Origin of the sequence: Rhodococcus sp. ARC_M6, from assembly GCF_022810305.1 — a bacterium.
Lineage (GTDB): Bacteria > Actinomycetota > Actinomycetes > Mycobacteriales > Mycobacteriaceae > Rhodococcus_F.
Genome location: NZ_JALGQH010000011.1, coordinates 1 through 57,671, shown reverse-complemented (window position 1 = coordinate 57,671; position 57,671 = coordinate 1). Strand labels below are relative to the sequence as shown.

The 57,671-nt window shown below is 61.3% G+C and carries 48 protein-coding genes, 1 pseudogene and 1 riboswitch (1 of these 50 running past the window's edge); of the genes and pseudogenes, 20 read left to right on the top strand and 29 right to left on the bottom strand.

Going from position 1 to position 57,671, the window contains the following annotated elements:
* Together MTX36_RS13980 and MTX36_RS13975 are read left to right on the top strand one after the other, a co-directional pair.
* Positions 1 to 1,682, top strand: a pseudogene (locus tag MTX36_RS13980) (amino acid permease) (it extends 291 nt beyond the left edge of the window).
* A gap of 118 nt (positions 1,683 to 1,800) precedes the next feature.
* The gene (locus MTX36_RS13975; protein WP_243620358.1) at positions 1,801 to 2,322 is read left to right on the top strand and encodes a 2-oxo-4-hydroxy-4-carboxy-5-ureidoimidazoline decarboxylase; all 522 of its coding nucleotides are present in this window, start codon (positions 1,801 to 1,803) and stop codon (positions 2,320 to 2,322) included.
* Positions 2,323 to 2,387: 65 nt separating this feature from the next.
* Here MTX36_RS13975 and MTX36_RS13970 read toward each other — a convergent pair whose 3' ends face one another.
* The gene (locus MTX36_RS13970) at positions 2,388 to 2,843 is read right to left on the bottom strand and encodes a tellurite resistance TerB family protein (RefSeq protein ID WP_243620357.1); all 456 of its coding nucleotides are present in this window, start codon (positions 2,841 to 2,843) and stop codon (positions 2,388 to 2,390) included.
* Positions 2,844 to 3,069: 226 nt separating this feature from the next.
* Here MTX36_RS13970 and MTX36_RS13965 point away from each other — a divergent pair, with 226 nt between their 5' ends.
* Positions 3,070 to 3,366 carry a helix-turn-helix transcriptional regulator gene (locus MTX36_RS13965; protein WP_374230484.1) on the top strand — a complete coding sequence of 99 codons (297 nt, stop codon included), beginning with the start codon at positions 3,070 to 3,072 and terminating at the stop codon, positions 3,364 to 3,366.
* Between the two features lie 16 nt (positions 3,367 to 3,382).
* Here the strand turns inward: MTX36_RS13965 and MTX36_RS13960 are convergent, their stop codons facing one another.
* From MTX36_RS13960 to MTX36_RS13925, 8 genes are all read right to left on the bottom strand, one after another.
* Positions 3,383 to 4,957 carry a TerD family protein gene (locus MTX36_RS13960; RefSeq protein ID WP_243620356.1) on the bottom strand — a complete coding sequence of 525 codons (1,575 nt, stop codon included), beginning with the start codon at positions 4,955 to 4,957 and terminating at the stop codon, positions 3,383 to 3,385.
* Positions 4,958 to 4,985: 28 nt separating this feature from the next.
* The gene (locus MTX36_RS13955) at positions 4,986 to 5,861 is read right to left on the bottom strand and encodes an SGNH/GDSL hydrolase family protein (protein WP_243620355.1); all 876 of its coding nucleotides are present in this window, start codon (positions 5,859 to 5,861) and stop codon (positions 4,986 to 4,988) included.
* An 88-nt stretch (positions 5,862 to 5,949) separates the two neighbouring features.
* The gene (locus MTX36_RS13950; protein WP_243620354.1) at positions 5,950 to 7,233 is read right to left on the bottom strand and encodes a TerD family protein; all 1,284 of its coding nucleotides are present in this window, start codon (positions 7,231 to 7,233) and stop codon (positions 5,950 to 5,952) included.
* 40 nt (positions 7,234 to 7,273) lie between these two features.
* Positions 7,274 to 8,161, bottom strand: a complete 888-nt coding sequence (locus tag MTX36_RS13945; protein ID WP_243620353.1) for an HAD family hydrolase — start codon at positions 8,159 to 8,161, stop codon at positions 7,274 to 7,276.
* Positions 8,158 to 9,267, bottom strand: a complete 1,110-nt coding sequence (locus MTX36_RS13940; RefSeq protein ID WP_243620352.1) for a cysteine protease StiP family protein — start codon at positions 9,265 to 9,267, stop codon at positions 8,158 to 8,160. The genes MTX36_RS13945 and MTX36_RS13940 overlap by 4 nt, the downstream gene beginning before the upstream one ends.
* Positions 9,264 to 10,547 carry a phosphoribosyltransferase family protein gene (locus tag MTX36_RS13935; RefSeq protein WP_243620351.1) on the bottom strand — a complete coding sequence of 428 codons (1,284 nt, stop codon included), beginning with the start codon at positions 10,545 to 10,547 and terminating at the stop codon, positions 9,264 to 9,266. Before MTX36_RS13935 ends, MTX36_RS13940 begins: the two co-directional genes overlap by 4 nt.
* A complete protein-coding gene (locus MTX36_RS13930; protein ID WP_243620350.1) occupies positions 10,544 to 11,701 on the bottom strand; it encodes an HpcH/HpaI aldolase/citrate lyase family protein in 1,158 nt (385 codons plus the stop codon). The genes MTX36_RS13935 and MTX36_RS13930 overlap by 4 nt, the downstream gene beginning before the upstream one ends.
* Positions 11,702 to 11,803: 102 nt before the next feature.
* Positions 11,804 to 12,949, bottom strand: a complete 1,146-nt coding sequence (locus MTX36_RS13925; RefSeq protein WP_243620441.1) for a hypothetical protein — start codon at positions 12,947 to 12,949, stop codon at positions 11,804 to 11,806.
* Positions 12,950 to 13,192: 243 nt separating this feature from the next.
* Between MTX36_RS13925 and MTX36_RS13920 the strand changes: the two genes are divergently transcribed.
* From MTX36_RS13920 to MTX36_RS13910, 3 genes are all read left to right on the top strand, one after another.
* Positions 13,193 to 13,768, top strand: coding sequence for a TerD family protein (locus MTX36_RS13920; protein ID WP_243620349.1), 576 nt, complete (start codon positions 13,193 to 13,195; stop codon positions 13,766 to 13,768).
* Between the two features lie 142 nt (positions 13,769 to 13,910).
* On the top strand, positions 13,911 to 15,032 hold the full coding sequence (locus MTX36_RS13915) for a DUF475 domain-containing protein (RefSeq protein WP_243620348.1): 1,122 nt from the start codon (positions 13,911 to 13,913) through the stop codon (positions 15,030 to 15,032).
* Positions 15,033 to 15,238: 206 nt separating this feature from the next.
* Positions 15,239 to 17,284, top strand: coding sequence for a TerD family protein (locus MTX36_RS13910; RefSeq protein ID WP_243620347.1), 2,046 nt, complete (start codon positions 15,239 to 15,241; stop codon positions 17,282 to 17,284).
* Between the two features lie 99 nt (positions 17,285 to 17,383).
* Here the strand turns inward: MTX36_RS13910 and MTX36_RS13905 are convergent, their stop codons facing one another.
* The 4 genes from MTX36_RS13905 to MTX36_RS13890 all read right to left on the bottom strand — a co-directional run bounded on the left by MTX36_RS13905 (position 17,384) and on the right by MTX36_RS13890 (position 21,536).
* A complete protein-coding gene (locus tag MTX36_RS13905) occupies positions 17,384 to 18,571 on the bottom strand; it encodes an Ig-like domain-containing protein (protein ID WP_243620346.1) in 1,188 nt (395 codons plus the stop codon).
* Between the two features lie 165 nt (positions 18,572 to 18,736).
* Complete coding sequence (locus MTX36_RS13900; RefSeq protein WP_243620345.1) at positions 18,737 to 19,618, bottom strand: Ig-like domain-containing protein; 882 nt, start codon at positions 19,616 to 19,618, stop codon at positions 18,737 to 18,739.
* A 91-nt stretch (positions 19,619 to 19,709) separates the two neighbouring features.
* Positions 19,710 to 20,321 (bottom strand): hypothetical protein, encoded by a 612-nt coding sequence (locus MTX36_RS13895; RefSeq protein WP_243620344.1) that lies wholly within the window; start codon positions 20,319 to 20,321, stop codon positions 19,710 to 19,712.
* 576 nt (positions 20,322 to 20,897) lie between these two features.
* On the bottom strand, positions 20,898 to 21,536 hold the full coding sequence (locus tag MTX36_RS13890) for a TetR/AcrR family transcriptional regulator (protein WP_243620343.1): 639 nt from the start codon (positions 21,534 to 21,536) through the stop codon (positions 20,898 to 20,900).
* A 68-nt stretch (positions 21,537 to 21,604) separates the two neighbouring features.
* Here MTX36_RS13890 and MTX36_RS13885 point away from each other — a divergent pair, with 68 nt between their 5' ends.
* The 3 genes from MTX36_RS13885 to MTX36_RS13875 are packed head-to-tail and all read left to right on the top strand — an operon-like array spanning position 21,605 to position 23,795.
* Positions 21,605 to 22,693, top strand: a complete 1,089-nt coding sequence (locus MTX36_RS13885; RefSeq protein WP_243620342.1) for a hypothetical protein — start codon at positions 21,605 to 21,607, stop codon at positions 22,691 to 22,693.
* Positions 22,694 to 22,709: 16 nt separating this feature from the next.
* Positions 22,710 to 23,183, top strand: a complete 474-nt coding sequence (locus MTX36_RS13880) for a YbaK/EbsC family protein (RefSeq protein WP_243620341.1) — start codon at positions 22,710 to 22,712, stop codon at positions 23,181 to 23,183.
* Positions 23,184 to 23,234: 51 nt separating this feature from the next.
* Entirely contained in the window at positions 23,235 to 23,795 is a 561-nt protein-coding gene (locus tag MTX36_RS13875; protein WP_374230483.1) for a flavin reductase family protein, read from the top strand.
* Between the two features lie 75 nt (positions 23,796 to 23,870).
* Here the strand turns inward: MTX36_RS13875 and MTX36_RS13870 are convergent, their stop codons facing one another.
* Both MTX36_RS13870 and gabT read right to left on the bottom strand, forming a co-directional pair.
* Complete coding sequence (locus MTX36_RS13870) at positions 23,871 to 25,316, bottom strand: NAD-dependent succinate-semialdehyde dehydrogenase (protein WP_243620339.1); 1,446 nt, start codon at positions 25,314 to 25,316, stop codon at positions 23,871 to 23,873.
* Position 25,317: 1 nt separating this feature from the next.
* Complete coding sequence (gene gabT, locus MTX36_RS13865; RefSeq protein ID WP_243620338.1) at positions 25,318 to 26,682, bottom strand: 4-aminobutyrate--2-oxoglutarate transaminase; 1,365 nt, start codon at positions 26,680 to 26,682, stop codon at positions 25,318 to 25,320.
* 129 nt (positions 26,683 to 26,811) lie between these two features.
* Between gabT and MTX36_RS13860 the strand changes: the two genes are divergently transcribed.
* Positions 26,812 to 28,329 (top strand): PucR family transcriptional regulator, encoded by a 1,518-nt coding sequence (locus tag MTX36_RS13860; protein ID WP_243620337.1) that lies wholly within the window; start codon positions 26,812 to 26,814, stop codon positions 28,327 to 28,329.
* Here the strand turns inward: MTX36_RS13860 and MTX36_RS13855 are convergent.
* The 4 genes from MTX36_RS13855 to MTX36_RS13840 all read right to left on the bottom strand — a co-directional run bounded on the left by MTX36_RS13855 (position 28,306) and on the right by MTX36_RS13840 (position 34,874).
* The gene (locus tag MTX36_RS13855; protein WP_243620336.1) at positions 28,306 to 31,461 is read right to left on the bottom strand and encodes an NAD-glutamate dehydrogenase domain-containing protein; all 3,156 of its coding nucleotides are present in this window, start codon (positions 31,459 to 31,461) and stop codon (positions 28,306 to 28,308) included. The genes MTX36_RS13860 and MTX36_RS13855 overlap by 24 nt on opposite strands.
* Positions 31,462 to 31,586: 125 nt before the next feature.
* Positions 31,587 to 33,275, bottom strand: coding sequence for an NAD(P)/FAD-dependent oxidoreductase (locus MTX36_RS13850; protein WP_243620335.1), 1,689 nt, complete (start codon positions 33,273 to 33,275; stop codon positions 31,587 to 31,589).
* A complete protein-coding gene (locus MTX36_RS13845) occupies positions 33,272 to 34,108 on the bottom strand; it encodes a carbon-nitrogen hydrolase family protein (protein ID WP_243620334.1) in 837 nt (278 codons plus the stop codon). Before MTX36_RS13845 ends, MTX36_RS13850 begins: the two co-directional genes overlap by 4 nt.
* Before the next feature lie 121 nt (positions 34,109 to 34,229).
* On the bottom strand, positions 34,230 to 34,874 hold the full coding sequence (locus tag MTX36_RS13840; protein WP_374230482.1) for a helix-turn-helix domain-containing protein: 645 nt from the start codon (positions 34,872 to 34,874) through the stop codon (positions 34,230 to 34,232).
* A 136-nt stretch (positions 34,875 to 35,010) separates the two neighbouring features.
* Here MTX36_RS13840 and speB point away from each other — a divergent pair, with 136 nt between their 5' ends.
* Entirely contained in the window at positions 35,011 to 35,967 is a 957-nt protein-coding gene (gene speB, locus MTX36_RS13835) for an agmatinase (protein WP_094270956.1), read from the top strand.
* On the opposite strand, the gene MTX36_RS13830 is transcribed toward speB, so the two are convergent.
* The gene (locus MTX36_RS13830) at positions 35,931 to 36,629 is read right to left on the bottom strand and encodes a bifunctional 2-polyprenyl-6-hydroxyphenol methylase/3-demethylubiquinol 3-O-methyltransferase UbiG (RefSeq protein ID WP_243620332.1); all 699 of its coding nucleotides are present in this window, start codon (positions 36,627 to 36,629) and stop codon (positions 35,931 to 35,933) included. The two genes, speB and MTX36_RS13830, sit on opposite strands and share 37 nt — an antisense overlap.
* A 76-nt stretch (positions 36,630 to 36,705) precedes the next feature.
* Here MTX36_RS13830 and MTX36_RS13825 point away from each other — a divergent pair, with 76 nt between their 5' ends.
* The 3 genes from MTX36_RS13825 to MTX36_RS13815 all read left to right on the top strand — a co-directional run bounded on the left by MTX36_RS13825 (position 36,706) and on the right by MTX36_RS13815 (position 38,186).
* Positions 36,706 to 36,873, top strand: a complete 168-nt coding sequence (locus MTX36_RS13825) for a hypothetical protein (protein ID WP_243620331.1) — start codon at positions 36,706 to 36,708, stop codon at positions 36,871 to 36,873.
* Between the two features lie 132 nt (positions 36,874 to 37,005).
* Positions 37,006 to 37,596, top strand: coding sequence for a CueP family metal-binding protein (locus tag MTX36_RS13820; protein ID WP_243620330.1), 591 nt, complete (start codon positions 37,006 to 37,008; stop codon positions 37,594 to 37,596).
* A 245-nt stretch (positions 37,597 to 37,841) separates the two neighbouring features.
* Positions 37,842 to 38,186, top strand: a complete 345-nt coding sequence (locus MTX36_RS13815) for a PH domain-containing protein (RefSeq protein ID WP_243620329.1) — start codon at positions 37,842 to 37,844, stop codon at positions 38,184 to 38,186.
* A gap of 884 nt (positions 38,187 to 39,070) precedes the next feature.
* Here the strand turns inward: MTX36_RS13815 and MTX36_RS13810 are convergent.
* Positions 39,071 to 40,072, bottom strand: coding sequence for a S9 family peptidase (locus tag MTX36_RS13810; protein ID WP_243620328.1), 1,002 nt, complete (start codon positions 40,070 to 40,072; stop codon positions 39,071 to 39,073).
* Positions 40,073 to 40,220: 148 nt separating this feature from the next.
* Between MTX36_RS13810 and MTX36_RS13805 the strand changes: the two genes are divergently transcribed.
* Positions 40,221 to 41,102, top strand: a complete 882-nt coding sequence (locus tag MTX36_RS13805) for a PaaX family transcriptional regulator C-terminal domain-containing protein (RefSeq protein ID WP_243620327.1) — start codon at positions 40,221 to 40,223, stop codon at positions 41,100 to 41,102.
* Here the strand turns inward: MTX36_RS13805 and MTX36_RS13800 are convergent.
* The 3 genes from MTX36_RS13800 to MTX36_RS13790 all read right to left on the bottom strand — a co-directional run bounded on the left by MTX36_RS13800 (position 41,081) and on the right by MTX36_RS13790 (position 43,819).
* Positions 41,081 to 41,695, bottom strand: coding sequence for a hypothetical protein (locus MTX36_RS13800; RefSeq protein ID WP_243620325.1), 615 nt, complete (start codon positions 41,693 to 41,695; stop codon positions 41,081 to 41,083). The two genes, MTX36_RS13805 and MTX36_RS13800, sit on opposite strands and share 22 nt — an antisense overlap.
* 131 nt (positions 41,696 to 41,826) lie before the next feature.
* Positions 41,827 to 43,152, bottom strand: coding sequence for an aminotransferase class V-fold PLP-dependent enzyme (locus tag MTX36_RS13795; RefSeq protein ID WP_243620322.1), 1,326 nt, complete (start codon positions 43,150 to 43,152; stop codon positions 41,827 to 41,829).
* Positions 43,153 to 43,205: 53 nt separating this feature from the next.
* Positions 43,206 to 43,320, bottom strand: a riboswitch (SAM riboswitch).
* A 145-nt stretch (positions 43,321 to 43,465) separates the two neighbouring features.
* Complete coding sequence (locus MTX36_RS13790; RefSeq protein ID WP_243620321.1) at positions 43,466 to 43,819, bottom strand: VOC family protein; 354 nt, start codon at positions 43,817 to 43,819, stop codon at positions 43,466 to 43,468.
* 103 nt (positions 43,820 to 43,922) lie between these two features.
* On the opposite strand from MTX36_RS13790, the gene MTX36_RS13785 reads away from it, so the two are divergent.
* The 4 genes from MTX36_RS13785 (at position 43,923) to MTX36_RS13770 (ending at position 51,919) form a co-directional block, all read left to right on the top strand.
* A complete protein-coding gene (locus MTX36_RS13785) occupies positions 43,923 to 44,312 on the top strand; it encodes a hypothetical protein (RefSeq protein ID WP_243620319.1) in 390 nt (129 codons plus the stop codon).
* Positions 44,313 to 44,737: 425 nt separating this feature from the next.
* Complete coding sequence (locus tag MTX36_RS13780; protein WP_243620317.1) at positions 44,738 to 46,594, top strand: BCCT family transporter; 1,857 nt, start codon at positions 44,738 to 44,740, stop codon at positions 46,592 to 46,594.
* Between the two features lie 97 nt (positions 46,595 to 46,691).
* Entirely contained in the window at positions 46,692 to 50,606 is a 3,915-nt protein-coding gene (locus tag MTX36_RS13775) for a Pls/PosA family non-ribosomal peptide synthetase (protein ID WP_243620316.1), read from the top strand.
* Positions 50,591 to 51,919, top strand: coding sequence for a M1 family metallopeptidase (locus tag MTX36_RS13770; protein WP_374230481.1), 1,329 nt, complete (start codon positions 50,591 to 50,593; stop codon positions 51,917 to 51,919). Before MTX36_RS13775 ends, MTX36_RS13770 begins: the two co-directional genes overlap by 16 nt.
* Here MTX36_RS13770 and MTX36_RS13765 read toward each other — a convergent pair.
* From MTX36_RS13765 to MTX36_RS13745, 5 genes are all read right to left on the bottom strand, one after another.
* On the bottom strand, positions 51,905 to 53,167 hold the full coding sequence (locus MTX36_RS13765) for an MFS transporter (RefSeq protein WP_243620313.1): 1,263 nt from the start codon (positions 53,165 to 53,167) through the stop codon (positions 51,905 to 51,907). The two genes, MTX36_RS13770 and MTX36_RS13765, sit on opposite strands and share 15 nt — an antisense overlap.
* Positions 53,167 to 53,811: a GntR family transcriptional regulator gene (locus MTX36_RS13760; RefSeq protein ID WP_243620440.1), complete on the bottom strand. Its 645-nt coding sequence runs from the start codon at positions 53,809 to 53,811 to the stop codon at positions 53,167 to 53,169. Before MTX36_RS13760 ends, MTX36_RS13765 begins: the two co-directional genes overlap by 1 nt.
* 34 nt (positions 53,812 to 53,845) lie before the next feature.
* Entirely contained in the window at positions 53,846 to 54,643 is a 798-nt protein-coding gene (locus MTX36_RS13755; RefSeq protein WP_243620312.1) for an SDR family NAD(P)-dependent oxidoreductase, read from the bottom strand.
* Between the two features lie 52 nt (positions 54,644 to 54,695).
* Positions 54,696 to 55,148, bottom strand: a complete 453-nt coding sequence (locus MTX36_RS13750; protein ID WP_243620310.1) for a class F sortase — start codon at positions 55,146 to 55,148, stop codon at positions 54,696 to 54,698.
* Positions 55,149 to 55,602: 454 nt separating this feature from the next.
* Positions 55,603 to 56,061, bottom strand: a complete 459-nt coding sequence (locus MTX36_RS13745; protein WP_243620308.1) for a carboxymuconolactone decarboxylase family protein — start codon at positions 56,059 to 56,061, stop codon at positions 55,603 to 55,605.
* Between the two features lie 49 nt (positions 56,062 to 56,110).
* On the opposite strand from MTX36_RS13745, the gene MTX36_RS13740 reads away from it, so the two are divergent.
* A complete protein-coding gene (locus MTX36_RS13740; protein ID WP_243620307.1) occupies positions 56,111 to 57,517 on the top strand; it encodes a PLP-dependent aminotransferase family protein in 1,407 nt (468 codons plus the stop codon).
* The last annotated feature ends 154 nt before the right edge of the window (positions 57,518 to 57,671 follow it).

The following is a 57,671-nucleotide window of genomic DNA, read 5'->3' as shown; positions in this document are numbered from 1 at the left end:
CGGTATACCGCCGTGTTGCCCGCGAAAGTCCACACGGCGAAGGTTCCATCGCCATGCTCGAAAAGCTTCTACCCAAGTGGCGCGGAAAGATATTCGTCCTGGTGCTGTTAGGTTTCGCGGCAACGGATTTCCTGATCACGATGACACTTTCGGCCGCCGACGCCACCGCGCACCTTATCGAAAATCCTTTTGCGCCAACCTTTCTCTCCGGACACACTGTCGCGGTCACTCTTGTTCTCCTCGCACTCCTGTCGGCTGTTTTTCTTCGCGGATTCACCGAAGCCATCGGTATCGCCGTGGGCTTGGTCGCGGTGTACCTCGCACTGAATCTGGTCGTGATCGGCACAGGTTTATGGCACATCGCGACGGCTCCGTCATTGGTCACCGACTGGACTCGGGCCATGTCGACGGAACATGGAAACCCCGCGATGATGATCCTGGTTGCACTGATCGTTTTCCCGAAACTTGCTCTCGGACTATCGGGTTTCGAGACCGGGGTCGCAGTCATGCCGCAGATCAAAGGCGATCGGGGTGACACCGAAGAGAATCCGGAAGGCCGTATCCGCGGAGCCAAACGATTGCTCACCACAGCCGCATTGATCATGAGCGGGTTCTTGCTGACATCGAGCCTGGTAACGACAATCCTCATCCCGGAGAACGAGTTTCAGCCCGGCGGAGCGGCCAACGGTCGAGCTTTGGCATTCCTCGCTCACGACTATCTGGGGCAAATTTTCGGAAGCGTCTACGACTCGAGCACCATTCTGATTCTGTGGTTCGCCGGCGCTTCCGCGATGGCCGGTTTACTCAATCTAGTTCCGCGTTACCTCCCCCGGTACGGAATGGCCCCGGCGTGGGCGCGGGCAGTGCGCCCACTCGTCCTTGTTTTCAGCATCATCGCGGTCACTGTCACGGTCTATTTCGACGCGAATGTCGACGCCCAAAGTTCCGCGTATGCAACCGGTGTTCTTGTCCTCATCTCCTCCGCGACGGTCGCTGTCGCACTCTCGGCACGCAAACATGGTGCCCGAAAATTGTTCTGGGGCTTCAGCTTTATCGCAGTGCTGTTTGTCTATACGACGATTGCCAACATCGTGGAGCGGCCGGACGGGGTGAAGGTCGCGTCGTTCTTCATCGCTGCAATCCTCGTCGTATCGCTACTGTCTCGGGTTTCGCGGGCATTCGAACTGCGTGCCACTTCCGTCGAATTCGACGAGACCGCTTTACAATTCATCACCGACGCCGCGAGCGAAGGCTACCTCGCGATGGTTGCGCACGATGCCGAGCATCTCGACGAAAACCAATATCGAACCAAGGAACTGCAGCAGCGAGCCGACAGCAATATTCCGTCGACCGAATCGATCATCTTCATCGAAGTCAACGTCATCGATTCCTCCGACTTCAGCACCGATCTGCTCATTCACGGCCGTAGGCGTGGTGACCATCGCGTTTTGTGGGTGAACAGCCCGGCAGTGCCCAACACCATTGCGGCAGTGCTGCTGCGAACGCGAGACCTCACCGGAGTGATTCCCGACGTGTACTTCGAGTGGTCCGAGGGCAATCCGCTGACCAATCTGCTGCGATTCCTGTTCATCGGCGAAGGTGAAACCGCTCCGGTCACCCGAGAGGTCCTGCGCCGTGCCGAGCCACATCGGTCCCGCAGACCTCATGTGCACGTGGGTTGAGTTCGCACTTCGCCATGTTAAGAATCTGAAAATTCGAGCCGAAAGATCTTCACAGCCCCGAGGTCCACGACGGATCATGTGTTGATCGCGCATCTTCGTCGGCAGACCGGGAGAGCACATGCTGCTGCATCAGTCGATCGGGTTGGACAGGTTCAACGAACTGCCCCGACCGAAGGCAATACACGCGCTGTACGAGTGCTGCTGTTCGATGACCTGGGCGGGCTGGGTCAGTGACGGACGCCCGTTCAGAAGCTACGCGGAGATACTGGCGAGAGCCGAGGACGCGCTGCTCGATCTCTCCGACCCGGACGTCGAAAGCGCTTTGCAATGCCACCCAGCGGTGGGCTTACGCGCCCATAGTGCGCCATCTCACCTAGAACAATGCTCGATCTGGGTTCCCGACGAGCAGGTCATGGCCTCCATCAGGAATGCGGGCGAGGAGTACGAACGAACCTTCGGATTCCGGTACATCTGGTGCTCTCACGGACACGACGCCCACGAAGTCCTCGAAAATATCAGCGTCCGCATGCTCAACGCGCCGTCGGTGGAACGCAAAATCTGCGTCGACGAGTTGGCAAAGATCACGTGCACACGTATCGAGCGCATGCTCGGCCCGGAAGACGGATATCCGGAGTACTGAACAAATGAGAAGCGGGTGTGGCGCCATGGCGCCACACCCGCTTGCTTGCCTTACTGCCGAAGAACTCAGAGTTCGAATTCGGCGGGAGCGATTCCGACTGCGAAGCACATGTCCCGCACTACTGCGCGCTCGTGCTGATCGAAGTTGCCGTCGGCGCCGCCGATGATGATGCCGATCTGGATGACGGCGCGAGCCTGATCCTGCTTGGACTTGAGCTTCGCGATAGCTGCAGTTGCTTCGAGCTTTCCGAACTCGAAATCGGAAGTCAGCTTGCTGCAGTACCAATCGAACTGCTGACGCAACTCGTCCGGCGGGAAGACTGCCAGCGACTCGTTGCTCATGATCAGAGCCGACGTCTTCTGACGCTCCGACGGGTCGATCGAGCCGTCTGCTGCAGCAATCAGCGCGCACATCGCCATGCTGGCGTTCTTGAATTCCTTGTTCTGGAACTGGCTCGTCTTGGTCTTGAGCTGGCCGTTCATTTCCTGAGCCTTAGCCTTCAGCTGATCCCAGAATGCCATGAGTCTCCTCCGGTAATGCCGCCACGCACCGCGCGTAGTGGTAACACCACTCTGCCTGGGAGGTCCGCAATGCGCCATCTGCTTCGTATCAATACTTGTCGGTTGGTTCCCATATGCTTCAAAAAAGTGGGCGAACAGGGGCGAGGAACCTGCGCATCCCGCCTGACAACCGGCAGTGACCACATTCGAGAGAGCGTGATCACAATCAGAATCGAGAACCGCTTCCGTGACAGCCTTGCCCGAACCAACGGGTGCATTCTCTCAACCCACCGCGACGCAACCTACTGCGCCGGCACTCGATCCCGGTCTCACCAACCGTGAAATCGAGGTGCTGCAGCATTGGCTCAAATCCGACAGCAAACCCGTCGTATCGGCGCAGCTAGGCATCTCCATCGGAACGGTCAACACGCAACTCACCCGGATTCGAGGAAAGTACGCAGCAATCGAACGGTCTGCCCCCACCAAGACGAGTTTGCTCGCGCGCGCGTTGCAGGACGGCATAATCGATCTCGACGAGCTCTGACACGGCCTGTGCCACGTCAGAACTTGTCGAGCGCGGCAAACAGTTGAGATTGGTTCGCCGGGTCGAGAACATCCGGAACGAGGACCCAGTGCGAACCTGTCCACGGATCCTGGACGTCGATCTCACCAGCCGCCGGTAGATGCCGACATCCGTTGGACAATGCGGAGACGCTCTCTTCCGTCGAGTTCGACTCGTCATCGCCGACAAGCACTATCGACAAACCGATCATCGGCCCGCGCTCGGCGAGAAACATGATCGCATGAACGTCCGACTCCGAATATCCATGCGGAAAATCGCCGAGTATCAGCAGTCGTTGAGTGCTCGGGGCTGTCTGGTCGGTGGACATTCCACTGGCTCGGGCGAGCTCCGCCAAATCCACCGATTGCGCCAGATTTGTGAGTCGCGCCGATATCTCCGAATGGTTTCGAATCACCGGTCCCTCCAACAATGCGGACAAGCGATCGGTCAACGACGTGAAGGCGCCCGTCAGGTCTACGACGTCGAGCAGCGGCATCGGGCCGGCCGCCATGATTCTCAGCGTCAGTGCACTGACCACGCCGATCGCTGCTGCACTGGACGTGCTTTCTACCCAGACGGGCCTGGTCAGCGGAATCGGCAAGCAGTACGGCACCGTCAGAGTGCCGCGGTCAGCGGCAGTCAATACACCCAATCGCACACCGTCACTGGAAATCACGGTCTCGACAGACTGAGGCGTGGCGCCTTTCTCCGACGCCCACACCGGCGATTCCCACGACGCCATCGCCCGCGGAAGAACCGTGTCGACCACAGCCAGTTCCCGGACGAGTTGCGCGGAATCACGAGTGTGACTTGCGCGGGCAGTCTCCACCAGTTCGTCGTGACGGTTCTGCGCCGCTTCGCGCGCCGCCACACCGGCCGGTGAATTGCGGGTGCTCGCGTCGGCCACCGCTGCCGTCAATTCCGTGTCCAAGCGCGTCATCGCATATTCGCTACTCGAAATCAGTGACGCTGCCGAGCGTGATGCATCCTCGAAGATCATCCACATTCGTTCGAGCCCACGCCCGTCCTCGACTGGCTCCACATCGTGAACTTGTTGCACTGCAGCCGAACTGGCCGGTGCATCATCCACCTCGACGCCATGGACTCCGATGAGCTCGGCCAACCCGCCGGCATACCCCTGCCCGACGCCTCGAACTTTCCAGGCTCCGTTTCGGCGGTACAACTCCCAGCAGATGACTGCTGTCTCCGAACCTGCGGTTGGTATGGCGAATTGCCCTACCACCGAACCGGATTCATCGGTCAGCACAGCCGAGAGGCCGGCGGTACGAAACGCTCCGGCCTGCGCGTGGCTCGGATCGACGCTCACGATGCACAGCACTGCGGCAGCATTCGGATGGACTCGATCGAGCTCCACCCGGATACTGTCTCCCGCGAGCTGCACCCCAGCGGTGGTGGGGTGGTTGTAGAACACAAAATCCTCGGACGACAACGCCCGCAGGTGTGCATCGGTAACCAACGCAGACACGTCGAACGGCGTCTGGCTCGACGCACGGAAAGTCACGACAGATGCTTGCAGCGGCGCATTCTGCCCCGGAATGAACTCCACAGTCACAGCCGTGAACTATGCCACGACTCGTAAACTATGCAACGCCGACGGGATTCGTACGCAGATCTGCCACGATCCGGTCCGCGACTTCGGTCATTCCGCGAGCCGTGAAATGCAGACGCTGCGCCGTGGACTCCGAGAACATTCCCTCGAACCACCGCTGCTCAGGTACGGCGCAGCCGTCATGTCCACCGGCAATGGCGTCCGTGGCAATGTCGATGACGTGCACCCCGTACCGACCGGCAATGGCGGCAAATTGCGTGTTGAAGCGCGCGTAGTAGTTCATGAACCAGGCTGCGTCACCGTCCGAGAACGGAACATTCGGCCAGCATGCCCGAGCACCGATCATCCCACCCGCGCCGACCATGTAGATCCGGGCCTCCGGTGCCCGGGTGGTCAGTGCAGCCAGTGTCTTGTCCAACGAAGCCGCAGCCTGATCGATGCCGGACTGAGCAAGGGACTCGGTCAACGGATCGTTGCGGCATCCGCGATCGATCCCGGGGGCAGGCGACGCGCACAATGCCCCCACGATCAGGGTGTTCGAGTCGTTACCGCCAACCGAGAGGGTGATCAAATTCGTGTCCGGGTGCACCGAGTCCAATTGCACCGGCCACCGCGTCGGAATCAGTTGGGGTGTGGAGATGATGTTCTCGCTTCGAGCAGCACTGCACGACACGTCGGCGAACTCTGACACATCGAGCTCACGCGAAATCTTGCCCGCGAAATTCTCGTACGAACGTGAACACCCGTCGGGGTACATCGGTTCCAGCCGTGGACCCGACGCCCGCGAATCTCCGAGAGCGACGTACTTGATGCTCGTCTGTTGATTCGTTTTCTGATCCTGAGGAACCGATGCGTGCGCCACGCCGACAGGTACTACTGCCAGAGCCATTCCCATTGCTGTAGCCACGACTGCTGTTGTCGCAACACGACTGAATCGCGTTCCCCGAGTAATCATCTTGCGAACCGAACCCTTCACCCCAACTGGATTTCGAGAATTACGCCATCAAGAATCGGCCCAGCTGTGGTGCGGCCTCGCCGGCATGCTTGGCCTGGATACCTTCCCCGATTGCCTGCAGTTTCCATTCACCGTTCTGCCGGTAAACCTTGGCCATCACCATGCCGGTGAATGCCATACCGCCCTGCATCGTGTACCTCGCCAATTCCGCATTGGTGGTGCTGTCCACGAGACGACAGAACGCGTTCTGGACCTGCTCGAAGGTATGCCCGCGGTACGACGTGACCGTGAAGATCACTGTGTTGACGTGAGCCGGGACGCGCTGGAGGTCGACCGTCATCACTTCGTCGTCACCGTCACCCTCGCCGGTCAGGTTGTCACCCATGTGCCGCACTGATCCGTCTTTCGACGTGAGCTGACCGTAGTAGCAGACATCGATCAGGTTGCCGTCCGCATAGAGCAGCGCCGAAGCGTCGAGGTCGACATTGGCGGTGCGGTTGCCGAATATTCCGCTCTTCTTGATCGGATCCCAACCCAGACCCATCTGGATCATGGTCAGTGCGACGCCGCCCTCCTTACGGAGCGTGACTTTCTGTCCCTTGGTCAAACTGACCGGGCGGCCCTTCACCAAACTGACCTCGGCCGGCGCTGCGGGAGGCTGGTTGTACACCGGCGGGGCAGGTGGGGCCGGCGGTGCGTTGTACGACGGCTGCTGCTGTGGTGGCGGGTTGTAGGCAGGCGGGGCGGCCTGGACCGGTGCTGCCTGTGCCGGCGCGGGTGCCGGCGCGGGTGCCGGCGCGGGTGCCGGCGCGGGTGCCGGCGCGTCGTCAACGGACACACCGTGATCGGTGACCAACGCTGCGAATCCACCGGCGTAGCCCTGCCCGACAGCGCGAACCTTCCACGCCCCCTGACGGCGGTACACCTCGAGCGCAATGACGATGGACTCGGCAGAGAGTCCGTCGATCACGTACTCGTACAACACGTTTCCGGCGGTGTCGGATACCCGAGCAGTGGGCGCAGCAGTGCGACCGAAACTCGACGAAGTGTCGTCGAGCGTGATGACCGCGCGAACCTGCTCGATATCAGCGGGCACACCGGCCAACGAGACCTTCAGGGACGCAATGCCGCCCGGATTGGGCGTCAACTGCACACCCGGTCCGGTGGGCTGGTTGAAGAAGACGAAGTCCGCATCGGAGCGCACCTTGCCGTTACCGGTCACGAGAAGCGCTGACAAATCAGCAGCGGCGGCCAACTGCACCGACACAATCACTTCCGGCACGTTGAGTGGACCGTTCTGACCTTTGGCAAGCGATACAGACAACTGCATCTCCTTCATCGAGAGTGTTCATTGCTGGTGTTCATTACTGGGGAAGCTGCTGAGATTCTTGCGGTGCGCCGACCGTCATTGCCGCGACGTGGGCGGAGAACCATCTCACGATCTCCACACTCGCCGCGATTCCGGACGTTTCTGTCACAGTAACCGTCGGGCGTCGCCAATTCAGTTCTTCCAGCTCACCGTGCCGAGGACGGATCGCGAAGTCTGCGTACTCGAGCATGTCTGCGTCGAGGGCGCCGTCGCCGGCCGACAGAACCATGCCGTCGGCCGCGAGGTCACCCGACTCGATCAGGCGTCGACGCACTTCCGCGAGGGCACGGGATTTCGATACCGCGTCGGGCATCGTGTAAATCTTTCGTCCCTGCCGTGACACGTTCCATCCGCGGGAGGTACACCAATCGTTCCAGCCGGCTTCGAAATCAGTGGGAATGGTCGACAAGTCGACCACCAGGTACGGGAACAACTCGTCGGCCACCCGTATGGAACTGACCCAACTGACGTCGATGCGGGCTTGCAGCTCACTGTGGACGTGCGCCAACTCAACCGCGGCGTCGCGAGTTGACCGGTCGATCTCGGCGCGCCACGACAGGTCGGGTTTTCCGTCGACCAGGATGGTCCCACCGTTGCTGGTGATCGCGTACTTCCATGGACCACCAGGCAAGTCGATCCGCTGGAACTGCGCAATCGTCCGGGTGGTCGTGGGAATTACCGGCACTGCGGCGCTGAGGTCTCGCAGTAGTGCGATCGTGTCGCCGCTCATGTGGGACAGAGGCCCGCCGTCGTAGTACTCGACGCACACCGGGGCCGGTCCTGACCCCAGATCGGCGCCAGAGGGATCACCCCCGATCGCGTTTTTCGAGTAGATCATCGTGCGATCCAGGTCGGTCGCGATCAATACCGGTGACGCCCTCATATGATGTCCTTGATCAGACCGACACACGAGTACGCGAGATCGGAAACTTCCTCGACGGGAACGCCACGGGACTGCGCGAGCAATCGGATGTGGGCATGTTCGGGTGCATCCAGTTCGCGGACGAGCACCTTCCACGGCAACCGGCGCAGCAATACCCGAGTGGTTTCGCCGACACCGGGTTTGACGAAGTTCACCGTGGAAATTCCGTAGTCCGCCTGAACCTTCTCCACCGATTCCCACCCGGCCCAGGTAGGCGTTCGATCCGAAGCACGCACGGCGGCAAGCGAATCCGCAACATCACTGCGAACGGTATCGAATTCCGCCGAGACTACGTCGAGTAACCGGTTGGACACGTCTACATCGGCAAGATCTGCATAAAACTTCGCGCCGTGGAAATCTCCGGGTCCGATCAGGGTGTCGTTGAGAACCGTGCGCGAGACCAGCCCGGACACAGTCGAATTGAGGCACGCCGAAGCAATCAGGAAGTCATCTCGGGTTCCGTAGGTTCGGACGCAGTATCCCGGATCGGCAAGTACTGCCAGATCGGAGTTGAACGCAGCGCCACCCGCAGCGTGATACTCGGCCAGTGCCGCATCGAGCTCACGGGCGATTGCGCCCTTACCCGTCCATCCGTCCACGAAGACGATGTTCGACGAATCATGATGATGCGAAAGATGATCGAGGGCAACAGCATCGATCCCCTTGCCTCGAACGATAGACACCGCGTAGTGCGGCAATGTCACTCCGTGAACATGCTTGGCCCACCGACGCATCAAGACCCCGACGGGTGTGCCGGCCCGGGCAAGAGAGACCAATACGATGTCGGATCCGCGCTCGGCCAACACCAGGTCGGTGACAGTACCGACTGCACGCGCCAAACGGGGCGCGCTTTCCGCCAACACCGTTTCGAACAGTTCGCGATACGCATCGTCGGGCTGATACTCGATCGGTAGCGATTCTGCGTAGTGCGCCTCACCCGACTGAATGCGCTTCTCCCGCTCGGCAACATCCGCTTCAAGATCTACATGAGAGAGGTCCTTGAGCAGCCACTTCACTTCATCCGCAGCATACGAACCGAACTGGGGTCCGACCAAAGGTACGGTCATGCGCCTTCACCTTCTCTCGAATCCCGCAACGCCGACGGGTTTGCTCCCCGCACCGTTGCCACCACTACATCGGTCCCGGCATTTCTCAGCGCTTCAACGACACCATCGTCTGCGATCAGACGATCGGTGTCGGCAGGTTCGTCTACGATCAACAGAACCACAGCGTCGACTGCCGAGTCCGGCCACTGCGCGTTGTACAGGAACCGCGGTTCGGTCTCGCCTAATTCCGGTGCAACAAAGGTAAACCCGCGGCGAAGCGGGTAGCCCTCGAGGTCCATGACGTACGCGGGCGAACGCGTCGTTGTTTGATAGCGCACTGCCCGGCCCCCACGTTCCAGACTGCTCGCGATACAGAGGGGCAGATACATCAGCTCTTCATGCCCCACGACGATCAGAGGACGCTCCAGGCCGGTTAACGAGTTCACTACTGCTACAGCGCCTTCGACTGCCCGCTCGAAATCTACCGCGTCCGAATCGAGGAATCCGTGCCTGCCCCCGTCCGGAACTGTCGCCGGCCAGGGCAGATCCACCCGTGAAACCGTTCCGCGGCGCTCCCCGGCCACATTGAGCGTCGGAGCCTCGAGCGCCGTGACCCGTTCGGTCAAACCATCCGGAAGAACCGTGGAACCGGAAGCGAGACTGACGTAGTCGATCCGCACACCCAGTTCTTCTGCGGCACTGTCACTGGCAGCGCGGTGCTCGTCGGTTCTCATGTCCACCAACGAAGCAACGACGTAGCGCTCTCGCGGGCATTGACCGTGCAGTGCCCGAATAGCATCGATAGCTGTTGCTCCGGTGGAGATTTCGTCGTCTACCAGCACCAACGGCAGATTGTTCTCGAACAGTTCTGTCGACGTCGGCTGCATCAGATGACTCGTTGCGTGCGAGTGCCCTTCTTCGAAACCCGCGAGGGTGGTTGCCCCCGGAACATCGCGTCGCGTCGAATGCAGGTAGCAGTGAGCATGCAGGCGCGCTGCTACACAGTGACCCAAACCTGTTGCAGTTTCAGCAAATCCGAGAACCACGACATCAACACCGACACCAAGCGCGTCACGTACCAGGTCGCCGAGATCCTCAGCGGCACCGATCACCACCGACGGCTCGGTAGGCACGTGTTTGCCCAGAACCGTCGACACCAAAAGGTGCGCCCGACGCGGATTACGCCGCAGCCCCGGAATTACCAACTCCGGAACCGTCCGCCCCGCAGCGGAACTGCCGTGCACAAGGTCAAGTCCGAATTCTGCTGTAGCCCAAGGGATCGATGCAACAGTGCCCGTCATCGATCGACCAACGCCGTCAGCAACTCGACAAACGTGATGCCCTTGTTGGTAACTCCGAAAACCTGCGCCCGAAGCTCTGTCTGCCGAGCCCAATTGCGGTGCGGTTTCATCTCGTTCATCTTGTTTCGATAACCCGACGCCGCAACCCCGCCCACCTCGACACCCAAGATGTCCAATGCGTCGTGGTACTCCTCGTGAGTGACCGCGGACAGTGCATTGACTGCCGCGACGTGGGAAGGATGGATAACGGTCTTACCCTGAATGCCGTTGGCCCGGTCCAAGGCGATTTCCCGAAGCAACCCGTCGAGGTCGCGGCTCACCAGATGCTGACGGAACCGCACGGCGTCATGCTCCTCGAACGGCGTCGCACGCAGCATCGGACGGAACATGCGCTCGTGATCGGCAAAGTACTCCCACACGGGACCGGTGATGACAAATCCTGAACCATCAGCTCGTCCAAGGTAATTGACGATGTCGGCAATGACATCGACAACAACGCGCACGTCGTAAATCGTCAGGTCGCGGTCACGACGAATCCCGAAAGTGCTGCACATATCGGTAGCACCGATACGAACCGCGAGAATGCGATCACGATGCTGCGCCAAAATATCACTGACAGAACGTAATTCAAGATCACGGGTGTCGCGGTGCACCAATTCCGGAGACTCGAGCACCGGCATGGCGTACAGATGCTTTCCCAAACGCTCGGAGGCGTCGGCCACCGCTTCGAGGAACGCGGCGCCGGTCGCACTCCCGAATTTCGGTACGACAAACCCCGTCAGCGCTACCCGGCCGACCGTCAACGATTCGGCAATATCGGCGATATCGGCGACTTCACGGACACGGATGAACAGCAACATTCCCGCTGCATCGGTCGATGCGATCTTGTCGAGCGCGACAACCGCATTTGCCCGAGCAGCCTCCACCTCGTCGTCCGCGACAGCATCCTCGAGGTCCAAGACCATCGAACTGACACCGTCAGCGGCTCGCTTCTCCACGATCTCGGCCAGACCGGCCCTCGTCGCCGGCACATACAGCGTCGCGCCCAGAGCGATAGCCAGCAGGTCTCTCTCGTCCGAGTCTGCGAACGTCCGCGGAGCGTGCAGGAACAATTGCTCCCGCACTTCATCGCTGAGGTGTTGAAAGTGCTGCATGTCTCTTCTTTCCGTAACCGATGGCAATTCCACGTTTCTGTCCCCCATTCGACTCTTTTCGGGTGAAAACGCCGATCCCCCGATCGGCCCCGACCTGCTGTTTCAGTGTCTTCCTGCCCGCATTCGCATCTTCTCGACAATCTCTGCAATGAACGCCGAAACGGAATCCAACTGCACTACATACGACCAGTAGTCCGGATGAGTTCCCGTCAACGACGCCGAGGCCCGTTCGATCCGAGCCAATTGCGCGTCGAGTACCGATCCCCACTCCGCCACCAACCCGTGATTGACAGCAAACATTTGCGCATCTTTCAAACGAAAGCGAACCTGCCGCTCTTTCTCCGTCGGATCCGCCCGAACTGCCCGAAGTGTGGCCAACCGGCCTGTCACAGCGTCGACGCAGGCCTCCGCCTCGGCCAGGTGCACCCGCGCTTCTGCCATCAAAGCCAACGCATGCTCGGGATTGCCCGCTGCCAAAGCCTCCACTGCTTCTTGCAAGTCCGCATCTGCCTGGCCGATATGTTCACGACTCCGACCACTGTTGTTCACGAGATCAGCCGAACTGGCAGCGTTGAACTCACGAAGCAAAGCCGAGTACGCCGGATCGAGGCGGTCGACTCGCGTTCGAACAGCAGCCAGCCTGGTGGAGACCGCGGATACCGTCATCTGTGCGTGCCGTTGCGTGGACGGGGCCTGAGCCAACGCTTCTTGAAGCGCAGCGGCCGCAGCTCGAACGTGTTCGGCCTCTACCCGGATGGCGTCGGCGCGCTCGTTTCGCTCGGCCTGGGCAAGTGCCATGAGTGCGCTATCCAAGTGCTCCGCAGAAGTCACCACCGACGGATACTCCGAAAAGTGCTGATCCGCGTCGTCCAACGCACGGCGAGCCGCATCCGCCGCCGCACGTGCCTGATGACCGAGCACCGGAATGGTCGACATCGTCGCGGTGGCCTGCTCGAGGTGCGCGCGGTTTCCGTTGTAGAACGCATCGATGCTCTGGGCTGCCGACACCAACTCTGCTACCGACTTCTCGAACGCCGCGGTTGCGGTGCGGGCGTCGCGATGGAGAGCCTGGTCATTTCCGTATCGCTCGCTCGTGGCCAGGTAGTTCGACACAGCTTCGTAGCACTTTTCGCGAATCGGCTTCCAAGCCTGACTCAGGCCACGCTCCGGAAACAGCTCACTCGACGCCTTGACCGCCGCCGCCGCGATGGTCTGTCGCTTGTCCATGTCGAGGAACGCCGAGACCATCGCAGTCTGTGCTTCCCGAGCACGACTGATCGACTCCTCCACGCTAACCCCCCGATTCAAGCGCTCCGACCATCTGCCCACCACGATTGAATCCTACGGGTCCGACGCGTACAGACTCCGTTTCGATTTCCACTGTTACCGCGGCCACACCCGAAGTGCCGTTAGGGTGGAGGAGGTAAACACATTCCCAAGACGGCCATCCGTCGTCGCGGGCCATGTCTCTTCTCTTGAAAGGACCCCTGAATGGGCGTCAGCTTGACCAAAGGCGGCAATGTCTCTCTCACGAAGGAGGCCCCGAACCTGACCGCAGTGACTGTCGGCCTGGGTTGGGACGCACGTTCCACCACCGGCGCAGCCTTCGACCTCGACGCCAGCGCAATCGGCACCGGCGCAGACAAGAAGTCCGTCTCCGACCAGCACTTCATCTTCTTCAACAACCTGCGTTCGCCCGACGGCTCGATCGAGCACAAGGGTGACAACACCGACGGCGAAGGTGAAGGTGACGACGAGCAGATCGACGTGAACCTCGCCGCTGTTCCGGCCAACATCGAGAGCGTTGTCTTCCCCGTCTCGATTTACGACGCAGAAGCACGCTCGCAGTCCTTCGGCCAGGTTCGCAACGCGTACATCCGCGTCGTCGACAAGTCCAACGGCAATGAGCTCGCTCGCTACGACCTGTCCGAGGACGCGTCCACCGAGACCGCAATGGTCTTCGGTGAGCTGTACCGCAACGGTGCAGAGTGGAAGTTCCGCGCAATCGGCCAGGGCTACGCGTCAGGCCTCGCGGGCATCGCTCGCGATTACGGTGTCAACGTCTGATCCTCGGCCTTGCCGATGAGCTGTGACCAACGGGAGGGTTCCGCAGTACGCTGTGGAACCCTCCCCGGCTTCGTCTCAACTGCGGTGAGATAACCGCTGCAGTAGCCACTCTGCATTGACCAACTAGAAAGGGCCACGCTCCGTGGTACTGCGAATATTCGGTTTATCCATCGTGATTTCGATCATCGCGATGATCGTTGCGTTCATCTACGGCGGCCCCGAGGCACTATTCCTCGTTGTCATCCTGTCGATTCTGGAAATTTCGCTGTCCTTCGACAACGCCGTCATTAACGCCACCGTCCTGCGAAGGATGAGTGACTTCTGGCAAAAGATCTTCCTCACCGTCGGCATCGTCATCGCGGTGTTCGGTATGCGTTTGGTATTCCCACTCGTCATTGTGTGGGCAGCATCGGGCTTGGGTCCGGTCGCGGCACTCGACCTCGCACTGAACCCGCCCGCCGACGACGCCGCCTACTTCCCCAATGGCGATCCGAGCTACGAAACCCTGATCACCGACGCGCATCCGACCATTGCTGCGTTCGGTGGCATGTTCCTGCTGATGTTGTTCTTCGGATTCATCTTCGAAGAGCGTGAGATCACCTGGCTGTCCTGGCTCGAGAAGCCGCTTGCGCGTATCGGCAAGCTGGATCAGCTCTCCGTCGTCGTTGCCGGACTCGTCCTGGTTCTCGCAGGTTCATTCCTCGCGGCCGACGACAAAGTCACGACGGTCATGATCTCGGGTGTCCTGGGCATGATCACCTACATCGCTGTCAACGGACTGGGCGAGTTGTTCAACCTGCCTGAAGAAGGCGAAGAGGAAGAGACCACCAAGTCCGGCGGTCCCACCGAGCTCGCGAAAGCCACCGGTAAAGCCGGCTTCTTCCTGTTCATGTACCTCGAGGTCCTCGACGCGTCCTTCTCCTTCGACGGCGTCATCGGCGCCTTCGCGATCACCGCGGACCCGATCATCATCGCCCTGGGCCTCGGCTTCGTCGGCGCGATGTTCGTTCGTTCCATCACCGTGTTCCTGGTCCGCAAGGGCACGCTGTCGGACTACGTCTACCTCGAGCACGGCGCTCACTGGGCCATCGGCGCTCTGGCGATCATCTTGATGGTGTCCATCGGCGTTCACGTCAACGAGATCATCACCGGCCTTGTCGGCGTCTTCTTGATCGGCGCAGCCTTCGTCAGCAGCGTCCTGCGAAACAAGAAGATCGAAAAGGAAACTCCGAAACTCGACGAGAGCACTCCCGCCACCGTCTGAGTTTGATTAGTACAAACGCCCGCGACCTATTGGTCGCGGGCGTTTTGCGTTGCATTGGCCCGAATTGTTCGTGAATGCACACAACGCGGGCTCCGAGGTCACATTCCGCCATCGTCGACGGAGTTGTGTGCCATAACGAACGGTCTGCGTCGCACGTTTCGCCCAGAACTAGAGTTACGACAACACCGTCATCACAAAGGGGCTTCATGCACGACCAGTACTTGATCAAGGGCCAGAACATCACGCTTCCTGAAGAAATCGAACAGGTCGATGTCCTGATCACCTGGGAAGACTCGACATTCGGAATCGACGCTTCCGCTCTGTTGCTCGGGGTCGACGGAAAGGTCGGCTCCGATGAAGATTTCGTCTTCTACAACCAACAGGAATCCACCGATGGCTCAGTTCGCTATCTCGGACGACGCGAGACGGAATCCGGACCACACGAGCGCCTCCTCGTTCAGCTTTCAGCGGTACCGTCCGAGGTCGACGCCATCGCCTTGGTCGGAAGCGTCGATACCGGATCGTTCGGCGAATTGGGCAAGCTCTCTCTTCATTTGCTCGACGCGTCAGGCTCCACCGTTGCCGAATACGTGACAGCGGATGCGACGACGGAGACCGCTTTTGTTTTCGGCGAGATCTACCGCAGGAACGGGCTCTGGAAACTGCGTGCAGTCGGGCAGGGCTGGGCGTCAGGCCTGGCCGGATTGGCCGAGGATTTCGGCGTCGACGTGAGTGAGGACACCTCAATCGAGGAACCGATATCCGAAGAGTCCGTCGCTGCAGAACCTGCAGTTGAAGTGCATGCGGCCGAATCCCCGTCCGAGGCGCCTACCGCCGATCTAACTGTTGCACCAGAACCCGTAGTTCCGACAGCTTCGACCCCGAAGCCTGCCCGTCCACGCGGTGTGCGAACCGCGAAGCCAGTCCCGAAGAAGGCGCCGCTTCCCGAGTTCAAACTCGCAGAATCCGAGGCCTGGCAACCGGCACGCTTGTTCTCGGTCGTCGGAGTCGGAGCCGGCGAAGAGCAGGAACGCCGTACGACGTCGGCGTTGGTGTCGACAATGCAGTCCGTTCCGTTGTTTGCGCGGGCAATAACTTCACGAGTAGGTGCGCCCGCCGGATCATTCGAGGGGTACGTCGAGGTTCCGTATACAAAGGGCGAGTCTCGGGTCATTCCCGATGCGGTACTGCGGGTCTCGCGTGGCAGTCGCCTGTGGACCGGTCTCCTCGAAGTGAAAACCGGAGCGGGGAAACACTCGCGTGAGCAGCTGGAGAACTACCTCGATATCGCGAAGAAGAACAAGTACGACGTAGTGATCAGCCTCTCAAACGATCTTCCTGCCAGCGCAGGCGAATTGCCAGTGGAAGTGGACAAGCGCAAGCTCACCAAGGTCGCTCTCCGTCACTTGTCCTGGGCTGAGGTCATTCACGAAGCCCGAATGGTTCTCTCTCACGGCGGAATCGACAATCCGCTTCAGGCTTGGATCCTCAACGAATTCCTCAGATACATCGAGCACCCTAAATCCGGGGCGTCGGAGTTCGTCGACATGGGACGGCACTGGGTGGCAATTCGCGAAGGAGTCAGCGCCGGAACTCTGCGGTCCGGCGACCCCAAGGCCGCTTCGATCGCGGACTCGTGGATCGCACTTGCCCGCAATCTCGCTTTGCGCTTCACTGCCGAGTTGGGGGTGACCGTCAAGCACGTCTTGCCACGTCGCGCAACGAACGATGCGGACTACCGCACAGAGTTGACAGTTGAGGAATTGGCGAACGACGGCACGTTCAGTGCCCTGCTTCGAATTCCCGATGCAGCAGGTGAACTCAGAGTTGTCGCGGATATGCGAACCAACAAGATCACCTGCACCACCGTGGTCAGCGCTCCTGACGAGGGAACTTCCGGCAAGCGTGTGGCGTGGGTATTGCGCCAACTGAAGAATGCTCCAGCAGATCTGTTGATCGAGGCAGCCTTTTCCGGCCCGACCTCGTCAACGTGCGAACCTCACGCCGAGGTGCGAGCGACACCACGAATTCTCACCGACGGACAAAGTGGCCAACTCAGTTCATTCGTCCTGATGCAGACCTTCACTCTCGGCAGTAAGCGAGCCGGCACCGCCGCAAGTTTCATCAGCAGCGTGACTCATTCGGCGGAGAGCTTCTACGCCGAAGTTATTCAGCCCCTCCGAGAATGGGTTCCCGCTGCTCCCAAGGCTTCTGACATCCGGCGTGACGAACAGACCGACGACCAAGACTAGTCGCGGGCGTTTACAGTCTCTTGGCTCGAACAGAACACGGCCCCTCCGCTTCGTAACCGAATCGAAGGGGCCGTGTCCGCTGTCCCAGCAGATTTTTTGTCAGCTGGAACTGGAGCCGAAGCCGCCGAACAGGGACCCGAGGCTTCCGGCACCGCCGCCGCCCGTGCCGTCGTCGGGTGCAACAGTGACGGTGGCCTGGTCGGCGGAGGGTTCGACGGCGGCATCGCCGGAATAGTCGGCGGTGATGGTGCGCTCGCCCTCCGTACGCGGCGTCCACGCGACGGTGGCCGTGCCGTCGGCGCGGACTGCAGCGGTGCCGACAACGGCGTCACCGTCTTTGAATGTGACGGTTCCGCCGGCGCCGCCGGGGAGCACTGTTGCCGTCAGGCTGGTGGAGGTACCGACCTTCGCCCCGGTGACGGGGGTCAGGGTCACGGCGGAGGTCGCGTTGTGTTCGGAGACCTGCACTGTCCGCGGCGCGGACTGCGAGCCGTTAGCGAAGTCACTGCCGAGGAATTTGGCAGTGAGGCTGTGCTCGCCCACGGCACTGGGATTCCACACATACGTAGCGGTCCCGCCGGCGTTCACGGCACCCTGGCCGAGTTTGGTTGTGCCGTCGTAGAACTCGACGACGTTGCCCGGTGCGCCGCCGGTAACGGTGGCGGTCAGGGTGGTCGGCGCGCCGAGTCGAGCGCCGGCCACGGGGGCGAGAGTCGTGGAGGAGGCACTCTTGGCGAGCGTGATCGAGGGGCCGCGCGCGCTGTAGTACCCGCTGCCGAGTGATCCCCCGTAGTCCATACCGGTGTTCAGCGCGGTGCCGCGGGCACAGTCGGCACCGACCTTGTAGCTGACGCTGAATGTGGGAGACCGGTGAAAGCCGGGGCGATTCTGTACAACCCAGTCGGTAACGCCCCAGGACGCGCGGACGTAGCCGGAGCCGTTGCCTTCGTCGGCTACCACCTCGGGATTGTCGACGGGGTAGTCACTGTTGCCGCTCATCTTGGCCGAGCCGGGGACGTATGTCAGGCAGGACGGATGGCGATCTTTGATGTTGTAGATGAACTCGTCAACCCAACTGGTGCGTCGGAAGTTCGTGGTGACTGTGATGGTGTCGCCCACAGCGGGAGTGCCGTTGCTGACAACTCGGGTGAAAGACGAACTGCCGTCGCTGAATTCGAGTGTTGACGTGCCGGCGCTGGCGATACCGCCCCCCACGAGGGCGAGTGCGCCGACCGCGATGATGGACGTCGCGCCGGCGACGCCACGCCTGATTGCCTTATGTGCCATGGGATTTCCTTTTCAGTCGAAGATGCGACTGTCATAAGTCGTGGTCGGAGAAGGAACGAGACCGGACTCCGGCGCCTTCGGGGAGGCACCGGAGCCCGGGCTTGGGGCGGGGTTCCGCCGGTTTCTTCGATCGGGTGCAAGCTGGCCGAAACCCTGCGTTATCTACTAGCTGCCGAACAGGTTGCCAAGGCTGCCCGTACCGCCGGTGCCGCCGCCTGTGCCGCCGGTGGATGCGACGGACACAGTGGCGTTGGCGACGGAGCCGTTGGCCAACGTTGTACCAGCGAATTCGACGGTGATGGGGCGTTCACCGGCGGTTGCCGGAGTCCACGTGAGCGTGGCAGTCCCGTTGGCGTCGAGAGCTCCCTGGCCGATCACGGTGGTGTCGTCGTAGAACTTGACCGGGTTGCCTACTGCACCACCGGTGACGGTGGCGGTCAAGGTGGTCGGCTTGCCAACGACGGCTCCGGCAACCGGTGCGATGGTGGTAGTGGTGGCGTTCTTGCCGGCCGTGACCGACGGCCCTTGGTACCCGTAGTAGCCGGCGCCAAGTGAGCCGTTGTAGTCCAGGCCGGTCACAAGTGCGATGCCGCGGGCGCAGTCCGTGCCGACCTTGTACTGCACGCTGAAGACGGGGCCCGGCACGTTCTGCTTGTTGACCCAAGCGCCGGTGTTGTCGGTGATCGTGGCGGTGCCCGTCCGCGGGCTGGTGGCGCGATCTGGGACGACGACCGCGTTGAAGTGGACGCCGTTCATCGTGGCCGAGTCGGGGACATAGGTCAGGCACGGAGCATGAGTATCCGAGACCGACGTGATGGTCTCGACCTTCGAATCCGTTCGCTTGAACGTGGTTGTGACCGTGATGGTCTCGCCGGCAGCGGGGGTGGCATCGCTGACGGTGCGGGTGAAGGTGGTGTAGTAGTCATTCCAGGTGATCGAGGTGGAGTCTGCACCGGCAACTCCGGTGCCGATCAGTGCCAGTGCGCCCATCGCGAGTGATGTTGCCGCGCCGACGGCGATGCCGCGTTTCGTTGATCGAAATGCCATGGGTGTTCCTTTGATCGATGTCAGGGGTTCGGGTGTCACACCGTTCCGGCCGCAGCGATGACGGCGACGGCTGAACCGGAGAGTTGCTTCGTCAGGAGCCGAACAGGGATCCGAGGCTGCCGGTGCCGATGCCGCCGGGACCCTCATTGTTCAAGTAGCCGACCGTGATGCCGGGGCCCTGGGTGTAGTAGCCGCCGAAGCCGAGCGAGCCGTTGTAATCCATACCGGTAACGAGGACTCTTCCGCGGACGCAGTCTGCGCCAACCTTGTAGCTGACGCTGAAGACCGGGTTGAAGGCCGGCTGGTTCTTGACGACCCACTCGTTGGGTCCGAAGTCGATGCTGACGAGCGCGTCGCGGCCGGGGACCGAGCCGTCGTCGACAACCTGCGGGATGACCGAGACGTCGTTCATCTTGGCCGAACCGGGAACGTAGGCCAGGCAGGAGTCATGCCGGTCCTTGATGTTGTACAGATATTCCTCGGTGCCGTTGGTTCGCTGAAATTTTGTGGTCATAGTGATGATGTCGCCTGCGTCGGGCGTGGAGTTGCTGACGGTGCGGGTGAAGGTGGTGTAGTAATCAGCCCAGGTGGTCGTGCCTGTGGCGGCTCCGGCGACGCCGGTACCGAAAAGGGTCAGCGCACCGGCCGCGAAGGCCGTCGCCGCGCCGACTGCAATGCCGCGTGTGATCGCTCGTGATGTCATGATGGGTTCCTTCGGTCGCAGCTGTGCGACCGTCGAAATCGAGGTCACAGCGGTGGTTGGGGTGCATTCGGATCTAGCTGACGGGCTCGTGGACCGGGCCGATCGTCACGGACAACGTGGTCATGATTTCCCCTTTCGGTCGGCACGCTTGTTTCTCGCTACCGCGCAGTAATGTCCCGTATGGGGCAATTTCTATCACAGTAAGTAAGACGAATGTCCAGTATTCGAAAAGAGGATAAATCCTCAAATGTGAGTAGCACTGAACCGCAACAGCCCTTGTTCGGGGATCTCCACGACTCATTTGGGTGCCCCGCCAGATCATTCGAGGTGCACGCCGAGACTCCACCCACGAGGGGTCGATCTCGGGCAATCGGCACGGCACGGCACGCCAGGCCTCACGTGGCAATCGCCTCTGGACCGGCCTCCTCGAAGTGAAACCGGGAGCAGGGAAATACTCTCGCGAGCAACTCGAGAATCACCTCGATATTGCGAACTCCATCAGGTCATTCACGACGAGTGATTCTGGCCAACGATCAAAGCTGCCAACTCAATTCATCTAACCTCCACTGCGAACTACTACGTCGTCAGTCCCGCCCGCGCAACAGCACCGGCAAACAATGCCGTCACTGCCGCGCCCATAGCTGCCTGATCCACTTCTTCCGGGTCAACGGAATGTTCGAGGACCAACCCGGAAATCAAGGCCATCAACGAGATTGCGGTGGTGCGGACCTCGAAGGAGTTGTCGACGCCCCACTCGCGGGCTCGTTCACCGATCAACTCGACCAATTGACCACGCAGGTGCCGACGCTCACGGAGATACGCCTGGGCGATCTGTGGATCCCGTCCCGCGAGAACTCCGAACTCGAGAACCAGCAGTGACCATCCCGGATCGTCGACCATCGATGCTGCGATGGCTTCGCCACCTTTACCCGCTGCGTCGGCCGGACTCATCCCGGCTATCTGGCCGAGCACACGGCCGGCCAGTTCGAGGGATCGCTGGGCGAAGAGTTCGGCAAACAGGTCCTGTTTGGATTCGAAATTGGAGTAGACGGCGCCCTTGGTGAAGCCTGCGCGTCGGGCAACTTCGGTGAGACGTGCAGCACTGAATCCTTGCTCCGCAAACTCTTCCGCTGCAGCGTCGAGCAGTCTTTGCCGCACTACGTCGCGTCCGGGGCGGGTTGCCGGCACGAAGTCCGGTTGACGGGAATCAGTCACGATACCTAGAGTATTCAATACCTCGGGTATTGACAAGCTCTTTGCTTTCGACAAGATCAGGACTCATCGTGACCACTACACTTCCGGCACCGAACGCAGGCACCGACGAACACCACCACGACAACCTGGTGGTGAAATACGGCGCCACCAAAGTCATGGCGGCACTGTTCGCCGGCGTACTCCTGCTGCAGATGGGCTTCATCCTCAGCTACGTCGCCGCGTTCCATCAGCCGACGCCCCGCGACATCGAAATCGCGGTCATCGCGGACCAGGGAATTCCCGCGGGCATGGACCAGCAGGTCGCCGACAAGCTCAACGCTATCGACGGCAGCCCCCTGAGTGCCCAGGTCATCGACAACACCGCCACGGCCCGTCGGATGCTCCACGACCGCGAGATCCAGGGCGCATTTGTCATCAATCCCACGGGCCCCGACATGCTGATCACCGCCAGTGCCGGTGGTAGTTCGATCGCTACGTCGCTCGAAGCAGTCTTCGCCCAGGTCGAGCAGAGCCAGAACCGGGAGTTCGTCGTGCGCGACGAGATCCCCGTCGGCGCTCACGACAATCGTGGCCTCTCCGGCTTCTACCTCGCCGTCGGCTGGGTGGTCGGCGGATACCTCTTCGCCGCGGCAATCGGATTGTTCATCGGTGCACCGAAGACTCTCCGCCAGGCCGGCGCCCACACCGGCGTCATCGCGATCTACTCGATCATCTCGGGAGCGTTGGGCGCGCTCATCACCTCGCACGTTCTCGGCACGTTTGCGGGCCACTGGCTGCCACTCTCGATTCTGGGCACTGCCGTCGTGTTCGGAACCGCAATGTTCACCCTCGGACTTCGAGCAGCAATCGGTATCCTTGCAGTTCCACTGGCCATCGCAGTGTTCGTCATCCTCGGTAACCCCAGCGCCGGAGGCGCTTTCGGCTCCAACATCATTCCGTCGTTCTACGCTGCTATCGGCCGCTGGATCACGCCCGGCGCGGGCACCGAAGGCGTTCGCAGCATCGTGTATTTCAACAACGTCGGAATCGGTCAGCCGGCCTTGACGCTCTTCCTGTACGCCCTGATCGGCGCCGTCCTTCTCTTTGGATTCACGTTGCGCCGAACCCGAAAGCTTCGGGGCACGTCACCGACTCCGGATGTCGCAATCGTCGACTAGTCCTACTCTGGAATCCATGACGAGCCTCCTCCACCCCAGCGCTTCGCACGTCGCCGAGACCTTGATCGCTCGCGGTCACCACGGCGTCATAGTCACGCAAGCCGACGCGACGCACACTGCCGAAGAAGCTGCGGCAGCTGTTGGGGTGGAGGTTGGCGCAATCACGAAGTCACTCGTCTTCCTCCTTGACGACGAACCGGTGTTATTGCTGGTGTCGGGCGCGCATCAAGTCAATCTGAAGGCCACCGGTGAACGCCTCGAAGGCACGCTGACGCGAGCTCCCCTCGAGCTGGCAAAGTCAGCGACGGGTCAGCCCATCGGCGGAGTTGCGCCCCTCGGGCACCCCACCAACCTGCCGACCTACGTCGACACAGCCCTCGCGCAATACCCGATTTTGTGGGCCTCAGCAGGCCACCCCAATACCGTCTTCCGGACGACATATCCGGAACTTCTGCGAATCACAGCGGGCCTCGCCGTAGAGATGGACTGATCGTCTGCAGCCCACGCACCCCGACTGCGTCCTATAGTTGGGCGAACATCCTTGCGTCCTACCGGAGAGCCCACGTTGACTGACACCACGCCCCGAACACCCGAGCTGTCCACCGGCATCTGTGCCGCCGACTATCGCGCTGCATTGGGTCGCCACCCCGCGGGAGTCACTGTTGTCACTCTCAACTCCGGCACCGGCCCAGTGGGTTTCACGGCCACCTCGTTTTCCTCGATCTCGCTCGAACCTCCGCTCGTGACGTTCAACATCGCCGAGACGTCGTCAAGCATCACTGCACTCAAGGCAGCCGAATCATTGGTCATCCACCTTCTCGGTGAGCACCAACAGCATCTGGCCCAGCGTTTTGCGCGTAGTGCCGATCAGCGTTTTGCCGACGAATCACTGTGGGCAGTACTCGATACCGGCGAGCCCGTGCTGCACGGCACCCCCAGCTGGATGCGGGTCACGGTCGATCAGCTGATCCCGGTCGGCGACCATACGTTGGTTATCGGACTCGTCACCCGCGTCCACGCCGACGAGGACGACGACTCCGCTGCCGCACCGCTGCTCTATCACGAGGGCAAGTACTACCGCCCCACACCGCTGGGCGAATAACAAGCCACTGCGCGAACAGACAAAAATGAGGGCCTCACCGAAAAATTCGGTGAGGCCCTCATTTTGTGAAAGAACTTACAGCGCTACGTACTTGGTATCGAGGTACTCGTCGATACCTTCGGTTCCGCCTTCACGGCCGAAGCCCGATTCCTTGACGCCACCGAAAGGTGCTGCAGCGTCGGAGATCGCGCCGCGGTTGACGCCGACCATGCCGGTGTCCAGCTTGGCCGAGACGCGCATCGCGCGGTCGATGTCGCGGGTGTAGAAGTACGCCACCAGACCGAACTCCGTGTTGTTGGCTGCTGCAACCGCTTCGTCTTCGGTGTCGAAACCGACCACGGCTGCAACGGGTCCGAAGATCTCTTCCTTGAGCAGGCGCGCATCGGCGGGAACCTGATCGAGGACCGTCGGGGTGAAGAAGAAGCCGGGACCTTCGGGTGCCGATCCACCGGTGCGAACGCGAGCGCCCTTGGACACAGCGTCATTGACGAGTCCGGTGACGGTTGCGAGCTGCTTGGTGTTGATCAGCGGTCCGATGTTGGTGCCCTCGGCGTCGCCGGCACCCACCTTCAGTGCAGCGACCTTGGCCGTGAATTTCTCGGTGAACTCTTCGCGGACCGAGTTCGCGACGTAGATGCGGTTGGCCGCGGTGCACGCCTCGCCGCCGTTACGCATCTTCGCGATCATGGCGCCGTCGACAGCGGCGTCGATGTCGGCGTCGTCGAACACGATGAACGGAGCGTTGCCGCCCAGTTCCATGGACGTACGGAGCAACTTGTCAGCCGCATTGCGCACCAACAGCTTTCCAATGCCGGTGGAGCCGGTGAAGGTGACCTTGCGCAGACGCGCGTCTTCCATCAGCGGTCCACTGATGGAAGCTGCATCGGAGGTCGGGAGAATGGAGAGCACGCCGTCGGGCAGACCTGCGTCGGCAAACACCTGACCGAGAAGCTGCATGGTCAGCGGAGTGTCCTCCGCCGGCTTCACGATGATGGTGCAACCGGCAGCGAGAGCCGGTCCGATCTTGCGAGTTCCCATGGCCAGCGGGAAGTTCCACGGAGTAATCGCGAGAACCGGTCCGACGGGTCCCTTGGTGACGAGGATGCGACCGTTGCCGGCCGGAGCCTGAGTGAAGCGTCCACCGATGCGGACTGCTTCTTCGCTGAACCAGCGCAGGAACTCGCCGCCGTAGTTGACCTCACCGCGAGCCTCGGCCAACGACTTACCCATTTCCAGGGTCATCATCAGCGCGAAGTCCTCGGCGCGGGCATGCAACAGTTCGAATGCGCGGCGCAAGATCTCGCCACGGACTCGAGCCGGGGTAGCTGCCCAATCTTCCTGTGCCGCAGCAGCGAGGTCGAGTGCGCGGATGCCGTCAGCGGCAGTGGCGTCGGCTACCTGAGCCAACTCTTCACCGGTTGCCGGGTTGTAGACCGCAAAGGTCTTCTCAGCCGGAACAAGCTTGCCACCGAGCCAGATGCCCTTGGGTACAGAATCGAGAAGTTCCGAGACGTTCGACATGTCAGTTCTCCTGTGCTGCAGTGCGAATAGCGGTTTCGAGGACAGTCAGTGCGTCGTCGAGCAGCTCCTCGGAGATAACCAGCGGCGGGAGCAGACGGACGACGTTGCCGTAGGTACCGCAGGTCAGGATCACGACACCGGCTGCGAGGCAGGCAGCTGCGATCGCCTTGGTGATATCAGCGTCCGGCTCCTGACCGCCAGGCTTGACGAACTCGATGGCGAGCATGGCGCCGCGGCCACGAACGTCACCGATGACGTCGAGTTCCTTGGCCAGCGCGTTGATTCGGCTGACGACGGTGCTCTCGATGGTGCGTGCGCGAGCAGCCATATCGAGTTCACGCATCTGGTCGATGGACGCCAATGCAGCAGCACAGGCGACAGGGTTACCGCCGTAGGTGCCGCCGAGGCCGCCCGGGTGGACAGCGTCGATGAGCTCTGCGCGGCCGGTGACAGCTGCGAGCGGCATGCCGCCGGCGATGCCCTTGGCAAGCGTCATCAGGTCGGGGACGATGCCCTCGTGGTCGCTGGCGAACCAGGAACCGGTGCGAGCGAAGCCGGTCTGGACCTCGTCGGCGATGAAGACAATGCCGTTTTCCTTGGCCCAGGCGACGAGCGTCGGCAGGAATCCTTCTGCGGGAACGATGAATCCGCCCTCGCCCTGGATGGGCTCGATGAGGATGGCTGCGGTGTTGGCTGCGCCGACCTGCTTCTCGATCATCGTGATGGCGCGCTGTGCGGCCTGCTCACCGGTGATCTTCGAACCGTCGTAGTTGAGGCCCTCACGGAAGGGATAGGACATCGGTACGCGGTAAACCTCGGGGGCGAACGGTCCGAAGCCGCTCTTGTACGGCATGGACTTGGAAGTCAGCGCCATCGTGAGGTTGGTGCGGCCGTGGTACGCGTGATCGAAGACGACAACTGCGTCGCGACCCGTAGCGTGGCGGGCGATCTTCACGGCGTTCTCGACAGCTTCTGCACCACTGTTGAACAGAACGGAACGCTTCTCGTGGTCACCGGGGGTGAGCTCTGCCAGACGCTCGGCGACCTCGACGTAGCCCTCGTACGGCGCGATCATGAAGCAGGTGTGCGTGAAGTGCGCGACCTGGTCCTGGACTGCGGCAACGACGGCCGGGTTGGACGCGCCGACACTGGTCACGGCAATGCCGGCACCGAGGTCGATCAGCGAGTTGCCGTCGACGTCGACGATGACGCCGCCGTCTGCATCGGCAACGTAGACCGGGAGGGTGGATGCGACGCCGGCGCCGACAACCTTCTTACGACGCTCTGCGAGCGCAGCCGAGCGCGGGCCCGGGAACTCCGTGACGATGCGACGTTCCTGCGGAAGCCTGTATTCGATTGCACTCATGTGACCACCCTCTCTGTTTGTGTATTGCATTCGAGTATGCGACGCGCGAACCGGTCCGAGCCCTGCCGAAATGGACATCCTCTGGTTCAGGCCTACTCCATATCGGCATCGGCCGCTAGCCTTACTCAGGTGACAGTTCCGATCTCGTGGCTACTACTCCAGCGGCACCTCTCGCTGAAACTGCTGACTAACCGCAGTGCGTCTACGCAGCCAGTGACGTTTGCGCAGGCCACCGAGCTGACAGACCCCACTCCCTGGCTTTCCGGCGGCGAGTTGGTCCTCACTACCGGGCTTGCTTTGGTGGCCGCGAGCACCGCCGACTACACCGAGTACATCGACCGACTGGCCGCCGCAGAAGTATCGGCTCTGGGTTTCGGAACGGGGCTTTCTCACGAGGCCGTGCCGCTGGACCTGCTGGCAGCGGCCGAAAACCGGGGACTGCCAGTGCTCGAAGTCCCGTTCACCACCCCGTTCGCGGCAGTGACACGCGCCGTGATGACCCGCTTGAGCCAGCAGGAATACGAATCGGTCTTGCGCGCGGCGGAGGTGCAGACGCGTATCACCCGGGTTGCGTTGCGCGGCGGTGTATCCGCGATTGTGCGTGAGTTGGCGGCAGCCACAAAAACTTCGGTCGCGTTTGTGGGCGATCGACTCACAGCGGTGCACCCCACCAATCACAAGGCGCTCATTGCCGAGGTGCGCGCGGTAGCCGCCACCACCCGAGATCCCAACGCTCCGGCATCGATCTCGCAGAGCACTCCCGAGCGGACTTTGACCCTCTCCCCTGTCGGCGTGACCGGCAGTTGGCACGGCTATCTCGCGATGGCGGGCACCGGACCACTCAGCAACATCGACCGAGTACTCCTCGGACACGCTGTCTCGCTACTCACGCTGGAATTGGAGAAGCCGGTACGCCTGCGTGCCGAGCGAACCCGGTTGAACTCCATGGCATTCGGACTCCTCCTCGACGGAAGAATCTCCGACGACAACGTCCCGTCGTATCTCGACGAGGCCGGCGACACCAGCGGGTTCGTTCGCGTGGTCCATGTCCGCGGATCTGCTCTGAGCTCAGTTCTCCGGGAATTCGACAGTGCACTCGCCCGCGCCGGCCGACCAATTTTTGCGCAAGTCGATTCCACCGCGCTCACGGTTCTCCTGCGAGGTACCGACACCGTGGAGACCGCGAAAACCTTTCTCGCGCAACTCTCCCCCAACGAGGCCAAGGCCGTACGTGCCGGGATCAGCACGGCACACCGATTGCTCGACGCTCCACGCGCGCTAATCCAGGCGCGGGCCGCAGCCAACCTCACGACCGCCACCGAGCGCATCATCGAGTTCGACGCTCTCACCGGTTCCACGATTCTGGCATCCGAACCTGCCCGGGAAGCTCTTGTCGCCCTGGCTGCCAACACCATTCCGGTATTGACCGCACATGACCACGCACATGGAACCGCGCTCACGACCTCACTGCGCGCCTATCTCGAGGCAAACGGCCAATGGGAGTCCGCTGCAGCCGAACTCGGCGTGCATCGACACACCCTCCGAGGTCGCATCACTCGCATCGAAGAACTGCTGCGATGCGACCTCGGTCAGGCAAGAGTCAGGGCTGAACTATTGCTCTCGCTACTCGCTTGGGAGAGCCGCTGACGCGAAAGTCGAAGCGCCTCGAACGAGAAGTTCGAGCTCGGCGTCGACGGTGCACAGCTTTGCCGTGTCCAACGCCCCGCTACGGCGCACGCTGGTCATCAAATCCGTGAACCTTTGCAAGGCTTCGGGATTGGCAGCCTTCCACAGCTCGACAACACCCTCGACACCTTCACCCAGCGCTCCCGACACCAGGTCCGCGAATCGCGCAGTCAAGCGTGCGTGGACGGCGGCGCTACCCATGACCTCCCAGTGCGAGGCTCCGGCGGCAACTTCGACGCCACCGAGTACGTCGCCCAGATCGAGGGCTACCGAGAGCTCGCGGTAGAGCGATGCAGCGTCTTGAACAGTCGTATTCTCTTGCAACGCAATGTCAGCCAGCGCCAAGGCGCCGAAGGAATCGTTGATGCGTTCGTTCGCCGACAGCCCACGGGTGAGCTCTCGGACAGGTGCAGACCACCGGTCGATGTCAGCGCGGGGGTTCACGATGAACCGTCCGGCAGCTCCTGGCCGGCGCAGTACCCAGCTCATTTCCGATTCCAGCAACTGCTGCAGTCGGTCGAGGGACTTCAACTGATCGCCAGCGCTGAGATCCGAATTCAGAATCTCGCTGCGCAGATCCTCGGTACCGAGAACTTCACTCACCACGGCATAGGCAAGTGCAGCTTCCGGGCTGCGCACTCCCAGGTGCTCTTCCAGGCGGAACAGCACGCCCGGCCCGACGCGGTTGACCAGTTCGTCGACCACGGAGGTGATGATGATGTCGCGTCCGAGCCGATGCGACCGCACGGCGTCAGGCGCAGCCTCGACGACCGACGACGGGAAGTACTGCGGAAGTCGATCGGCAAAAATCTGATTGTCGGGGACTGCCGAAGCACCCAGCTCGGCCGTGAGCACGTTCTTCGACTGAGCAACCAGCACAGCAAGTTCGGGCCGCAATAGACCCTGGCCTGCCTGGGCGCGAACGGCAAGCGCCTTGGCGTCCGGCAGGGATTCTTCGACCCGCTTCATGGCGCCGGCCGAGACAAGATCTTCGATCAATCGTTCGTGCTGATCGAGTAGTGCCGGAGCGCGGTGCTCGGCCAGACTGATCGCCAGCGTTTGGTCGGCACTGGCTTTCAGGACCGAGTCGGCTACCTCGTCCTGAGCGGCAGCGAGGAGTGCATTCCGGGACGTTGCATCCAGCTCCGCCAGTGCGATCTTGATGTTGACCTCACGGTCGGACGTCGCGACACCGGCAGCATTGTCGATGAAGTCAGCATTGATTCGTCCACCGGCAGCGGCATATTCGATGCGTGCACGCTGCGTGAATCCGAGGTTGCCGCCCTCTCCCACCACGCTCGCGCGCAGTTCGTCGGCACTGACGCGCACACCGTCGTTGGACGGGTCGGCCGCGTCGACATTGCTTTCCGCCGACGCCTTCACATACGTGCCGACGCCACCGTTCCACAGGAGATCCACTGGGGCACACAGGATGGCCCGGATCAGTTCTTGCGGGGTCAACGATTCCGCAGTGATTCCGAGTGCTGCACGGGCTTCTACGGGCAGACGAATCGACTTCGCACTGCGCGGCCAGACTCCGCCGCCTTCGGACATCACGGTGCGATCGAAGTCGTCCCACGACGAGCGCGGCACAGTGAACAGGCGAGCGCGCTCGGCGAACGTTGCCTCGGCGTCGGGGTTCGGGTCGATGAAGATGTGGCGGTGATCGAAAGCCGCGACCAGACGAATCTTGTGCGAGAGCAACATTCCGTTGCCGAACACGTCGCCGGACATGTCGCCGATGCCGGCCACGGTGAACGGGTCGGTGTCCACGTCGAGGTCACGTTCGGCGAAATGGCGCCTCACAGCCACCCACGCGCCGCGCGCGGTAATGCCCATAGCCTTATGGTCGTAGCCGGCGCTGCCGCCGGAGGCGAAGGCGTCGCCGAGCCAGAAACCGCGCTCGACCGCGATGCCATTGGCGACATCGGAGAACCGAGCGGTTCCCTTGTCTGCCGCTACAACGAGGTACGAGTCCTCACCGTCGTATTCGACAATTTCCGCCGGGCGTACCAGTTCACCGTCGACGATGTTGTCGACGACGTCGAGGAGACCGCGAATGAAGGTGCTGTACGACTCCTGCACCTGTGCCGGTGTCGGAGAAGACGTTCCGCGAACAACAAACGCGCCCTTGGCTCCGGACGGAACGATGGGCGAGTTCTTGACACTCTGGGTCTTCATGAGGCTCAGGGCCTCGGTACGGAAATCCTCGTAGCGGTCGGACCAACGCAAACCGCCGCGCGCCACCGAGGAGCTGCGCAGATGCACGCCCTCGACATTGGGTGCGCTGACATAGATTTCGCGGAACGGCACAGTCTTCTGCGGGGTGGACAGCAACTGCGAATCGATCTTGAACGACGCGTACGGCAACGACTGACCGGCGTCGCTCCGCAGGTACCAGTTGGTGCGCAGGGTGGCCTGCAGGAACGAGCGCACGCCGCGCAGGACGCGGTCCTCGTCGAGAGTGTCTGCGCCGTCGACGGATTCGTCGATCGCAGCAACCGCAGTAGCGGTTGCCACCTCACGAGCCGAAACCGCAGGATCGAAACGCGCGGTGAACAGGTCAACTGCCTGACGAACGAACAGCGGCTTGGCGCCGAGCACTCCGACGATGTAGCTCTCGGACAAGCCGATGCGAGCCTGAGCGAGGAAACGGCACGCGGCGCGCAGCAACTCTGCGTCGCGCCAGGTGATGTCCGCTCGGCCGATCAGGCTGGAGAAGGCGTCCATGCTGGTCGAGCCTGCAATGACCGCTTCGAAAGCGTCTGCCATCTTTTCCAGGGCGCCGCCGTCGAAAGTGCTTGGCTCGAAGGTGAAATGGTGTGCCGAGCCCAGGACCGTCGGCAGCGGGCGGTGCGTCGACACTCGAAGTCCGAGGGATTCGAAGTTCTCACACAGGTCGGAGAGGGAGGGCTCTCCGGACGGCCAGAGCACGACACAGGTCAGATCTTCGCCGCGGCGGAAGACAAGCCGTTGGCCTGCTGCTGCCAGTTCGGCTACCAACTCGAGGGCTGGATCATGCGATCGATCACCACCTGATGATGCATTCGATACTGCTGCCGCGCTCTTGGTCGCCGATACTGTGCTCGCCATTGAACACCCTCCTGGAATTATTGGATCCGAACCCTTTCAGTGTTGCGTGGATCACGGGAGAGAGGTCGTGCCCGATGGGAGTACCAACCCCCATCGGGCACGACATTTCGGCAGTTGCAGTTCGATCAGTCGCCCAACCTGATGGGAGCGAGGTCCGCGAACACGTCGCCAGGCCCGGGATTCTCGGCCGGCGAGGCTCCGCCGAGATGGTTCACGACGCCCCACACCGCGTTGATCGCAGTCTGGATCGCGCCCTCGGCCCAACCCGCTGTCCAGGAAATATCGTCACCGGCGAGGAAGATGCCACGGTGTCGCGGCTCCAGATCATTTTGCACGAAATGGGAGAAGAGGCGCTCCTGGTAGCGGTAGTGACCCGGAAGATTCGCTTTGAACGCGCCCATGAAGTCACGCTCGGTTTCCCAGGACAGTGTCACCGGACTGGAGATGATGTGGCTGCGGAAATCCACTCCCGGATAAATCTCCTCCAGCGAGCGCAGCATGATGTTCATCCTCTCGGTCGCGTTGAGTGCCAACAGCTTGAGAGAGTCGTCGGACCACGTGTAGGAGAGGCAGATCAGACCGGGCTTACCCTCACCCTGATCGAGCAGATACGTACCGCGACTCATTCGGTCGGTGAGCGTCATCGATACCGCGTCACGCCCCGTCACGGGATCCTTGTCCTTCCAGAACGGGCGATCCACGAGGACAAAAACCTTGGTCGACCCCATGTAGTGAGTCCGCTCGATGGCTGTCCAGTGGTCGATCGGAAACAGATCGTCGTCACAACGAATGTTGTTGAGAAGCATCCAGCTCTGCACTGTGACAACAGCGCTCACATAGGTTCGGATGTATCCCTCGGAATCGGTCACCGTGTAGCGCCCCGGGTCGGTGCGTCGTAGTTCCGTGACGCGCGGCCGACTCTTGCCCCCGTTGAGCGAGGAGACAGTTGTACCGGCGGGCCAATGCACCAACTGCTGGGGAGCACGGTTCCACAACCGCAACGGCAACTGCTGCGATCCGCCGACTATGCCGCGGTGATCGTCGTCGGCAGCTGTGATGACCACCCGAAGGATCTCGAGGATCGAGTTGGGATAGTCGGTATCCCAACCTCCCGTGCCAAATCCGACCTGCCCGAACACTTCCCGCATGTGGAAGGACTTGAAGTGCTTCGATGCGGCCAGGAATCCGTAGAACGTCTGATCGTCGTACCGCACCACCAGGTCGTTCCAGATCCGCTTGATCTCCGCGGTATCGCGGTCACGGATGGCCTGCTGCAACGGAATCAGATCTGCATGCTCTTCGAGGGTGCGCTGCCAGGCGTGCGCCACCTCGGTGTAGATCGGTGGCAGATCTTCGAGGGTGTGCGCGTAATGGCTCTCACCCTTGAGGTCGATGACCGTGCTGGGAGTGACCTCGGCGAGCGGGTTCGGGAATTCTTCGGTCTGCAGACCCAGTTGGTCGAGGTAGTGAAAAAGTGTTGTCGACGACGGTGGGAACCGCATCGCGCCCATTTCCGCCACAACTCCCGGATGCCCGTCGAATTCGACCGAGCGCATCCGGCCACCGATTTGATCCGCTTCGTAGACAACCGGTTTGAGTCCGATCTTGAGAAGTTCGTAAGCAGCGAGCATTCCGGCCAGACCTCCGCCGATGACCGCAACTTCGGTTCCCAGCGCCAGATCGGGTACCGAACCCAAGCCCGCCGGATTGGACACGTAGTCGTCGTACGGGAACGGGAAGTCCGGCCCGAACATGGTGAGCGATGGCTGCGTGCCGGGTTCCGAGGAACTGTCCGGGGCTACGGGAATGGTCATCTGCGGTTCTCCCTGGAAGTGTGAAGATCGGAATATAGATCGAGCCGTCGATCGTCGAGATGTGTGTTGACAGAACGGGAATGGGCCAGCGAACCAGCCGAGATATCCGCGAAGAGAAGCTCCCGCCCATCGCTCGCGCGCGCCAATTCCCGACCGTCCGGAGATATCGCGCACGAGAGCCCGCAGTAGGTCAGTTCGGTTTCGGCGCCGCAACGGTTGACGTAGGTGAGATACATCTGACTTTCATAAGCGCGCGCCGGAACCACATGCTGCGCAATGTGTCCGAAGGGCATCATCAGTCCCGTAGGCACGATCAGCCACTGAGTGCCGGCGTCGGCATGTGCACGGACAGCTTCGGGAAACTCGACGTCGTAACAAATCAGCAATCCGCAGCGGAGGCCCTCTAGATCGAACCCGACAACCAAAGTGTCACCGGCAGTGTAGTGCCCACGATCGAATGCTCCGAAAAGATGAGTCTTGCGGTAGTTGGCAAGCGATCGGCCGTCGCGGCCCACCGCCTGCACGCTGTTGTAAATGTCTCTGCCAACCCGTTCGGGATATCCGTACACAACGGCGATGTCGGCATTCCGAGCAATCTCGGCAACGGAATCGAAGATCGGACCGTCTGCCGGTTCGGCGCGCTGCAACACCAGTTCGCCGATGTCGTAGCCCGTCGCAGACATCTCCGGAGTCACGAGGATACGTGCGCCTGACGCCGCCGCCTCCTGAGCTGCCGACGCGATGGCGTCGAGGTTGAATTCCACCGAGGCAAATGCGTCCGACGAGGTGAGAGGGCCCTGAAACAGGCCGGCTCGGACGGAATCGACAGGCATGGTGCGCTCCTTCAGGAGTTCCGTGACGCCAATATGTGACGGGGACTACTCATAGCGTGCCCCGTGCCGGCAATCATGTCAACACTTGTTTCCTAAAAGTCAACATGCCTGTCGGTCAAACTCAGGAGACGGAAACCCGCGGCCCCTCCGGCAATGCCGGGTTCAGAACCCACAGAACCCTCGCCGAGGACGCACCTTCCGCCTGAAAGCTGTGGTTGTGCCGAGGAGTGAACGTGAACGAATCCCCGGCCCCCAGAACGACATCCTCCGCGTCCACCGATTCACCGTCCGGGTCAGTTCTCCCACCCTCGAACGATACGCGCAATCCGCCCTCGATTACGTGAACAAAATTTACGTCCACCGGCAGGCTGTAGGGCTCCTGACCACTTCCCCCACCCGGTTCGATCTCGCCGAGCAACACCTGGATACGACGCTCATTCGACGGCGTGAGCAGGAACTCCGTCATCTTCTCGCCGCCGAAACTGATCTGCGGCCTGGCGTCGGCGCGCACCACTTCTCCGGCCGACGCATTCTCGAACAGGGACCCGACGGGGATCTCGAGGACGGCACAGACTTTGATCAGTGTCGCGACGGACGCATTGACGTGATCGCGCTCGAGTTTCGACAGATACCCCTTGGTCACGCCGCAGGATTCAGCCAGGTCGTCGAGGGTCAATCGCTTCGACTGGCGAGCAGCTTTGAGCCTCGCGCCGATCCGTGGACCCACGGACTCCGCTACGTCCTTGACCTTCGCCACTGAACCCACTCCTTCACGACCGCCTTGTCCCTTCGAGGAAACAGGGGTTGACAACCGAGCCTCTTGAGGAAACCATACTTGCTCAGAGAGCTACATCACTGAAGGCGCCCCTGTGTGCGCCGAATCGAGAGCAGGCGAGCGCCGCATGGCTACCAACAATCCCGAATCATTCATCGGACCCGTCGACGCCACCCGCGTCCCCCGGTATGCCGAACCGACCACTTTCGCGCGTCTACCGCGGTTGGACGAGGTATCACGCGCCGACGTGACCATCCTCGGAATCCCGTTCGATTCGGGCGTCAGCTACCGGCCCGGCGCCCGCTTCGGCCCCGGCCACATCCGCGCCGCCTCCAAGCTGCTGCGACCGTACAACCCGGCACTGAAGGTTTCCCCCTTCGCTACGCAGCAGGTTGCCGACTTCGGCGACATCGGCGTCAACCCCTTCGACATGCAGGAAGCACTGACGACCATCCAGTCAGCCGTGACAGATCTGCGCGCCGACGGTTCCTCCGTGCTCACTCTCGGCGGTGACCACACGATTGCCCTACCGATCCTGCGTTCACTCGCGCGCGATCACGGACCGATCGCGGTGTTGCACTTCGATGCCCACCTCGATACGTGGGACACCTACTTCGGCCAGCCCTTCACCCATGGCACGCCTTTCCGACGCGCCAGCGAAGAGGGCCTCATCGATATGGAACGCTCGCAGCACATCGGCATTCGTGGGCCGCTGTACAGCGAGAAGGACCTCGAGGACGACAAGATCCTCGGCTTCCAGGTAATCCGAAGCGACGATTACGAGGTCGACGGCGTCGCCAGCATCGTCGAGCGCATGCGTAGGCGTCTCGACGGCGGCCCGGTGTATGTATCCGTCGACATCGACGTGCTCGACCCCGCCCACGCTCCCGGCACCGGCACACCCGAAGCGGGCGGCATGACGTCCCGCGAATTGTTGAACACGCTACGAGGGCTGGTGGGACTCAACGTGGTCGGCGCCGACATCGTCGAAGTTGCGCCGGCGTACGACCACGCCGAGATCACCGGTATCGCAGCGGCTCACGTCGCCTACGAGTTGCTGTCGGTACTCGCACTCAATCGCTGAAGCAGCACAACGGTATCCGTGGTGTGATGCATCTTCTCGGGGTTTGCGGGGAGATCCCGTTCCCGCAACTCCGAGACCAGCAGCTTCCACCCGTCGACGAACAGCGACTCCACGTACTCGGGCGTATGCAGCATGGCCCGATGATGCTCCGTGGGCGACTCGTGAGGCGAGTGGCCAACGATCAACAGATGGCCACCGGGAGCGACTAGGTCTCCGAGCGCCCGGAACAGTTCTCCGCGAGCAGGTTCGAGCATGTGGAAGAACTGCGCTGACACCAGGTCGAACGAGCGACCCTGCGAATCCCACTTCGTGAGGTCGGCTTCGAGCCACTCGATATCGACGCCGGAACCTTCGACGTGCTCCTTTGCACGGCCGAGTGCAACCGAAGAAATATCGGTGCCGGTGACCTTCCAACCACGACGCGCCAACCACAGAGCGTCGGCGCCCTCGCCGCAGCCGACATCGAGCGCGGTACCGGGCTCGAGATCGGATGCCTCAGCGATCAACTGCGGGTTGGGGTTTCCGCTCCAGCGCGCAGCGCGTTCCTCGTACAGCGAGTTCCAGAATTGTGCGTCCGCCTTGGCGAACGGGTTCTCGGTCGTCTCCGTGTGATCGTGCTGTGCGTGGTTGTCATGTGCATGGTCATGGTGTGCGTGGCTCATGCATTCCAGGATGGGCACACTTCACGATTCATGCAATGTTCGTTGCCGAAACAGCAAGTGTGATGTCGTCATCAGCGTGAGCGCGGCAGTGCCGTTGACAGTGGCCGGCGTATTCGTTTCGACTCTCACCGCCGCACTGTGGGCACTCATCGGCGCCGGGATGGCCATGATCGTCACACCGACCGGGAAGGTCCTTCGCCGGTCCGTCGATCCCGCCGGCATACCGGAGGTCGTCGACAGTTGACGCAACGTACGAAACAACGCAAGGCGAATGCACCCTGGCAGCAACACAGTGCGCCTGCGCTCGCCCGATCTGATGTCCGTCCCTCTCCACCTCCGGATACCCGTGCCGGGTATCCGTCCTAAGATGACGATCATGCGACCCCGATCGAGCACCACCATCCGGACGGCCATCCTCGGACTACTCGTCGGAGCGTTGCTTCTCACCGGCTGCGCGTCGGCCACCGAGGAGCAGCAGCCTGCCGGCGGCAGTCTACTGACGGCATACGGCCTTGACGGGCTGAATGCCCGCGAGCTGATCGAGCGACTGGACACGATGCTCATTGCCGACCGCCCCAGCGACCTGATCGCGTCGGTTGGTCCGGAGAATGTCCAACTCTCGGACAGCAAGGGCAACGAATCGGTCGTCGATCTTCCCGTCGACGAGTTCTACGTTTCGGTCGCACCGTACATCTCGCAGACGCACAACTGCTTCCGACATAGCCTGACCTCCTGCCTCGGCGAACTCGGCAACCAGGAGGTTCGCGTCATTGTCACCGACAACGCCGACCACGAAGTGCTGGTCGACACGACAACAAGCACTTATGACAACGGGTTCATCGGCCTCTGGCTACCTCGAAACGTAGAAGCGACCATCACCGTCGAACATAACGGCCGGGCAGCCAGTACAGCCATCTCCACCAGCGTCGACGCCCCAACCTGCCTGACCACGCTCCAGCTCGCCTGAGCCAGAACGGCGGTACATCATCGAACTCGGCAGCGGGCCGGAGCAATTCACCGCACTCACGGCAAAAGAGGTGGCGCAGGCAGCGATCGACAACGCCGGCGCAGTAGGCGATCTCGTTGCCTCAGAGCCGACCAGCCCGCAAACCCATAACGCCCGGCGCGGGCGCCACGTCCCAGTAGAGACTGCATGGTTGGTTTACAGGCGAGCTCCGAGGCCATCGAAGAACAGGAACCGGGGTGATCCCGGTGAGCGCAGGGACATCGACAATCTACGAGGACCGAACGCTTCGGATCGACAATCAGGGTGTCACGATCCGCCACTACTACTTTCCGTTTGTCAGTAAGTTCGTTCCGTACTCGCAGATCGAATCCGTCGACCTCGGAATCATGTCGTGGCTGAGCGGACGCCTACGAATTTGGGGAACAACAGATTTCAGCTCGTGGTACAGCCTGGATCTGTCACGCCAGTGGAAGGAGACCGCAGTGGTACTCACCCTCACCGGCCGCGTGACACCCTCGTTCAGCCCCAAAGACGCAGACCGCGTCGACGCCGAAATCCGAAGTCGCATCGGATCGCACACCCAGAACTGACTTGCGGAACTCGGATTCGACAATGACGATCTCCCTCCAGTCGACTCGATCGAATAACCGCGCCAGCGCAGTGAACAGAGCTTCCGGATAGGTGACGCTCTCGGGTGAATGCACACCGACTCGATCCGAAATCATTCCTTCGGTCATCCGAGACCCAATCTGAGCGAGCCCCAGCACCAAGGGGATTCCGGTCGCGCGGGCCATATCCGACAACAAATCCGATACTGGCGACTCGTCTGCGATCCGTGCCACGACGCGTATCTCTCGCCCTTCGAGCGCCCCTGTCGCCGAGGCGAAGAATATCGGCAAGGATCCGTGGCCGGCACGCGTGAACATTCGAGGCGCAGCACGGATCATCCGCCCCACGAGGGTCTCCCCAATTCTTCTGCCGCCGAGTCGAGATTGATTCTGCCCATGTCGATACCGGCCAGGCTGTGTAAAGGTCGTCAACCATGTCCAATCGTGAGACTGCCATCGCGGCGAGAAGGTTACTTGTCCCGGGCCTTGCGCCCATTCCGACCACCGCACAGATTCCAGATTCTCGCGCAGCACAGTCCAATTCAAGCATGTCGACAGCTGGTTCCCAGTTGTCGCAAATGTCGAGATAGTGAGTCCTCGCCTCGATCGCCGCCAGGAGAATCCTGAAGCCAAAGCGGAAGAACGGTCCGACGGTGTTGAACTATGTCTGCGACGTCGAGCAATTCACCTAGCGTGCAACTGTCCGTGACGTCGGCATGGCGAGCCTCGACCTTCGCAGATGCCCGGGCCAGTTCAACTGAAAGTCGCTCCGCAGCGTCTACATCACGATCGGTAACGTTGCAGCCAGACGAACTGCAGCCGATCCAATGGAACCTGCACCCCTCAGAGCGACGACAGTGATTCCGTCAGCCATGAATTCCCTCCAAGAATGCAGTCTGATCAGCTAGATACCCAGGAACGAACAGCGAACGAGGAGCGAGGATAGCCACCAGCGTCGACATCAGTTCCGAGTCTTCGAGATTCTTCTTCACCAGCGAATGAGTCCCGTCGGAATACTTCTTGACCACCAATTGACCTGGTGAGTCGAGCAATTCGCGGTACACCCTTTCGGTGTCCGCAATGTCGACGTTCACGTCGTGGACACCGAGCATCAAGAGCACCGGAACTTCCACGGTTTCGAGATCGGCTCGGGCATCCGATCGGTAGTTCTTCCGAATGAAATTCCACCGATCTTCGGTGAGACCGTCAGTAGCCTCGCCGGACGCCACGAGATCGCCGAACGACGCATCACGTGCCAACTGTTCCAAGTTTTTCGCTCGGTCCACGCGTGCCTTCTCGAACTCGTCGGTCGACGCATTTCTCTCGGAAAGTTCTGCAATGGTGTTGAATTCACCTTGCTCGAGCCAGTTGATCGCGGTGCCCACGGCGATAACGAACGCGACGTCCGGATCGAGATTTACTACCTTGGGCATCACCCAGCCTGCTTGACTTGCACCCCACAGACCGATTCGAGATGGATCGATGTCCGAGCGTCCCCGTGCCCACTCGATTGCCGCTTCGGTCTCCGCGGCCCGATCGTCCATGCTCTGATCGAGCCAATTTCCCGGCGCCCCGTTGACCCCCGGTTTGTCCCATGAAAGTGACGCGTACCCAGCCTTTGCGAACGATTCCCAGAGCGGCCGGTAGAAGGTCTCGTGTGTTGCATCGATCGGCCCGTCTCCGTGAACGAAAACCACGAGTCCGAAGGGACCGTCACCTTGTTCAGGAAGTGCCAGGACTCCCGGAAGCGGTACCGATCCCCCAGTGATCATCACTTTTTCCTCACGGATGTCGTAGTTGTTCTGGTACAGCGTCCAGCTCACCAAGCCAACGATCAGAACGACGACAACCGCCAGTGGAGTAACCACCCACCTGGGCAAACGCGATTTCCCCTTCCTCTCGCCCACCGAATCCATTGCCATCTTCCCACCTAGCGTATGAATTTGAAACGATCGTTTTGAATTCGATAGTACAGTGATTTGCGAAGATGTCGAGAAGCGAAGAAAGGACCGAGCGATGACCGACAGAGATGTCGAGGTAACCACGAGGATTTTGATCGAGGGACTTCTGCGCATGGACGGAACTGTCGACGGGCACACCCTTTATGCCACCGCTGACGCCCTCGCCATGACGGACCAGCAGGTTCGACTGTGCATCAAGCGGTTGGTCGCCGAGGGAAAGTTCAAGCAGGAAGGACGTGGGCGGCAGGCGACGCTGCGAGCCACTCCGAATGCCGTGCGGGAGATGGAACCTGACGTCGAATTCGTCCGCCTCGCTTATCAACAAGATCGCGGCACCACGACGCCATGGGACGGGTGCTGGCATCTGGTTGGATTCGCAATACCGGAGTCGTCACGGAAAGCGCGAGATATGCTGCGTACCAGGGTGACCTACATCGGCGGCGCGCTCGTGCAGGGCGGCTTGTACATCTCGCCGCATGCCTGGGAATCGCATGTCCTCGATGCGGCAGCCGAACTCGACGTCGAACAGTATCTGTCTTCGCTGACCACTCGCGATCTGAAGGTGGGAACCCTCGCAGACCCCGCGAAGATTGCGGCACAGTTATGGCCACTGGACGCGATCGCGGCCGGATACGAACGGCTACTCGACGTCGCGACCGCACGCCTGCAAAAACTACGGAAGGCCCCGGTGATCACGGCGACCGATGCCGTCACGATGACCATCGAACTCGCGGCGGAATTCACGCGAGCCATGGAACCGGATCCGCTGCTACCGCCAGAGTTACTGCCCACCAACTGGATCGGCAAGCGGGCGCGCTCCGTCACCGCCCAGTGCTGGACGCTTCTGGCACAGGTGAATGGTGCCGACAGCCTACCGTCGCTGTTCCACCTGTACGCAGATGCAATCGGTGACGATCAGGACGCGAGAGTGCGCTGACGCGGCGGCAATCCGAAACGGCCGAGAACCTCGTCGACGGCCGTTGACGCAGTCACCAGACCGCGTTCCTGAAGCCACGGGATGGTCTCTCCTACAAGATGTTCGAGAGTTCGCGGCAGTGCCAGCGGCAACAATGTCACACCGTCCGCAACGTCAGCGGCGCGAATATCCGCGATCAAACTTCCGAGCCCGGAGGGAGTTCCGACGTACTGCAGCGACACCGGAACTCTTGCTACCGTCAAGGCACTGTCCAACTGCGCCAACTCTTTACGCGCCGATCGCGCTTCCGGTGCGATCAGGAGTTCGAGATCGACCAACACTGCAACAGTGTCAGGATCACGGCCGTCCGCAGCGAGCGCGGCTCGGATACCGGCGCGCCGAACCTGCGCGGCACGCAAGTCGGTGGCACGAATTCGAATGACGTTGGCGGGGAAAGCCGTCAAATCAAGCAGGGTTTCACCCTCGGTGAGGTCTACCCAGTAGTCGCTGCCGATGAGAGGCAGATTTCCGGCAGCACCTTCGGCGGCCGGGTGGTGCCCGAAGCCGGTGAGCTCGACAGCTACATGCAGGGAATGTGAAGCGGCAGAAGACATGTGTATCTCCGAAAGTTAGAAAGGTGTAGTGGTGAGCGAGACGATCGTCAGCTCGTACACATTCCAAACTTCACAGTTGTCATGTCTGCCATGCTAGTTGCCTACTCAGGTCAGCGCATTCGAGCTTTTGCTCAGACACACTCGGTTGTACCGGCGTTGATGTCGGCGCCACCGAGGAAAGTGCGGGTCTCGGGCGTGGGGTTCCAAGCACCGGCGGTCTTTTCGTAGTTCCAATCACGCTGATTGGAAACCAGGATGCTCACGGCGTCGATCAGGCGGGTCACGTCATCCGAACTGCTGCCCAAACCGAGGCTGGCGCGCACGGCTCCGCCGGACAGTCCGAGACGCGCGAGCAGCGGGTGCGCGCAGAAGCGGCCGTCGCGAACGCCGATGCCGTGTTCTGCCGACAGGAATGCGGCAACCTCGCCGGCTTCGTAGCCGTCAACGGTGAAGGTGACGATTCCGACGGCGTCGGGAGCGTCGGCCCACAGGCGGAGCAAGTTGACGCCCGCGATTGCAGCCAAACCATCGGTGAGCTGCGCAGTCAGAGCCTTCTCATGTTCTGCGATGACATCGAAGTCGAGTGCAGTCAGTGCGTCACATGCGGCTGCGATAGCACCGGCGCCGAGGACGTTGGGCGAACCAGCCTCGTGGCGGGCGGGAGCGCAGGCCCACTCGGTGGACTCCAGCGTCACCTCACGGACAGCGCCGCCACCGGCGAGGTACGGCTTTGCCTCGTCGAGCCAGTCGCGACGGCCGACCAGGACGCCGGCACCGAACGGTGCGTACAGCTTGTGTCCGGAGAATGCGATGTAGTCGACGCCGCTCTCCTGCAGGTCGATACGACGGTGGGGTGCCAACTGGGCTGCGTCGACGAGGATGCGCGCGCCGCAGCGGTGGGCGATGTCAGCCAGGCGTGCGATCGGCAGGATCTCGCCGGTCACGTTGGATGCGCCCGTGATTGCCAGCAGTGCAGCAGGCTTGGTGCACAGTTCCGCAATGAGACGCTCGATGGTCTCTTCGACGGTATCGGCAGCGGTAACAACGCGAGCATCGTTCCAGGGCAACAGGTTTGCGTGATGCTCGATGTCGAGGACAACGGTGCTGCCGGGAACGGACTGAGCCAGGAGGTTCAGCGAATCAGTGGTGTTGCGAGTGAAGACCACAACCTGGTCGTCGGCGCAGTTCACGAAGCGAGCAACTGATTCGCGCGCGTTCTCGTACGTCAGTGTGGAGATCCGCGATGCGTATCCGGCGCCGCGGTGGACGCTGGCGTAAGTGGGGAGCAATTCTGCGATGCGGTCCGTGACCTGGGCCAATGCCGGTGCGCTGGCTGCGTAGTCGAAGTTTGCGTACGAACACTCGCCGCCCTGCACGAGGGGAACCTGCAGGTCAGAACCCGAAACCTTGGCAATGGGGGCGGTGGCACAGATCTCGGCACTCAAAACAGCAGTCATCGAAGACAATCCTCACGTTCAAGGACTCATTTTTCGGGTGATGTTCCCGGAAGAGCCCGCGCTTGCCGCATCCGTATTCGGATACAGCCGGGTCGTCACCCGGAGCACCCCACCGCGGAGGAGGGTTGCCGACCAGCAAGCCGGGGCTGAACACTGGTACTCGTGACCTGGCAACGAGAATGGCAGGAACTTCCAACCTTGTCAACCTTTCGCATTGACGCGTCCGGATCTCCCGCACGCCAAAGCGCCTACCGGCCAGGTTCGAAGCGACCGAATATCGTTGCCACTCTTACTTTTCCGATCAGAGGTGGCCTCAGTCTCGATGGCTCACAATGTTGATGACGTTCCCGTCCGGTGCTCGAACGAAGAACCGTCGAACACCCCACGGTTCGGTAGTTACCGGGTGCACGATCTCGAAGCCGAGTTTCCGGGCCTCTTCATACGCACCGTCGAGGTCATCCGTATGGACGGAAATGACCGAGTCCTCGGGTGCGGTTGCATCCTGCGTTACCAGTTGGACGTGTTCTCCGTTGGCAGGAGACGTGTACCGAGCCACCCACCCCAAGTTGAACTCCTCGGTACTCAAACCGAGATAGTCGGTATAGAAACCTTTTGCCGCCTCGACGTCATCCACTCTGAGATTGGCCGTTATGCGTGTTGCTCTCATGTGATTCTCCTGTCTGCAGGTACTCCCGACTACAGCGAATGTGCTTGATCATCGTCCGTGCGTTCCGACGTGTCGAGCACCTGCCACATGGGACGATCGACCGATGACCGGGAGGTGGAGCACGAGCGAGCGCGTCGACAGATGGATTCGAACCGGCATAGTTGCCGGGTTTGTCATCATTCTGGGTCCGCTCTACGTCGGACAAGTGATCTCCGATCCAACCACCGGGAACTGGGTAGTACTCGCAGTCTGGGCAGCCTGCACCATCTCCATTGCATTCGGAACGGCCCAGTCTTGGAAGAACAGGAACAACCCGCGAAACAGTCGGCTGACGTCAACCATCGACCCGTCGAAAATTCCGGTCGATGACGTACGCAAAGCCATTGCCTCGACAGACTCACGCATTCCAGCGGTCAAGGCATTGCGCGAGCAGCACATCCGCCTCGGACTCAAAGATGCCGCAGACCTGATTGATGCGGAACTCGGTAGATAGGCCCCTCCCCGGCCCGCAGTGGCTACCATCACAGTTACATTTCGGACTCATCGGCGCCACGAGCCCAAGTGCGACTTTCGCCTGCCATAACCACTTGACCTACAGACTCATTCGTCGATCTTGACAGACCGCATCCGCCGAGAGCCGTCACGCTATCGATCATTCCTTGAATTCCAAAGAGATTCGTCGCGCCCAAGTCGGATCGGTATCCAAAAACCTTTCACTCCAACATAGTTACGACTCCGATCCTGGCATGTTGCACATATTCGCCCACATTGCACCAACTTTCGTCCAGTTGAGCCATTCGAATGGCGGGGCTACCTTGTAATGCGCAGCAATAGTCCGGGCTTGACCTGACTGGAGCCGAGCACGTCGACGATGGCGCCGAGGTGTGCTGCAAATGCTCAACTGCTGGAGGAGCAAAGATGACTGCGTTAAAAAATGCATGGACGGGACTGCGGAAACCCGTATTCGTCCCGGCATCGATAGTGATTTTCGGACTGATCGCGTTTGCGGTGATCTACGCGGGAACCGCGTCGGACGCCTTTGCGAGGCTCAACACCGCGATCAGTAACGGCGTCGGCTGGTGGTACGTCCTCTCAGCCACTGGATTTGTCGTCTTTGCGTTCTACTGCGGAATCAGCCGTATCGGCAACATCAGACTCGGCCGCGACGACGAGAACCCCGAGTTCGGCATGATGTCGTGGTTCGCCATGCTCTTCAGCGCCGGCATGGGCATCGGTCTCGTGTTCTACGGAGTAGCAGAACCACTTTCTCACTACGTCACACCACCGGTTGCGGGCCGGATCCCCGGATCCACCGATGCCGCCGCAAATCAGGCCATGGAACTCACGATGTTCCACTGGGGTCTGCACGCGTGGGCTATCTACGTCGTCGTCGGATTGGGTCTGGCCTACATGACGTACCGCAAGGGCCGTCCACTGTCGATCCGATGGCTGCTGGAACCTCTGCTGGGGCGCGCCCGAATCGAAGGCAAAATCGGCCACACCATCGACGTCATCGCCATCGTGGGCACCCTGTTCGGTGTCGCAACCTCACTCGGCTTCGGAGTCCAGCAGATTTCCGCGGGCCTCGACTACCTCGGCTGGGTAGACACCGGCAACGGCCTCGTCATCACGATCATTGTCATCGTCACCGCGATGGCGACGTTCTCGGTAGCGTCGGGCGTCGCCAAGGGGCTTAAATGGCTCTCCAACACCAACATGATCCTGGCCGCGCTCCTGGCCTTGTTCGTGCTGCTCCTCGGTCCCACACTATTCCTGCTGCAGTCCTGGGTGCAGAACATCGGCGGTTACATTCAGGCGCTGCCCGAGCTGATGCTGCGCACCTCTCCGTTCGCCGAAGACGGTTGGGCCGGCACCTGGACCATCTTCTACTGGGGTTGGTGGATGAGTTGGGCACCGTTCGTCGGTATGTTCATCGCCCGCATCTCACGTGGCCGCACCATCCGGGAATTTGTCTTCGGTGTGCTGCTCGCGCCGACACTGGTCGGATCGCTCTGGTTCACCATCTTCGGTAACTCCGGCATTCTTCGTCAGCGCAACGAGGGCACGATGCTCGACGCATCAGGTGCCGTCGACACCAATACGTCACTGTTCGTCCTTCTCGACGGACTTCCGTTGAGCACCTTCACGAGTCTCCTCGCGATCATGGTGATCGTGTTCTTCTTCGTCACATCTGCCGACTCCGGTTCGATTGTCATCGACATCCTCGCCAACGGCGGCAATCTCGAAACCTCCAAGATCACGCGGATCTACTGGACGTTCCTGTCCGGCACCGCTGCGGCGATCCTCCTCATCGTCGGTGGCAGTACTTCCCTGACCGCGCTGCAAACAGTTGCCATCGCCACCGCGGTGCCGTTCTCGATCATCATGGTGTTGGCGTGTCTGTCGATGCTCAAGGCCTTCCGCTACGAAGTCGCCGCCGCGCCGCGCTATCTTCGGGTGTCGACAACGGCCATGGCTGAAACCGAGGTACCCCAGCCTGCGGTCAAGCGACTTCGCGATCTGAATATCTCGTCGACCTTGGCCGGACTTACCCCCGCCCCAGTCGACATCCCGACCGATTCGGGAGATTCGCACGTCTTCATAACTGTCCACGAAGTGCCCGCACACGCCGTCAACATTGATCCCGATACCGGTGTCGTGGATATCTCCGAGGATTCGCAGGCCGTCGACCCGCTGGGAGGCGAAGTCTTCGATACACCCGAGTTCGCCGATTCGGCCGAAGGACAGCTGCAGAGCGGCACAAATCCGGAATAACCGCTATGTCGGCATGTTGCACATTAGGCAGAACTGTTCACCAACTCGCAAACTTGTCGTGAGATAACAACTCGACAGGTCACACGACTGAAGATTCATGAGCAGAACAGGATCAACGGGTTTGCCACTCCAGCCGCAGCCGACGGAAGCACTTCCAGGGATTCCGTCCATATTCCTACGTTCGTCGCAGGCCCCTGCGCCGCGCACTCTCATCGATATCGTGCGGGCATCCGCGCTGGCAAACCCCGAAGCACCCGCAATCGACGACGGCGAGACCACGCTGTCCTACGCCGAACTACTCGACGAGATCGAGCAGGGAGCGCGTTGGCTGGCTGACGCCGGCGTCGGTGCGGGTGATCGTGTCGGCATCCGGATGCCCTCCGGTTCGCGGGCACTGTACGTGGCAATTCTGTCGATTCTCGCGGCCGGCGCCGCCTACGTGCCGGTCGACGCCGACGACCCGGAAGAGCGTGCCGACCTGGTGTTCGGCGAAGCCCAGGTAGCTGCCATCATCACCGGCGACGGCATCCAACCCGGCACGGCACCCAAGCGGCTCGAGCATCCACCGATTCGTGAACCCGAACCAGACGACGACGCCTGGATCATCTTCACCTCCGGCTCCACCGGCACACCCAAGGGTGTTGCCGTCACTCACCTCAATGCTGCGGCGTTTGTCGACGCCGAAGCCCGGATGTTCCTTCAGGACGAACCGATCGGTCCCGGCGATCGTGTTCTCGCCGGCCTGTCCGTCGCCTTCGACGCGTCGTGTGAGGAGATGTGGCTCGCCTGGCGTCACAGCGCCTGCCTGGTTCCCGCGCCTCGATCACTTGTCCGCAGCGGCATGGACCTCGGGCCGTGGCTGGTCTCCCGTGACGTCAGCATCGTCTCCACCGTTCCGACGCTGGCGTCGTTGTGGCCGGCTGAAGCCCTCGAAGCCGTCCGTCTGCTGATTTTCGGTGGCGAAGCCTGCCCACCCGAGCTGGCGGAGCGTCTGGCCGTCGAAGGACGCGAAGTCTGGAACACGTACGGACCTACCGAAGCAACCGTCGTCGCGTGCGGCGCCATCATGGACGGCAAGAGCCCCGTCAGCATCGGGCTTCCGCTCGACGGCTGGGACCTCGCCGTCGTCGACGCCCAGAACAACCCCGTTGCCGTCGGCGAAGTCGGTGAGTTGGTGATCGGCGGCGTCGGGCTGGCTCGTTATCTCGATCCGGCGAAGGACGCCGAGAAGTACGCGTCGATGCCCTCGCTCGGCTGGGACCGGGCGTATCGCAGTGGTGACCTCGTCCGGCTTGAACTCGAGGGACTCATGTTCCAGGGCCGAGCCGACGATCAGGTCAAGCTCGGCGGCCGACGCATCGAACTCGGCGAAGTCGATAATGCTCTGCAAAACCTTCCGGGTGTCAGCGGTGCCGCAGCAGCTGTCAAGAAAACCGCGGCCGGAAATCAACTACTCGTCGGATACATCGCGAGCACCGACCCCGACTTCGATCTCAAGGCCGCACACGCACTGCTCAGCGAACAGTTGCCGGCAGCCCTCGTTCCTCGTTTGGCATTGATGGACGAGCTTCCGACGCGTACGTCCGGCAAGGTCGATCGAAATGCCCTCCCGTGGCCATTGCCCGGAGCCGGCGAAGATGCCGGGGCCGCACTGGGACTCGACGGAACCGCAGCGTGGGTCGCGGGACTGTGGGGTTCGATTCTCGGAGCCCAGATCACCGGCCTGGACGACGACTTCTTCGAGGTAGGCGGTGGATCGCTCTCCGCCGCGCAGCTCGTGACAGCCCTACGTGAACGCTTCCCGGAAGTGACAGTCGCTCAACTTTACGATCATCCGCGGTTGGGATCACTTGCCGAATACCTCGACGAGTTGGCGCCCACCGAAACCGTCGAGGCGCGCATCGTCAAGCCCACCCCACTGAAAACCCAACTGGTGCAGGTAGCGGCAACAGTTCCGCTGACCACGCTGACCGGGCTGCAGTGGGTCACCTGGCTCGCGATCGCGAACAACGTACTCGGCTGGTTCGTCGACGCCAACTGGGCGCCGACGGTGTCGTGGTGGTGGATTCTGTTGGCGTTCATCGTGTTCATCACGCCGATCGGCCGCATGACGATCTCCGTGATCGGTACCCGCTTACTACTGCGGAACCTGCAACCCGGCACCTATCCTCGTGGCGGCAGTGAGCACCTGCGATTGTGGATAGCGCATCGACTCACCGAAGCCAGTGGCGCAGCAAATCTTTCGGGTGCACCCTGGATGCTCTACTACGCCCGAGCCCTCGGCGCCGACATCGGGCGCGGCGTCGACCTGCACACGCTGCCACCGATTACCGGAATGCTCGAACTCGGTGACGGCTGCTCCATCGAGCCCGAAGTCGATCTCTCCGGTCACTGGATCGACGGAGACGTTGTCCACATCGGTGAAATCAAAATCGGGGCCGGCGCTTCCGTCGGTTCGCGTTCCACACTTCTGCCCGGCGCACATATCGGACGGGACGCAGTTGTCGAACCCGGATCTGCGGTATTCGGCCGAGTGAAGGCCAATCAACAGTGGGCGGGTTCACCCGCAACCAAGGTCGGCAAGGCAAATCATCCTTGGCCGTCGGAACATCCGAAACGCGCACCCGGATGGGTTCCGGTCTACGGCGTCACATCAATCTTCCTGGCCGGCGTGCCGATCTTTGCCCTCATAGCGGGAATAGCGCTGATCGGCTGGTGGATCCGCGACACCGAGACCCTCGGCGACGCAATCACTCAGTCCCTCATCATGCTTCCCATCGCCACCATCCTCAGCCTGGTGGTCTTTGCCGGCATCACTCTCGTAGCAGTACGCCTGTTGTCGATCGGCATGGTCGAGGGCTACCACCCCGTCCGCAGCCGAATCGGCTGGCAGGTCTGGGCAACCGAGCGTCTCCTCGACTCCGCACGGACATTCCTCTTCCCTCTTTACGCAAGCCTGCTGACGCCCGGCTGGCTGCGGCTTCTCGGTGCCAAGATCGGCAAGAACGTCGAAGCATCCACCGTCCTGCTTCTCCCCAAATTCACGACCGTCGCCGACGGCGCCTTCCTCGCCGACGACACGATGGTGGCCAGCTACGGTCTCGGCGGCGGCTGGATGCACATCGAGCACGCCAAAATCGGCAAGCGCGCTTTCCTCGGCAACTCCGGAATGACGGCGCCCGGTCGACGCGTCCCGAAAAACGGTCTGGTCGCAGTTCTCTCGGCCACCCCGTCCAAAGCGAAGTCCGGATCCTCCTGGCTGGGTAGCCCGCCCGTCCGGCTACGTCGCGCCGCCGGAGACACCGACGTCGCCCGCACCTTCAATCCCCCGACGCGACTCAAGATCGCCCGCGGGATTGTGGAAACCTGCCGACTTATCCCCGTCATGGTCACTTTCGGCATCGGCCTCGGTGTGCTGTTCGCACTCGAAGCCCTCGTCGGAGCCGTGGGGTTCTGGCTCGCCGCACTGCTCAGCGGCGTTGTCCTACTGATCGCCGGAGCTGTCGCCGGAGCCGTCACAGTTGCTGCCAAGTGGATCGTCGTCGGCAAGATCAACAAGGTGGAGCACCCGCTGTGGAGCTCCTTCGTCTGGCGCAACGAGGTTGCCGATGCCTTTGTCGAGACCGTCGCCGCCCCCTGGTTCGCTCGCGCAGCAACCGGAACCGCAGTTCTGAACATCTTCTTGCGAGGATTAGGCGCCAAGATCGGCAAGGGCGTGTGGTGCGAGTCGTACTGGCTACCCGAAGCGGATCTCGTGACTTTGGGCGACGGCGCAACCGTTGAACGGGGGTGCGTCGTGCAAACTCACCTCTTCCATGATCGGATTATGTCCATGGATACCGTCACCCTCGGCGCGGGCGCAACTCTGGGACCGCATTGTGTTGCGCTACCGGCCGCCGGGATCGGCGCCGGTGCAACCGTCGGACCCGCGTCCTTGGTCATGCGAGGTGACACTGTTCCGCCGTCCACTCGCTGGCAGGGAAACCCGATCGCACCGTGGGCCGCCTCGTGAAACCGAACAAGTCTTCGGACGACCCGATCGATCCGTACCTGCCGCACAACGGCAACCACGGATACCGTGTGTCGCGATACGAACTGGAACTGACCTACAAGGTTTTCAGCAATCGGTTGGCCGGCAAAGCCGTCATCACTGCCGTCACCACCGAAAACCGATCCAAGTTCAGCTTCGACCTGGCCCAAAACCTGCAGGTATCCAAGGTGGCGGTCAACGGCGCCCGCGGCTCCAAATACTCCCACCAGAACAACAAGCTGATCATCACACCGGCCACCAAGATTCCGGCCGGAGGAGCCCTCGCCGTCACAGTCCAGTACACCGGCAATCCCGAACCGATCAAAAGCCTGTGGGGTGAGGTCGGCTGGGAAGAACTCACCGAAGGCACCCTCGTTGCCAGCCAGCCCAACGGCGCCGCGTCCTGGTTCCCCTGCGACGACCATCCCAGTTCCAAAGCGTCGTACCGCATTTCGATTACGACTGATTCGCCGTTCTACGCCCTTGCCAACGGGACACTGATCCGCAAGCAGATCCGGGCCGGCGCAACCACCTGGGTGTACGAGCAGACCGAACCCATGGCCACCTATCTGGCCACCATCCAGATCGGGCAGTACGAGCATCGCCAGGTCAGCGCGGGCCCGGTTCCGATCTTCGCGGTTCACCCACCACGTCTACGCAGTTCGTTCGACGTCGATTTCGCACGTCAACCGCAGATGCTCGAAGTATTCGGAAAACTGTTCGGGCCGTATCCTTTTGCCGACTACACCGCAGTGGTGACCGACGACGAACTCGAGATCCCCATCGAAGCCCAGGGCCTCTCGATTTTCGGCGCCAATCACTGCACCGGCCGACGCGGCTCCGAACGCCTTGTGGCACACGAGCTTGCACACCAATGGTTCGGCAACAGCCTGACTCTCGGCGCGTGGTGCGACATCTGGTTGCACGAAGGCTTCGCCTGCTACGCAGAGTGGATCTGGTCCGAGAACTCCGGCGGCCCGTCCTCCGAGACTCTGGCGTCAAACGCCTACCAAGGGCTCGCGCGCAAACCACAGGATGTGGTTATCGGCAATCCCGGTCCCGCCTTGATGTTCGACGATCGAATCTACAAACGCGGCGCCTTGACGCTCCATGCCTTACGTGGAGTTCTCGGTGACGACAAGTTCTTCGAACTCATCCGCCAGTGGACTACCAAGCATCGGCACGGAACTGTCAGTACCGAGCAATTCGCCGATCTGGCATCACGTTTCACCGACGCCCCGCTGCGTCCACTGTGGGATGCGTGGCTGAACCGGAAAGAACTACCGCCGCGCTAGCTCGCTTCCCGACGGCAGGTGCGAACGCGACTTGAGCAGAACCACGAGCAGGCAGGCTGCCGCAGCGACACTGCCGAACAGAAGCATCAACGGATAAGTAAGAGCTGGAACGCTTTCCGACAGCATCGCCAGTACTGCCGGGACAGCGAACCCGACGTACGTGATCGAGTAGAAGACAGCCGTCAAACCTGCCAGATCGTCGGGGCCCGCGATCCGCTGAATCTCGAGCAGTCCCGATACCAATGCCATTCCGTAGCCGCAACCCAGGATCGCGGCGGCAATAACCGCAACAGCCACGGTGAGCGTCGACGCGACCAATGCTGCACCGGCCATTCCGATTACCAGAAAGACCAGCGCTACGACGGCGCCGCGGGCACTGAGGTCGGTGTCGATCTTGCGTCCGAGCGACTGAATCGCAAAACCACAGGTCAGCGCTACGACGCACAAGAAGGCCGAAAAGGCTACGGGCGCATCACCACTGTGCCCGGTCATCAAGGCGGGGATGACCGCATATCCGACGCTGGCAGCGCCGAACACCCAGGGCGCCAACGGGACCACCACGTAGAGGAAACGGCGATGGCCGGCTGCCGGAATCTTCAGATCGTCGATCAAGCGTCGACGCGCATCGATCGGCTGAGCCTCCCGAGTCTCCGGCGCTCGCCACAAGGCAACACCCGCAGCGACTGTGATCGCGATGTGCAGGACGTACGCCAACGCTTCGGGCCGCGGGGCCCACTGAGCCAACACGCCGGCAAACCCGGCCCCCAGCGCGAATCCGGCGGTCAAACTCATTGCGGCACGTCTGGCTCCGGCACCATCAGATGCCGCAGAATCCCAGGGAGCCGTGGACAATTCCTTCACCCAAGAGCCACCCACGGCCATACCCAGTCCCAGCGCAATGCCGCACAGAATACGTCCGAGTATCAGAACGGCTGCAGAATCGGCACCGAACGCCAGAAGCGTGGATCCGGCAATCGCGATCAGCGGCGCGGGGAGCATCAAGGGGCGCCGCCCCAACCTGTCCGACAATGGTCCGCCCAGCAGCAGTGCCGGGACAATTCCCACTACATAGGCGAAGAGAAAGAAATCAACCATCACGGGCGAATGCCCGTGCTCGAGCCGATACATCACCAGCAGCGGCGTAAATTCGTTGCCGCCCCAGGCCACGGCAAACATACTGGCTGCAACCATGAGCCATGTTCGTGCAGAGCGCTTTTCGGTGGACTGCTCCAACGTTTCGACAACCATCACAGCGCCCCTCGAAATCCGAGGCCGTGGACCTGACGCATGTGTGCGAGCACCGCTGTGTTGTACGCGGCGGCATCGCGTGATTCGACAAGGTCTGCAAGAGCTGTGTGATCCTCGATGATCTGCGACAACTGACCCGGATCCCGCGCGATGGACCTCGCGGTCATCCTGCGCTGCCGATCGCGAAGTCCGCCGTAGAACGTGTCCAGCAAAGGATTTCCGCCGGCGGCAACGATCATCTTGTGAAAATCTGCATCTGCGGCGCTGAAGGCTACGACGTCACCACGATCCGCAATCTCACGCTGCTCGATCAAGCTGGTACGCAGGGCTGCAACCAGAGCACTCCGCACATGCGGCTGCTCGGCAACTACGCGCACGCTCTGCGTCTCCACCAACTGACGCGCCGCAACTACGTGTTCTGCCTCTCCGTCGGCGACGGGCACAACAAGCGCGCCCTTCTTCGGATACAACCGCATCCAGCCTTCGGCCTCGAGGCGCAGGAAAGCCTCGCGGACCGGAGTCCGACTGCACTCCATCCGCTTCGCGATATCGCCCTCGCTGATGAGCTCGCCGCCGGGCAGCTCACCGGAGAGGATCAGTTCCTTCACTTCACGGAAGACTGACTCCGCAGCCGAATGCAACATAGACACAAGATGTATTTATACCCCTACGTGCAGGTCAGTAGTACACCGGCCCGGGAACACCACCACCCACAGCAATCGCATCGCCCGTGATGGAGACACTGCGCGGCGACGCCAGGAAGGTCACGACATCAGCCACTTCACTGGCGTCGACGATCTTTCGAATCGAATTTGTTGCAATACCGGCTTCCACCTCGTCGAGCGAACGCCCGGTCAGGTTCATCTCGCCGACGATCCGCGCATTCAACCTCTCGGTCCGCGTGACACCGGGATGCACGACGGTCACATTGATCCCGCTAGGCCCCAACTCGTCGGCCAGGTTCTTCGTCAGCGCCGAAACACTGACGTTGCGAACGGTGTGGGCAATCGAAGTAGCGCTGCGCGCGCCCAGGCCACTGATGTTGATGATCCGGCCCCAACCCTGCGCAACCATGTGCGGCGCCACCGCGCGGGCCGTGCGGAGGTAGCCGAGAACCTTCACTTCGATCTGGTCCCGAACGACTTCGTCCGTTGTCGACCAGAAATCCATCGGCTTTCCCGCACTCCACGGAGTCGCCGCAGAATTGACCAGGATGTCGACGCCTCCGAAAGCCTCCACCACCTCATGCACCGACGCGTGCACTACGGCGTCGTCGCGGGTATCCGTCACGACGCCGATTGCCCGCACGCCGAACTCCGCAGAGATCTGCGCTGCAACGGAATCCACAGATTCCGCAGTTCTGGCAAGAATTGCGACGTCGACGCCCTCCGCCGCCAGCCCGCGGGCTATCGCCAACCCGATCCCTTTGCTACCGCCCGCGACGATTGCACGTTTTCCCGAAAGACGAAGGTCCATGCCTGTGAGACTAACCAGACATGGACCTTCGCTGTCAGCACGAACCTAGTTTTCAGACGATCGGATCGGCGTACAGATAGACATTGTCGGCGTAATTGCCTACACCGCCGTCGAACTGAAGTTCCCCACCGCACGTGACGACCGCAAGCTTTCGTGGCCCCTCATGACCCGCAAGAACGCTTTCCTCGACGCCGTCCGCCTTGGGTCGCGTAGTCACCGCCGTCACCTTCCACGACGTACTCTTGCCGGCCGCATCGGATGTACGAATGGTCTCGCCGGGGCTGATCGTTCCCAGATCGAACAAGGCACCGTTGCCCTGCCCGGTCAGATTCACATGACCGGCAATCAAAGTCGTGCCGGTCACAGAATCCAACGGCGCACCGTCGAGCCAGATTCCGACGTTCTTCACGTTGTCCGGCGGAGCGAGAACACCATCCGGAACAGTCGCGTCCACAATCGGAGCGCGAACGCCAACCGGGTCCAACGCCAACGTATTCGGTGTCATGGGCGTGTCCACCGACACTGTCGTCGTTACCTGATTCGACGTTACGACGCTCCCCGGAACTGGCGGCGTAGCGGCAGTATTGCAACTTCCCAGTCCAGTTTCAAAGTGGTCACGTCACGCCAGCCGAGAGATTCAAAGCAAACGCACAGGAAGAAGCGTCCGTGGGCCGGTTCGGCACCAAGGGTTGGCCACGACTTACGTCACAAATCTCCCGAAATCCATGACAGAAATCCGCATCAAGAAATCAAAATAGGGATCTGCGTCACAATTCAATATTTCTTCTCGCTAAAATCCGAAATAACTCACGAAAGATATCAACTAGATCATTAGCACCTATGGAAGAAGTAGACCTATTCGGCCATTTGAACGCCTTCCTCCGAGATGCAACTTCGGTAACTGCAGCGGTCATTAAGATTCTTATGTCTGCTTCGGTTGAACCGACACCAAAACACGATCATCCGCGAGCCGGCGGTGTCCTGCGAGTGGTGACTGCAATGCGATTCCACGCGTTGATCGTGACAATCACGCTGATGAGTTGTGCAAGCTCGGTCTCCTCAAAATGCTCCGCGGCAGCGCTGTACACCTGGTCCGGAACAAACCCGTCGGTCAGCACCGTCACAGCTTCGGCCAGCGCGAGCGCGACCCGTTCCCGATCCGAATACACATTCAGCGCTTCTTCCCAGGCGCTCAGGAGATCGAGCTTTTGCTCGCTCACCCCGGCCGATCGGGCATCACGTGTGTGCATGTCCAGGCACCACGCACAGTGGTTCAACTGCGATGCTCTCGTAAGCACCAGTTCCACGAGCGTCGGCTCTAGTCCTTTGCGCGCAACACTGTCCAGGGCAATCATCGCCTTGTACACCTCGGGTGCCAATTTTGCGAGATCGAGTCGTTGGCTGCTAGTCGTTGTCATATTCACACGCTAATCCAGCAATGACCCTGAATCATGGTTCAATGTGCAAGTGAATTCGTGGGCCAATGCCGGTATGGATCTGCACATCGAATTGCCTCGTGGGATCGGTGTCAAAGCAGCACTGCTGCAAGGGCTTCGGAATTCCATCGACAGCGGCGTCCTCACGCCGGGAACGCGACTACCACCGTCTCGAAGTCTCGCTGTAGATCTCGGCGTCTCCCGAAACACCGTTGCTGACTGCTACACGGAACTTGCGAATGCCGGGTGGCTCATCACTCGTCAGGGGTCGGGCACCGTCGTTGCACCACGCGCCGACGCCGATGCCGTAAGTAATGCGCAATCTCCGTCCAAGAGTCCCGAACAAGAACTACCCCGACCCGCTCTCAGCTTCATCCCGGGCTCTCCTGATGTGTCGTCATTTCCGCGGGCACAGTGGATTTCCTCGGCGCGGAGGTCACTGACATCGGCGCCGAACGACGCATTTTCGGCTACAGATCCCCGAGGGCGAATCGAACTCCGCACGGCACTCAGTTCATATTTGGGGCGGACCCGCGGTGTGCGCACCGATCCTGAGCACATCGTCATCTGCGCGAGCTCAGGGCATGGGCTGACGCTTATCGCTCGGGTTCTCCAGCAAACTGTCGCGGTAGACGCCTACGGCCTCCACTTGCACCGAAACCTCCTAGCCGCCGAAGGAATTCGTACCGTCCCAATACTCGTAGACGAATTCGGCACTTGCACAGAACAGTTGGCCTCGACTCAGGCGAAGGTCGCGCTGCTCACACCTACCCATCAGTTTCCGCTCGGCGGCCCCTTGATACCCAGTAGGCGCAGAACTGCTTTGGAATGGGCGTCTGACTCGGGTGGGATCGTAATCGAGGACGACTATGACGGCGAATTCAGATACGACCGCAAACCTGTCGGCGCCCTCCAAGCCATCGCACCTCAACACGTCGTCTACTTGGGGACGGTCAGCAAGACACTCTCGCCGGCCATTCGCATCGGATGGATGGTACTGCCGGACAGACTGATCGAACCAGTTCTGGCGCTCAAAGGACCGTACGAGCGGTGGGTCAGCGCAACTGAACAGTTGACGCTCGCGGATTTCATCAACTCGGGACGGTTCGACGCTCATATCCGCAAGATGCGTACGTCGTACCGACGTCGACGCGACCAGTTGGTCGGCACTCTCGAGCATCGGCTACCGGAGGTACGGATCGCCGGCATCTCTGCAGGACTTCATGCGGTCATTCAGCTTCCACCGGGAACCGAAGGAGCGATCTTGAGCGCTGCCGAAGGACTCGGGCTCGAGCTGGTCGGGATGTCGACTTTCCGGCATCCCGACTCGCCCTCCACCGGCAACGATGGCATCGTCGTCGGATACAGCACGCCGGCGCCGTCACGCTATTCCGATGCGCTGGAAAGGCTTTGCACGGCAATGGAGTCCGTGCTGTGACGTCAGTTTTTGTCGGCTCTCCGAAACCGTTCCGGAACACGAAAAAACCCCCAACCACGAATGGTTGGGGGCTATCTCGTAAATTGTGTTCGGCGGTGTCCTACTCTCCCACACCCTGTCGAGTGCAGTACCATCGGCGCTGAAGGGCTTAGCT

Excerpts from the sequence above, each read along its gene's own strand:
- MTX36_RS13775 (WP_243620316.1), top strand. The coding sequence starts at position 46,692 with ATGAGCAGAACAGGATCAACGGGTTTGCCACTCCAGCCGCAGCCGACG.
- MTX36_RS13850 (WP_243620335.1), bottom strand. The coding sequence starts at position 33,275 with ATGACCATTCCCGTAGCCCCGGACAGTTCCTCGGAACCCGGCACGCAG.
- MTX36_RS13935 (WP_243620351.1), bottom strand. The coding sequence starts at position 10,547 with ATGACGGGCACTGTTGCATCGATCCCTTGGGCTACAGCAGAATTCGGA.
- MTX36_RS13750 (WP_243620310.1), bottom strand. The coding sequence starts at position 55,148 with ATGACACCGAATACGTTGGCGTTGGACCCGGTTGGCGTTCGCGCTCCG.
- MTX36_RS13790 (WP_243620321.1), bottom strand. The coding sequence starts at position 43,819 with ATGAGAGCAACACGCATAACGGCCAATCTCAGAGTGGATGACGTCGAG.
- MTX36_RS13930 (WP_243620350.1), bottom strand. The coding sequence starts at position 11,701 with ATGCAGCACTTTCAACACCTCAGCGATGAAGTGCGGGAGCAATTGTTC.
- MTX36_RS13785 (WP_243620319.1), top strand. The coding sequence starts at position 43,923 with ATGACCGGGAGGTGGAGCACGAGCGAGCGCGTCGACAGATGGATTCGA.
- MTX36_RS13845 (WP_243620334.1), bottom strand. The coding sequence starts at position 34,108 with ATGCCTGTCGATTCCGTCCGAGCCGGCCTGTTTCAGGGCCCTCTCACC.
- MTX36_RS13795 (WP_243620322.1), bottom strand. The coding sequence starts at position 43,152 with ATGACTGCTGTTTTGAGTGCCGAGATCTGTGCCACCGCCCCCATTGCC.
- MTX36_RS13920 (WP_243620349.1), top strand. The coding sequence starts at position 13,193 with ATGGGCGTCAGCTTGACCAAAGGCGGCAATGTCTCTCTCACGAAGGAG.
- MTX36_RS13855 (WP_243620336.1), bottom strand. The coding sequence starts at position 31,461 with ATGGCGAGCACAGTATCGGCGACCAAGAGCGCGGCAGCAGTATCGAAT.
- MTX36_RS13805 (WP_243620327.1), top strand. The coding sequence starts at position 40,221 with ATGACCGACAGAGATGTCGAGGTAACCACGAGGATTTTGATCGAGGGA.
- MTX36_RS13905 (WP_243620346.1), bottom strand. The coding sequence starts at position 18,571 with ATGGCACATAAGGCAATCAGGCGTGGCGTCGCCGGCGCGACGTCCATC.
- MTX36_RS13970 (WP_243620357.1), bottom strand. The coding sequence starts at position 2,843 with ATGGCATTCTGGGATCAGCTGAAGGCTAAGGCTCAGGAAATGAACGGC.
- MTX36_RS13910 (WP_243620347.1), top strand. The coding sequence starts at position 15,239 with ATGCACGACCAGTACTTGATCAAGGGCCAGAACATCACGCTTCCTGAA.
- MTX36_RS13940 (WP_243620352.1), bottom strand. The coding sequence starts at position 9,267 with ATGACCGTACCTTTGGTCGGACCCCAGTTCGGTTCGTATGCTGCGGAT.
- MTX36_RS13780 (WP_243620317.1), top strand. The coding sequence starts at position 44,738 with ATGACTGCGTTAAAAAATGCATGGACGGGACTGCGGAAACCCGTATTC.
- MTX36_RS13830 (WP_243620332.1), bottom strand. The coding sequence starts at position 36,629 with ATGAGCCACGCACACCATGACCATGCACATGACAACCACGCACAGCAC.
- MTX36_RS13895 (WP_243620344.1), bottom strand. The coding sequence starts at position 20,321 with ATGACATCACGAGCGATCACACGCGGCATTGCAGTCGGCGCGGCGACG.
- MTX36_RS13870 (WP_243620339.1), bottom strand. The coding sequence starts at position 25,316 with ATGTCGAACGTCTCGGAACTTCTCGATTCTGTACCCAAGGGCATCTGG.
- gabT (WP_243620338.1), bottom strand. The coding sequence starts at position 26,682 with ATGAGTGCAATCGAATACAGGCTTCCGCAGGAACGTCGCATCGTCACG.
- MTX36_RS13820 (WP_243620330.1), top strand. The coding sequence starts at position 37,006 with ATGCGACCCCGATCGAGCACCACCATCCGGACGGCCATCCTCGGACTA.
- MTX36_RS13900 (WP_243620345.1), bottom strand. The coding sequence starts at position 19,618 with ATGGCATTTCGATCAACGAAACGCGGCATCGCCGTCGGCGCGGCAACA.
- MTX36_RS13755 (WP_243620312.1), bottom strand. The coding sequence starts at position 54,643 with ATGGACCTTCGTCTTTCGGGAAAACGTGCAATCGTCGCGGGCGGTAGC.
- MTX36_RS13880 (WP_243620341.1), top strand. The coding sequence starts at position 22,710 with ATGACGAGCCTCCTCCACCCCAGCGCTTCGCACGTCGCCGAGACCTTG.
- MTX36_RS13745 (WP_243620308.1), bottom strand. The coding sequence starts at position 56,061 with ATGACAACGACTAGCAGCCAACGACTCGATCTCGCAAAATTGGCACCC.
- MTX36_RS13765 (WP_243620313.1), bottom strand. The coding sequence starts at position 53,167 with ATGGTTGTCGAAACGTTGGAGCAGTCCACCGAAAAGCGCTCTGCACGA.
- MTX36_RS13925 (WP_243620441.1), bottom strand. The coding sequence starts at position 12,949 with ATGGTCTCGGCGTTCCTCGACATGGACAAGCGACAGACCATCGCGGCG.
- MTX36_RS13760 (WP_243620440.1), bottom strand. The coding sequence starts at position 53,811 with ATGTTGCATTCGGCTGCGGAGTCAGTCTTCCGTGAAGTGAAGGAACTG.
- MTX36_RS13975 (WP_243620358.1), top strand. The coding sequence starts at position 1,801 with ATGCTGCTGCATCAGTCGATCGGGTTGGACAGGTTCAACGAACTGCCC.
- MTX36_RS13800 (WP_243620325.1), bottom strand. The coding sequence starts at position 41,695 with ATGTCTTCTGCCGCTTCACATTCCCTGCATGTAGCTGTCGAGCTCACC.
- MTX36_RS13945 (WP_243620353.1), bottom strand. The coding sequence starts at position 8,161 with ATGAGGGCGTCACCGGTATTGATCGCGACCGACCTGGATCGCACGATG.
- speB (WP_094270956.1), top strand. The coding sequence starts at position 35,011 with ATGGCTACCAACAATCCCGAATCATTCATCGGACCCGTCGACGCCACC.